This window comes from Haemophilus haemolyticus, assembly GCF_003493685.1.
GTDB classification, from domain to species: domain Bacteria; phylum Pseudomonadota; class Gammaproteobacteria; order Enterobacterales; family Pasteurellaceae; genus Haemophilus; species Haemophilus haemolyticus_O.
The window spans coordinates 1-52,640 of sequence record NZ_QQJW01000013.1 but is presented as its reverse complement, the minus strand read 5'-3'; the positions used below and the strand labels follow the sequence as shown (position 1 = coordinate 52,640).

54 protein-coding genes, 1 tRNA gene and 8 pseudogenes are annotated in these 52,640 nt (G+C 37.5%); 39 read left to right on the top strand and 24 right to left on the bottom strand.

The annotated features are described in order from the left end of the window. Both DV434_RS09275 and DV434_RS09270 read right to left on the bottom strand, forming a co-directional pair. Positions 1-75: pseudogene (locus tag DV434_RS09275) on the bottom strand (IS1595 family transposase); the annotation flags it as partial. Between the two features lie 53 nt (positions 76-128). Continuing rightward, positions 129-446 (bottom strand): annotated as a pseudogene (locus DV434_RS09270) (thermonuclease family protein); the annotation flags it as partial. Positions 447-564: 118 nt separating this feature from the next. Here DV434_RS09270 and DV434_RS09265 point away from each other — a divergent pair. The 4 genes from DV434_RS09265 (at position 565) to DV434_RS09250 (ending at position 5,226) form a co-directional block, all read left to right on the top strand. Continuing rightward, positions 565-996, top strand: coding sequence for a CidA/LrgA family protein (locus tag DV434_RS09265; protein ID WP_118785896.1), 432 nt, complete (start codon positions 565-567; stop codon positions 994-996). Between the two features lie 19 nt (positions 997-1,015). After that, positions 1,016-1,711 carry a CidB/LrgB family autolysis modulator gene (locus DV434_RS09260; protein ID WP_053465178.1) on the top strand — a complete coding sequence of 232 codons (696 nt, stop codon included), beginning with the start codon at positions 1,016-1,018 and terminating at the stop codon, positions 1,709-1,711. 92 nt (positions 1,712-1,803) lie between these two features. Then, positions 1,804-3,189, top strand: coding sequence for an anti-phage deoxyguanosine triphosphatase (locus DV434_RS09255; protein ID WP_118785895.1), 1,386 nt, complete (start codon positions 1,804-1,806; stop codon positions 3,187-3,189). Between the two features lie 93 nt (positions 3,190-3,282). Next, positions 3,283-5,226, top strand: coding sequence for an ABC transporter ATP-binding protein (locus DV434_RS09250; RefSeq protein WP_118785894.1), 1,944 nt, complete (start codon positions 3,283-3,285; stop codon positions 5,224-5,226). Between the two features lie 27 nt (positions 5,227-5,253). Here DV434_RS09250 and can read toward each other — a convergent pair whose 3' ends face one another. Beyond that, the gene (can, locus tag DV434_RS09245) at positions 5,254-5,943 is read right to left on the bottom strand and encodes a carbonate dehydratase (protein WP_005631770.1); all 690 of its coding nucleotides are present in this window, start codon (positions 5,941-5,943) and stop codon (positions 5,254-5,256) included. A gap of 75 nt (positions 5,944-6,018) precedes the next feature. Further along, entirely contained in the window at positions 6,019-7,422 is a 1,404-nt protein-coding gene (asnS, locus tag DV434_RS09240) for an asparagine--tRNA ligase (protein ID WP_005628655.1), read from the bottom strand. Positions 7,423-7,648: 226 nt separating this feature from the next. On the opposite strand from asnS, the gene ribH reads away from it, so the two are divergent. From ribH to dapB, 6 genes are all read left to right on the top strand, one after another. Then, positions 7,649-8,122 carry a 6,7-dimethyl-8-ribityllumazine synthase gene (gene ribH, locus DV434_RS09235; protein ID WP_005628657.1) on the top strand — a complete coding sequence of 158 codons (474 nt, stop codon included), beginning with the start codon at positions 7,649-7,651 and terminating at the stop codon, positions 8,120-8,122. A gap of 3 nt (positions 8,123-8,125) precedes the next feature. Further along, positions 8,126-8,560: a transcription antitermination factor NusB gene (nusB, locus tag DV434_RS09230; protein WP_118785893.1), complete on the top strand. Its 435-nt coding sequence runs from the start codon at positions 8,126-8,128 to the stop codon at positions 8,558-8,560. A 65-nt stretch (positions 8,561-8,625) separates the two neighbouring features. Then, positions 8,626-9,612, top strand: a complete 987-nt coding sequence (gene thiL / locus DV434_RS09225; protein WP_192881513.1) for a thiamine-phosphate kinase — start codon at positions 8,626-8,628, stop codon at positions 9,610-9,612. Next, positions 9,609-10,100 (top strand): phosphatidylglycerophosphatase A family protein, encoded by a 492-nt coding sequence (locus DV434_RS09220; RefSeq protein WP_118785891.1) that lies wholly within the window; start codon positions 9,609-9,611, stop codon positions 10,098-10,100. The genes thiL and DV434_RS09220 overlap by 4 nt, the downstream gene beginning before the upstream one ends. Next, a complete protein-coding gene (locus DV434_RS09215; RefSeq protein ID WP_192881512.1) occupies positions 10,100-10,729 on the top strand; it encodes a LysE family transporter in 630 nt (209 codons plus the stop codon). The genes DV434_RS09220 and DV434_RS09215 overlap by 1 nt, the downstream gene beginning before the upstream one ends. A 16-nt stretch (positions 10,730-10,745) precedes the next feature. Further along, positions 10,746-11,558, top strand: a complete 813-nt coding sequence (gene dapB / locus DV434_RS09210) for a 4-hydroxy-tetrahydrodipicolinate reductase (protein WP_118785889.1) — start codon at positions 10,746-10,748, stop codon at positions 11,556-11,558. On the opposite strand, the gene yfaE is transcribed toward dapB, so the two are convergent. Next, on the bottom strand, positions 11,553-11,801 hold the full coding sequence (gene yfaE, locus DV434_RS09205) for a class I ribonucleotide reductase maintenance protein YfaE (protein WP_044232385.1): 249 nt from the start codon (positions 11,799-11,801) through the stop codon (positions 11,553-11,555). The genes dapB and yfaE overlap by 6 nt on opposite strands. Positions 11,802-11,849: 48 nt before the next feature. On the opposite strand from yfaE, the gene DV434_RS09200 reads away from it, so the two are divergent. The 8 genes and pseudogenes from DV434_RS09200 to DV434_RS09165 all read left to right on the top strand — a co-directional run bounded on the left by DV434_RS09200 (position 11,850) and on the right by DV434_RS09165 (position 19,597). Continuing rightward, positions 11,850-12,527, top strand: coding sequence for a hypothetical protein (locus DV434_RS09200; protein WP_239992782.1), 678 nt, complete (start codon positions 11,850-11,852; stop codon positions 12,525-12,527). 148 nt (positions 12,528-12,675) lie between these two features. Continuing rightward, a complete protein-coding gene (gene pheS / locus DV434_RS09195) occupies positions 12,676-13,665 on the top strand; it encodes a phenylalanine--tRNA ligase subunit alpha (protein ID WP_118785887.1) in 990 nt (329 codons plus the stop codon). A 33-nt stretch (positions 13,666-13,698) separates the two neighbouring features. Then, positions 13,699-16,086, top strand: a complete 2,388-nt coding sequence (pheT, locus tag DV434_RS09190; RefSeq protein WP_118785886.1) for a phenylalanine--tRNA ligase subunit beta — start codon at positions 13,699-13,701, stop codon at positions 16,084-16,086. Position 16,087: 1 nt separating this feature from the next. Further along, positions 16,088-16,378 (top strand): integration host factor subunit alpha, encoded by a 291-nt coding sequence (locus DV434_RS09185; protein WP_005652847.1) that lies wholly within the window; start codon positions 16,088-16,090, stop codon positions 16,376-16,378. A gap of 52 nt (positions 16,379-16,430) precedes the next feature. Continuing rightward, positions 16,431-16,916 (top strand): NlpC/P60 family protein, encoded by a 486-nt coding sequence (locus DV434_RS09180; RefSeq protein WP_046950270.1) that lies wholly within the window; start codon positions 16,431-16,433, stop codon positions 16,914-16,916. A 65-nt stretch (positions 16,917-16,981) separates the two neighbouring features. After that, positions 16,982-17,934: pseudogene (locus DV434_RS09175) on the top strand (helix-turn-helix transcriptional regulator). 58 nt (positions 17,935-17,992) lie between these two features. Further along, a complete protein-coding gene (locus DV434_RS09170; protein ID WP_118785885.1) occupies positions 17,993-18,883 on the top strand; it encodes a 5' nucleotidase, NT5C type in 891 nt (296 codons plus the stop codon). 3 nt (positions 18,884-18,886) lie between these two features. After that, the gene (locus tag DV434_RS09165; protein ID WP_118785884.1) at positions 18,887-19,597 is read left to right on the top strand and encodes an SIR2 family NAD-dependent protein deacylase; all 711 of its coding nucleotides are present in this window, start codon (positions 18,887-18,889) and stop codon (positions 19,595-19,597) included. Positions 19,598-19,648: 51 nt separating this feature from the next. Here DV434_RS09165 and DV434_RS09160 read toward each other — a convergent pair whose 3' ends face one another. Next, on the bottom strand, positions 19,649-20,650 hold the full coding sequence (locus DV434_RS09160; protein ID WP_118785883.1) for a virulence RhuM family protein/type II toxin-antitoxin system death-on-curing family toxin: 1,002 nt from the start codon (positions 20,648-20,650) through the stop codon (positions 19,649-19,651). A 217-nt stretch (positions 20,651-20,867) separates the two neighbouring features. On the opposite strand from DV434_RS09160, the pseudogene DV434_RS09155 reads away from it, so the two are divergent. The 17 genes and pseudogenes from DV434_RS09155 to recD all read left to right on the top strand — a co-directional run. Further along, positions 20,868-20,984: pseudogene (locus DV434_RS09155) on the top strand (DNA translocase FtsK); the annotation flags it as partial. 4 nt (positions 20,985-20,988) lie between these two features. Further along, positions 20,989-21,141, top strand: a pseudogene (locus DV434_RS09150) (NAD-dependent deacetylase); the annotation flags it as partial. Beyond that, a pseudogene (locus tag DV434_RS09145) lies at positions 21,141-21,285 on the top strand (PP2C family protein-serine/threonine phosphatase); the annotation flags it as partial. The pseudogenes DV434_RS09150 and DV434_RS09145, both read left to right, overlap by 1 nt. 76 nt (positions 21,286-21,361) lie before the next feature. Beyond that, positions 21,362-23,317: pseudogene (locus DV434_RS09140) on the top strand (site-specific recombinase). Positions 23,318-23,423: 106 nt separating this feature from the next. Then, the gene (locus DV434_RS09135) at positions 23,424-23,798 is read left to right on the top strand and encodes a transposase (RefSeq protein ID WP_118785880.1); all 375 of its coding nucleotides are present in this window, start codon (positions 23,424-23,426) and stop codon (positions 23,796-23,798) included. Positions 23,799-23,867: 69 nt separating this feature from the next. Continuing rightward, positions 23,868-24,203, top strand: coding sequence for an IS3 family transposase (locus DV434_RS09130; protein WP_192881511.1), 336 nt, complete (start codon positions 23,868-23,870; stop codon positions 24,201-24,203). Positions 24,204-24,396: 193 nt separating this feature from the next. Further along, a complete protein-coding gene (locus DV434_RS09125) occupies positions 24,397-26,076 on the top strand; it encodes a solute:sodium symporter family transporter (RefSeq protein WP_118785878.1) in 1,680 nt (559 codons plus the stop codon). Continuing rightward, positions 26,076-27,521, top strand: a complete 1,446-nt coding sequence (locus DV434_RS09120) for a sulfatase family protein (protein ID WP_118785877.1) — start codon at positions 26,076-26,078, stop codon at positions 27,519-27,521. Before DV434_RS09125 ends, DV434_RS09120 begins: the two co-directional genes overlap by 1 nt. 74 nt (positions 27,522-27,595) lie before the next feature. Beyond that, positions 27,596-28,408: a D-hexose-6-phosphate mutarotase gene (locus DV434_RS09115; protein WP_118785876.1), complete on the top strand. Its 813-nt coding sequence runs from the start codon at positions 27,596-27,598 to the stop codon at positions 28,406-28,408. A 130-nt stretch (positions 28,409-28,538) separates the two neighbouring features. Further along, a complete protein-coding gene (gene infC, locus DV434_RS09110; protein WP_432507863.1) occupies positions 28,539-29,084 on the top strand; it encodes a translation initiation factor IF-3 in 546 nt (181 codons plus the stop codon). 210 nt (positions 29,085-29,294) lie between these two features. Beyond that, entirely contained in the window at positions 29,295-29,492 is a 198-nt protein-coding gene (gene rpmI / locus DV434_RS09105) for a 50S ribosomal protein L35 (RefSeq protein ID WP_005596065.1), read from the top strand. Positions 29,493-29,557: 65 nt separating this feature from the next. Next, positions 29,558-29,911, top strand: coding sequence for a 50S ribosomal protein L20 (gene rplT / locus DV434_RS09100; RefSeq protein ID WP_005596075.1), 354 nt, complete (start codon positions 29,558-29,560; stop codon positions 29,909-29,911). Between the two features lie 337 nt (positions 29,912-30,248). Then, positions 30,249-30,560, top strand: coding sequence for a tetratricopeptide repeat protein (locus DV434_RS09095; protein ID WP_118785875.1), 312 nt, complete (start codon positions 30,249-30,251; stop codon positions 30,558-30,560). A 12-nt stretch (positions 30,561-30,572) separates the two neighbouring features. Continuing rightward, positions 30,573-31,154 carry a hypothetical protein gene (locus DV434_RS09090; protein ID WP_053465106.1) on the top strand — a complete coding sequence of 194 codons (582 nt, stop codon included), beginning with the start codon at positions 30,573-30,575 and terminating at the stop codon, positions 31,152-31,154. Positions 31,155-31,300: 146 nt separating this feature from the next. Continuing rightward, positions 31,301-31,885 carry a tetratricopeptide repeat protein gene (locus DV434_RS09085; protein ID WP_005631706.1) on the top strand — a complete coding sequence of 195 codons (585 nt, stop codon included), beginning with the start codon at positions 31,301-31,303 and terminating at the stop codon, positions 31,883-31,885. Between the two features lie 136 nt (positions 31,886-32,021). Beyond that, complete coding sequence (gene recB / locus DV434_RS09080; protein WP_118811590.1) at positions 32,022-35,630, top strand: exodeoxyribonuclease V subunit beta; 3,609 nt, start codon at positions 32,022-32,024, stop codon at positions 35,628-35,630. Then, the gene (gene recD / locus DV434_RS09075) at positions 35,630-37,552 is read left to right on the top strand and encodes an exodeoxyribonuclease V subunit alpha (RefSeq protein ID WP_118785873.1); all 1,923 of its coding nucleotides are present in this window, start codon (positions 35,630-35,632) and stop codon (positions 37,550-37,552) included. The genes recB and recD overlap by 1 nt, the downstream gene beginning before the upstream one ends. Before the next feature lie 45 nt (positions 37,553-37,597). Here recD and ybaK read toward each other — a convergent pair whose 3' ends face one another. Then, entirely contained in the window at positions 37,598-38,074 is a 477-nt protein-coding gene (gene ybaK / locus DV434_RS09070; protein WP_118785872.1) for a Cys-tRNA(Pro) deacylase, read from the bottom strand. 58 nt (positions 38,075-38,132) lie between these two features. Between ybaK and DV434_RS09065 the strand changes: the two genes are divergently transcribed. Together DV434_RS09065 and DV434_RS09060 are read left to right on the top strand one after the other, a co-directional pair. Then, on the top strand, positions 38,133-39,086 hold the full coding sequence (locus DV434_RS09065) for an oxidoreductase (RefSeq protein WP_118785871.1): 954 nt from the start codon (positions 38,133-38,135) through the stop codon (positions 39,084-39,086). A 25-nt stretch (positions 39,087-39,111) separates the two neighbouring features. Then, positions 39,112-39,468, top strand: a complete 357-nt coding sequence (locus DV434_RS09060; protein ID WP_118785870.1) for a DsrE/DsrF/TusD sulfur relay family protein — start codon at positions 39,112-39,114, stop codon at positions 39,466-39,468. Between the two features lie 50 nt (positions 39,469-39,518). On the opposite strand, the gene trpA is transcribed toward DV434_RS09060, so the two are convergent. The 6 genes from trpA to fnr form a co-directional block, all read right to left on the bottom strand. After that, positions 39,519-40,325, bottom strand: a complete 807-nt coding sequence (gene trpA / locus DV434_RS09055; protein ID WP_118785869.1) for a tryptophan synthase subunit alpha — start codon at positions 40,323-40,325, stop codon at positions 39,519-39,521. Then, a complete protein-coding gene (gene trpB / locus DV434_RS09050; protein WP_118785868.1) occupies positions 40,325-41,521 on the bottom strand; it encodes a tryptophan synthase subunit beta in 1,197 nt (398 codons plus the stop codon). The genes trpA and trpB overlap by 1 nt, the downstream gene beginning before the upstream one ends. 17 nt (positions 41,522-41,538) lie before the next feature. Further along, positions 41,539-42,297 carry an SDR family oxidoreductase gene (locus DV434_RS09045; protein WP_192881510.1) on the bottom strand — a complete coding sequence of 253 codons (759 nt, stop codon included), beginning with the start codon at positions 42,295-42,297 and terminating at the stop codon, positions 41,539-41,541. A 139-nt stretch (positions 42,298-42,436) separates the two neighbouring features. Further along, on the bottom strand, positions 42,437-43,273 hold the full coding sequence (locus DV434_RS09040) for a DUF4198 domain-containing protein (protein ID WP_118785866.1): 837 nt from the start codon (positions 43,271-43,273) through the stop codon (positions 42,437-42,439). Positions 43,274-43,469: 196 nt separating this feature from the next. After that, on the bottom strand, positions 43,470-44,399 hold the full coding sequence (gene uspE, locus DV434_RS09035) for a universal stress protein UspE (protein ID WP_118785865.1): 930 nt from the start codon (positions 44,397-44,399) through the stop codon (positions 43,470-43,472). A 132-nt stretch (positions 44,400-44,531) separates the two neighbouring features. Further along, positions 44,532-45,305, bottom strand: a complete 774-nt coding sequence (gene fnr / locus DV434_RS09030) for a fumarate/nitrate reduction transcriptional regulator Fnr (RefSeq protein ID WP_005634634.1) — start codon at positions 45,303-45,305, stop codon at positions 44,532-44,534. Between the two features lie 286 nt (positions 45,306-45,591). Here fnr and DV434_RS09025 point away from each other — a divergent pair. Next, positions 45,592-45,677, top strand: a tRNA-Leu gene (locus tag DV434_RS09025). Positions 45,678-45,708: 31 nt separating this feature from the next. Here DV434_RS09025 and DV434_RS09020 read toward each other — a convergent pair. The 6 genes and pseudogenes from DV434_RS09020 to DV434_RS08995 form a co-directional block, all read right to left on the bottom strand. Beyond that, positions 45,709-46,768, bottom strand: a pseudogene (locus tag DV434_RS09020) (tyrosine-type recombinase/integrase). Then, a complete protein-coding gene (locus tag DV434_RS09015) occupies positions 46,684-47,022 on the bottom strand; it encodes a helix-turn-helix domain-containing protein (protein WP_239992781.1) in 339 nt (112 codons plus the stop codon). Before DV434_RS09015 ends, DV434_RS09020 begins: the two are co-directional and overlap by 85 nt. Positions 47,023-47,285: 263 nt before the next feature. Next, a complete protein-coding gene (locus DV434_RS09010) occupies positions 47,286-47,576 on the bottom strand; it encodes a hypothetical protein (protein WP_118785864.1) in 291 nt (96 codons plus the stop codon). A gap of 83 nt (positions 47,577-47,659) precedes the next feature. Further along, positions 47,660-48,319 carry a P22AR C-terminal domain-containing protein gene (locus tag DV434_RS09005; protein ID WP_118785863.1) on the bottom strand — a complete coding sequence of 220 codons (660 nt, stop codon included), beginning with the start codon at positions 48,317-48,319 and terminating at the stop codon, positions 47,660-47,662. 339 nt (positions 48,320-48,658) lie between these two features. After that, positions 48,659-48,985, bottom strand: coding sequence for a hypothetical protein (locus DV434_RS09000; protein ID WP_118785862.1), 327 nt, complete (start codon positions 48,983-48,985; stop codon positions 48,659-48,661). Continuing rightward, complete coding sequence (locus tag DV434_RS08995; protein WP_118785861.1) at positions 48,978-49,346, bottom strand: hypothetical protein; 369 nt, start codon at positions 49,344-49,346, stop codon at positions 48,978-48,980. The genes DV434_RS09000 and DV434_RS08995 overlap by 8 nt, the downstream gene beginning before the upstream one ends. 209 nt (positions 49,347-49,555) lie before the next feature. Here DV434_RS08995 and DV434_RS08990 point away from each other — a divergent pair, with 209 nt between their 5' ends. Beyond that, positions 49,556-49,774: a hypothetical protein gene (locus DV434_RS08990; protein ID WP_118785860.1), complete on the top strand. Its 219-nt coding sequence runs from the start codon at positions 49,556-49,558 to the stop codon at positions 49,772-49,774. Here the strand turns inward: DV434_RS08990 and DV434_RS10835 are convergent. The 5 genes from DV434_RS10835 to DV434_RS08970 form a co-directional block, all read right to left on the bottom strand. Then, entirely contained in the window at positions 49,734-50,075 is a 342-nt protein-coding gene (locus DV434_RS10835) for a hypothetical protein (protein ID WP_192881514.1), read from the bottom strand. The genes DV434_RS08990 and DV434_RS10835 overlap by 41 nt on opposite strands. A 184-nt stretch (positions 50,076-50,259) precedes the next feature. Then, positions 50,260-50,490: a hypothetical protein gene (locus DV434_RS08985; protein WP_118785859.1), complete on the bottom strand. Its 231-nt coding sequence runs from the start codon at positions 50,488-50,490 to the stop codon at positions 50,260-50,262. Positions 50,491-50,753: 263 nt separating this feature from the next. Continuing rightward, entirely contained in the window at positions 50,754-51,128 is a 375-nt protein-coding gene (locus tag DV434_RS08980; RefSeq protein ID WP_118785858.1) for an ASCH domain-containing protein, read from the bottom strand. Continuing rightward, the gene (locus tag DV434_RS08975; protein ID WP_118785857.1) at positions 51,106-52,155 is read right to left on the bottom strand and encodes an N-acetyltransferase; all 1,050 of its coding nucleotides are present in this window, start codon (positions 52,153-52,155) and stop codon (positions 51,106-51,108) included. The genes DV434_RS08980 and DV434_RS08975 overlap by 23 nt, the downstream gene beginning before the upstream one ends. A 57-nt stretch (positions 52,156-52,212) precedes the next feature. Then, a partial coding sequence (locus tag DV434_RS08970) for a S24 family peptidase (RefSeq protein ID WP_153065691.1) occupies positions 52,213-52,640 on the bottom strand: 428 nt, incomplete at its 5' end.

Sequence of the window (52,640 nt, the reverse complement as noted above, 5' to 3'; positions counted from 1 at the left end):
TCTTGCTGTGACACCTGCGACAAACAGTTCAATGAGTTTATTTTGTTTATGCTGACTTAAGCGACTTTTTCTCATTGGTTTATTCTAACCTAAATGGGATTTTTAGTCGTTATCTAGTACAGCCCCTTAATATTTTTATCTTGATAATAAACAATCGCCAATGTGCGTTGATAGCGATCTTGACCTTTTAAAGAAAGACGCACATCACGGAGATAAATCATATCAGATAACGCTTTCTTAGATTTTTGTCCAAAAGCTTGTTTTTTTTCTGGTGCATCAATTTCAGCTAGTCGCACTTTGATTTGTCGATTATTTTTCGCAAGGCAGGTAAGCGTATCACCGTCACTAATTTTAACCACACGACAGGTATTTTTTTCGCGAGAACAAGCAGAAAGTGCGGTAAAAATAAGTAATAAACTCGTCAATAGTGTTTTTCGATTTATCATTTTGCAAGGTTCTTGATCTAAGTCTGGTTATTTTACCGAAAAAAACTGGTCAATTCAGAAAAAAAAAGCGTAAAATAATTTTGAAACATTATGAAAAAAATTGAAAAAAAGGTTGTATATGATTCAAAAATCATTTTTATTGGCCCGTTCGTTGGTCATTTTGTACATTATGTTATATCTCGGAAATCTTATCGCTCATTATGTGCCTGCTGGTGTACCTGGAAGTATTTGGGGATTGTTATTGCTCTTTTTAGGCTTAACGACACGATTAATTCATTTAGATTGGATTTATTTAGGTGCGAGCTTATTGATTCGTTTTATGGCTGTGCTTTTTGTGCCGGTAAGTGTTGGAATCATTAAATATTCAGATTTATTAGTAGAACAAGTGAATATTTTACTGATTCCGAATGTTGTCAGCACTTGCGTAACGTTGGTTGTCATGGGCTCATTAGGGAATCATTTATTCCATTTACAATCTTTTACACATAAACGTAAAAAAGTGATTAAACGCCGTGAGAACCAAGCTAAACAAATGAATGAATCAGCTTAATATAGTGGGAAAGTTTTATATGCAGCAGTACATTATTTATCTTTATACATTTTTGACAATTTTCGGATTTTGGCTTGCACTACAAATTAGTAAACGTTGGAAATCAATGATTTTTAATACTTTTATTTTAACGGTATTAATTTTGGTTGCGATTTTAGTGATAGGAAAGATTCCTTATGATGATTATATGGCAGGAAATGCACCTATTAATAACTTACTTGGTTTGAGTATCGTTGCTCTTGCATTACCTCTTTATGAACAACTTCGCCAAATTGCTAAACAATGGAAGATTATTTTATCTATTGTGGTGATCGCCTCTTTTTTCTCGATGCTAAGTGGGGCGGTGTTAGCGCTCATACTTGGTGCATCGCCTGAAATGGTGGCGACGGTATTACCAAAATCAATCACTACACCAATCGCGATGGAAGTTTCGCATAATCTAGGGGGAATCCCTGCCGTCACTGCAGTTGGGGTCGTTGTTGCAGGCTTGCAAGGCTCTGTATTTGGTTATTTAGTGTTGAAAAAATTACGCGTTAAACATCAAGAAGCGATTGGATTATCTGTCGGGGCAGTGTCCCACGCACTTGGTACGGTAAGTTGTATGGAAACCAACCCAACAGCGGGAAGTTACAGTTCTATTTCTCTTGTGCTTTGTGGGATTATTAGTTCTATTCTCGCGCCATTTGTATTTAAGCTGATTTATTTCTTTGTTTAAATATCAATAAAAATTCAACCGCACTTTATTCATTCTAGATTTTGTTTGTTCCAGATAAAGTGCGGTTGTTTTTTGTGCTAAATGATTAGATAATGCAGAAAAACGAAATAAAACAAAGCGATATGAAACCACTTATCATTGATTCTTCTTGGACAGAACGTTTTCTTCCTGATCCTCCACGCGAAAAAGATAATCGCCCACCATTTCGTCGGGATCGTGGGCGAATTTTACATTCTGCCGCTTTTCGTTGCTTACAAGCGAAAACCCAAATTCACGCGATTGGCGAAAATGATTTTTATCGCACTCGCTTAACCCATTCTTTGGAAGTCGCACAGATTGGCAGTAGTCTCGTTGCACAACTTAAATTTTTAGAAACTTTTGAAAGTCTTTCGCAAACATTAAATATTGATAAAAACGAGTTGCAAAAACAATTAAAACCTTTATTACCGAGTAACGATCTTATCGAAAGTTTGTGTTTTGCTCATGATATTGGGCATCCACCTTTTGGGCATGGTGGCGAAACGGCATTAAATTATATGATGGCAGAGCAGGGCGGTTTTGAAGGCAATGCACAAACCTTTAGAATTTTAACGAAACTTGAGCCTTACACTGAAAATGCAGGGATGAATCTAACGCGTCGAACACTATTGGGTGTAGTGAAATATCCTGCGTTGTTAGATGTGGCTTCGCCTCAATATGTAGAACTTAATTTTTCTCGCAATATTGATCCTCGTTTTGTGCGTATTCACGATTGGATTCCGGGAAAAGGCATTTTCCGTGATGATTTAAAAATGTTTAATTGGTTGCTGGAAAATCTTTCTGAAAATGACCGCACTTTATTCTGTCAATTTAAAAAAGCGCGGGAAAATTCAGCTGAATCTTTACATACTCGGTTTAAATCTCTGGATTGCAGCATTATGGAATTGGCGGATGATATTGCCTATGGCGTGCATGATTTAGAAGATGCGATTGTGACTGGTGTTGTCAATCCTCATCAATGGCAAGCGGCACATACTGCATTGAAACAAATTCCTTCAGCTTGGTTGCATGAAAATATTGATTCAATTAGCCAACGACTTTTCTCTGATAAACATTTTGAGCGCAAACAAGCCATTGGTGCATTGGTAAACTTTTTTATTACCAATGTGTGGTGGAAATTAACGGCAAATTTTGATGAACCTTTGTTGCGTTATAACGCGGAGTTACCACCTGAAGTGATTGCTGCACTTGGTGTATTTAAAAAATTCGTTTGGGATTATGTTATTCGCAATGTGGATACCCAACGAATCGAATATAAAGGACAGAGAATGTTGACAGAAATGTTCCAGATTTTTGAATCTGATCCAGAACGTTTATTACCGCGAAATACTGCAAATCGTTGGCTTAATGCACCAGAAGAAGGGAAGAAACGGATTATTTGCGATTATATTGCAGGCATGTCGGATGCACACGCATTGCGGGTATATCAACAACTTTGATTTAAGAGAGAATCCCATCGAATTGATGGGATTTTTTATGCAAACCGTATAGAATAGTGCGGTTAATTTTCACTGAATTTTTATGGGGCAGTTGTGGCATTAATTAGTTTAACCAATGGATATCTTTCCTTTAGTGATGCACCTTTGTTAGATCACGCAGAACTACATATTGAACCGAATGAACGTGTTTGTTTAGTTGGGCGTAATGGCGCAGGTAAATCAACTTTATTGAAAATCATCGCAGGCGACGTGCTCATGGATGATGGCAAAATCCAATACGAAAAAGATCTTGTGGTTTCTCGTTTAGAGCAAGACCCTCCGCGTAATGCACAAGGCAATATTTTTGATTATGTTGCGGAAGGTGTTGGGCATTTAACGGATTTATTGAAAGAATATCACCATATTTCTGTTCAATTGGAAGAAAATTACAGTGATCAAATTTTAAGTCAGCTAGAGCAAGTTCAGGCTAAATTAGAACACGCTGATGGCTGGCGATTTGAAAATAAAATCAATGAAGTGTTGTTAAAACTAGGTTTGAATCCAAACACAAAATTATCCGCACTTTCGGGTGGTTGGTTGCGTAAAGCAGCATTAGCGCGCGCATTGGTATGCGATCCTGATGTGTTATTACTTGATGAACCAACCAACCACTTGGATGTGGAAGCTATTGAATGGTTGGAAAATTTCTTATTGGATTTCCAAGGTAGTATTGTATTTATTTCCCATGACCGTTCTTTTATTCGCAAAATGGCAACACGCATTGTGGATTTAGATCGCGGTCAATTAGTGTCTTATCCAGGCAATTACGATTTATATTTAACCACAAAAGAAGAAAATCTACGCGTTGAAGCCTTGCAGAATGAATTATTTGATAAACGTCTAGCACAGGAAGAAGTGTGGATTCGCCAAGGTATCAAGGCTCGCCGTACAAGAAATGAAGGGCGAGTTCGAGCATTAAAAGCGATGCGTGAGGAACGCCGCCAACGCCGTGACGTAATGGGAACAGCCAAATTACAGTTAGATACCTCAAGTCGTTCAGGCAAAATTGTCTTTGAAATGGAAGACGTGAACTATGAAATCGCAGGAAAAACCTTGTTAAAAGATTTTTCAACAACGATTTTACGTGGAGATAAAATTGCGCTTGTTGGACCAAATGGCTGTGGGAAAACCACTTTCATTAAATTATTGCTGGGGGAAATTCAGCCAACATCAGGCAAAATTCGTTGTGGTACCAAATTAGAGATTGCTTATTTTGACCAATACCGTGCTGATTTAGATCCTGAAAAAACCGTAATGGATAATGTGGCAGATGGCAAACAAGATATTGAAGTCAATGGTGTAAAACGCCATGTACTGGGGTATTTACAAGATTTCTTGTTCCCACCAAAACGAGCAATGACGCCAGTTAAAGCCTTATCGGGGGGAGAACGAAATCGTTTATTGCTCGCAAAATTATTACTCAAACCAAATAATTTATTGATTCTTGACGAACCGACCAATGACCTTGATGTAGAAACATTGGAACTTTTAGAAGAAATTTTGACTGATTATCAAGGCACATTGTTAATTGTGAGCCATGACCGTCAATTTATCGATAATACTGCGACAGAATGTTATTTATTCGAAGGTAAAGGGCGTTTGAATAAGTATGTGGGTGGATTCTTTGATGCTAAACAGCAACAAGCCAATTTCTGGGCAAGCAAAGTAGCAGAAGAACAGGCTAAAGCGAAGAAAACTGAACCACTAAAAGAAGAAAGTGCGGTGAAAAATGACCGCACTTCCAAGCCGAAATCCGTAAAACTTTCTTATAAAGAACAACGTGAGCTAGAACAACTTCCACAACTTTTGGAAGAATTAGAAACTAAAATCACCGTACTTCAAGCTGAAATAGCCGATCCTGCATTTTTCCAACAGGCTCATGATATTACCGATGCTAAATTAAAAGCATTGGCGGATACTGAAGCCGAATTAGAAACAGCATTTTTACGCTGGGAAGAATTGGAAGAAAAGAAAAATTTGGCTGAAGGTAAAGCTTAAAAAAATAACGCCCGAAAGGGCGTTTTTTTATGTATTCTCAAGATGATCTTTTTTCAAAATATTTTCTTCATCAAGTATTGATAAACGAGCGATAGCGTTTCGATAAGAAATTTCAAGGGTTTCTCTGCTGGTTGCCATTACGCCTTGATCCACTAAAAATCCATCATTTACATCATATACCCAGCCGTGTAATGAGAGTTTTTGTCCGCGTTCCCAAGCACTTTTTACAATTGATGTGCGCCCAAGATTGTAAACCTGTTCTGCTACGTTAATTTTAGTTAGCATATCGGCACGTTTTTCTGGGGAAAGTTTACCGAGAAGATGACCGTGTTTAAACCAAATATCACGAATATGAAGAAGCCAGTTGTTGATAAGCCCTAAATCTTTATCTGCCATCGCCGCATGAATACCACCACAGTTGGTGTGGCCACAGATAATAATATGTTCAATTTTAAGCACATCGACGGCATATTGCACAACAGAAAGGCAATTAAAATCTGTGTGAATCACTTGGTTAGCAACATTACGATGTACAAAAAGCTCACCTGGTTCAAGATTCGTCAATTTCTCTGCGGGTACACGGCTATCAGAGCAACCAATCCAAAGGTAATGTGGCGTTTGATGATCCGCGAGCTCTTTGAAGTAAGTTGAATTTTCTTCCTTCATTCTTTGTGCCCAACTGTAATTGTTGGCAAAGAGTTGCTTAATTTTATCCATTTTACTTTCCTTAAAATTCTGAAAAAATTAACCGCACTTTGGCGTAAGTGCGGTCAATATTAAAGTTAAATTGAATTAGAAATTTGCATTTCTTGGCGCACGTGGGAATGGAATTACATCACGAATATTTTGCACGCCAGTTACATAGACAATTAAGCGTTCAAAACCAAGACCAAAACCAGAATGTGGAACGCTGCCGTATTTACGCAGATCGCGATACCACCAATAATCATCTGGATTTAATCCCATTTCTTCCATACGTTTATCAAGCACGTCTAAACGTTCTTCACGTTGTGAACCACCGATGATTTCACCAATTCCAGGAGCTAACACATCCATTGCTGCCACAGTTTTTCCATCATCATTTAAACGCATATAGAATGCTTTAATGTCTTTTGGATAGTTTTTCACCACAACTGGTGATTTGAAATATTCTTCCGCTAAGAAACGTTCGTGTTCAGAAGAAAGATCGATACCCCAAGAAACAGGGAATTCAAATTTCTTACCAGATTTTAATAACACATCAATGGCATCAGTATAGTCAATTTGCGCAAAATCTGAGTTTACAAAGTTTTCTAGACGCGTAATAACATCTTTATCTACATGTTTTTCAAAGAATTGTAAGTCGTCTTTACGCTCTGCTAATACTGCTCGGAATACGTATTTCAACATATCTTCTGCAAGTTTTGCGTTATCCGCTAAAGTTGCAAATGCAACTTCAGGTTCAACCATCCAGAATTCAGCTAAGTGACGGGTAGTATTAGAGTTTTCTGCACGGAATGTTGGGCCGAAAGTATAAATTTTGCTTAATGCACAAGCATAGGTTTCTCCGTTTAACTGACCTGAAACCGTTAAAAATGATTCTTTACCGAAGAAATCTTGGCTGAAATCAACTTTTCCATTTTCACCACGTGGAAGATTTTCTAAATCAAGTGTAGAAACACGGAACATCTCACCCGCACCTTCAGTGTCTGATGCAGTAATTAATGGGGTTGCCACCCAGTAGAAACCTTGCTCATGGAAGAAACGGTGAATGGCTTGAGATAAGCAATGGCGAACACGTGCAACTGCACCAATAATATTGGTACGAGGGCGTAAGTGAGCTACTTCGCGTAAATATTCAATAGAGTGGCGTTTTGCTGCCATTGGGTAAGTATCTGGATCTTCAACAAACCCTGTCACTTCTACTTTTTCTGCTTGTAATTCAACTGCTTGTCCTTCTGCAGGTGATTCAACGACTTTACCCGTTACAATCACAGAACAGCCTGTTGTTAAACGTAAAATTTCGCTTTCGTAATTTTCAATATCGTTATTAATAATCGCTTGAATTGGATCAAAGCAAGAACCGTCATAAACCGCTAAGAAAGATAATCCTGCTTTAGAATCGCGACGGGTACGCACCCAACCACGCACAGTGACGGTTTCACCAATCGCCACTTTCCCTTGTAATACATCAACAATTGATGCCACTTTAGACATATTAAACCTCTGTAACTGAATGTAATTCACATAAAATTACCGATAGTTTACCTTAATGAAGGAAATTTTCCATAAAAATATAGTGTTGGTGCGGGTTATGAACAATAAAATAGCCTTAAAAATGAGCCCTAAATAAAATAGGGTAAAGCCTTATTAATATTGAATATACGCGATTTTATGCTAAAATCTCGGGCCAAAATCATTATGGCTAATAATAGGAAAAAATATGAAAGTTTTAGAAGGCTCAGTCGCAGCACCTAATGCAAAAGTTGCAGTAGCAATTGCTCGTTTTAACAGTTTTATTAATGAAAGTTTATTAGAAGGTGCAATTGATGCATTAAAACGTATCGGCCAAGTGAAAGATGAAAATATCACTATCGTGCGTGCTCCGGGTGCGTATGAGTTGCCATTAGTTGCTCGTCGTTTAGCTGAAAGTAAAAAATTTGATGCGATTGTTGCATTAGGTACAGTTATCCGTGGTGGTACAGCGCACTTTGAATATGTAGCAGGGGAAGCGAGCAGCGGTTTAGGAAAAGTTGCAATGGATGCTGAAATCCCTGTCGCTTTTGGGGTATTAACTACAGAAAATATTGAACAAGCGATTGAACGTGCTGGTACTAAAGCAGGTAATAAAGGTGCAGAAGCAGCCTTAACCGCACTTGAAATGGTTAATCTTATTCAACAAATTGATGCGGCATAAATCATGACAGAACAAAAACAAGTGAAAAAGCCTTCTGCTCGTCGTCGTGCGCGTGAATGTACTGTTCAAGCCTTGTATTCTTGGGCGGTATCCGGCAATACTGCAGAACAAGTGGAATTAGCCTTTGTGTTAGATCAAGATATGGATGGCGTAGATAAACCTTACTTCCGTAAATTATTTCGTCAAATAGTCGAAAATATTGAAACCATTGATTTTTCAATTTCGCCTTATATTGACCGCGCTTTTGATGAGCTTGATCCTATTGAAACTGCAATTTTACGTTTGGCTGTTTATGAATTACGCTTTGAATTAGATGTGCCATATAAAGTGGTTATCAATGAAGCGATTGAAGTGGCAAAAGTATTTGGTGCAGATGAAAGCCATAAATATATCAATGGCGTACTTGATAAAATCGCACCAGCATTAGGGCGTAAATAATCCTTTTAAACTGAAAATGGCGCGCGTTTTTAACGCGTGCCTTTTCTTTTATAAGATAGGTGAAAATAGCAATGGGTGAATTTGATTTAATTAAACGATATTTTCAGCCACAAATATTAGTTGATGATTCCGTTCAATTATCTATTGGCGACGATTGTGCGCTGGTTTCCGTGCCAGAGAATTATCAGCTTGCCATTACGACCGATACAATGGTGGAAAATACACATTTTTTACCAACCATTTCACCTGAAGATTTAGCTTATAAGGCGGTTGCAACAAATTTAAGTGATCTTGCTGCAATGGGGGCACAACCCAAATGGGTTTCTCTGGCATTAACTTTGCCAAACGTAGATGAAAATTGGATTTCAACATTTAGTCAAAGTTTATTGCACACGTTAAAAAAATACAACGTCACATTAATTGGTGGCGATACTACAAAAGGTAATTTGTCTATTACGATTACGGCACAAGGCTTTGTCGAAAAAGGTAAAGGGATTTGTCGGCATAAAGCGCAAGTTGGTGATTTAATTTATGTTTCAGGCACTTTAGGCGATAGCGCAGCAGGTTTAACGCAAATTTTATTGGGCAAAAGAGCGGTTGATTCTGATGATGTTTTTTTGCAACAACGTCATCTTAAACCAATACCTAGAATTGAACTTGGGCGGGCGTTAATTGGCATCGCTCATGCAGCCATTGATCTTTCCGATGGGCTAATCTCTGATTTAGGGCATATTCTTGAACGAAGTCAATGTAGTGCTGAAGTTGAGCTTACAGCTTTACCTCTTTCATCATCGATTTTAAATAAATATGATCGCACTCAAGCGGAACAATTTGCCTTAAGTGGTGGCGAAGATTATGAACTTTGTTTTACCATACCGCCCGAATCTAAAGATGAATTAGAATTACGCTTGAAAAAACTGAACGTACCTTGCACTTGTATTGGTAAAATCACTGAAAAGTGCGGCGACTTTTCTCCCCGTTTTTTACGTGATGGAAAACCTGTGAATATAACTTTTTCAAGTGGTTTCGATCATTTTAAGGAATCAAAATGACAGAAAATAATCCTCTTAAAAAAATCTCTCTTTTAAATCCTATTCATTTGCTTGCTGTTGGTTTCGGATCGGGCTTAATTCATCCTGCTCCTGGTACTTGGGGGAGTTTGGCTGGAACAATTTTAGGCGTGATTTTACTTTCTTTACTAGGCGTAAAAATCTTTTTAATTTTTACCGCACTTTGTTTTCTACTCGGTTGCTACCTTTGTCAAAAAACCACAGCAGATATGGGCGTGCATGATCATGGTTCTATCGTTTGGGATGAATTTGTCGGTGTATTTATTGTATTAGCGGCGATACCGTCATTATCTTGGCAGTGGATTTGGGCTGCTTTTGCGTTATTTCGCTTTTTCGATATTTTAAAACCGTTCCCAATTCGTTATTTTGACGAAAAACTAGAAAGTGGTTTTGGCATTATGGTCGATGATGTTTTAGCGGCAATTTATGCGGTGATTGTCGTATTTGCAATTCAGTATTGGACGTTGTGATGCTGAATTTAATTATTGTGCATTTATTTGGATTAATGACGCCGGGGCCTGATTTCTTCTATGTAAGTCGGATGGCGGCAAGTAACTCTCGTCGTAATACAGTTTGTGGCATTTTAGGCATAACGCTTGGCATCGCCTTTTGGGGAATGCTTTCTATGTTGGGATTGGCGGTGTTGTTCGTTACTATTCCTGCATTACATGGCGTTATTATGTTGCTAGGCGGTAGTTACTTAGCATATATCGGTTTTTTAATGGCTCGCAGTAAAAAACACGCTCAATTTGAACCGCACTCTGATACTGAATTTAATCAGCAAACCACGATTAAAAAAGAAATTGTGAAAGGGCTTTTAGTGAATTTATCCAATGCAAAAGTCGTGGTGTATTTTAGTAGCGTGATGTCGCTTGTCTTAGTAAATATCACTGAAATGTGGCAAATTATCTTGGCTTTTATGGTAATTGTGGTTGAAACATTTTGTTATTTTTATGTGATTTCATTGATTTTTTCACGTAATATTGCCAAGCGTTTATACAGTCAATACAGTCGTTATATTGATAATATGGCAGGTATTGTATTTTTATTTTTTGGTTGTGTGCTTGTTTATAACGGCATCAACGAAATAATTCATTAATAAAAAAGGAAGTAATATGGCATTAAAAATTGCAATCGCCGGTGCGGGCGGAAGAATGGGGCGTCAATTAATTCAAGCGGTTCATTCTGCGGAAGGTGTAGAACTAGGTGCGGCGTTTGAACGCAAAGGATCATCTTTAGTCGGGACGGATGCGGGAGAATTGGCGGGAATTGGTCAACTTGGTGTAACAGTTTCAGACGATCTTGAAAGCCAAAAAGATAAATTCGATTTATTAATCGATTTTACTCGACCAGAAGGCACCCTTGAACATATTGCGTTTTGCGTAGCGAATAATAAAAAAATGGTGATCGGTACAACGGGTTTTGATGAAAATGGTAAAGCAGCGATTAAAGCAGCTTCAGATAAAATTGCTATTGTGTTTGCATCAAATTTCAGTGTTGGCGTGAATTTAGTCTTCAAGCTTTTAGAAAAAGCGGCAAAAGTGATGGGGGATTATTGTGATATTGAAGTGATCGAAGCTCATCACCGTCATAAAGTTGATGCGCCATCTGGCACCGCGCTTTCTATGGGCGAACATATCGCAAAAACCTTAGGTCGCGATTTAAAAACTCACGGAGTCTTCTGCCGTGAAGGAATCACAGGCGAACGTAAACGCGATGAAATTGGTTTTTCAACTATTCGTGCTTCGGATGTGGTGGGGGAACACACGGTTTGGTTTGCAGATATTGGCGAACGTGTAGAAATTTCCCATAAAGCATCAAGCCGAATGACTTTCGCTAATGGCGCAGTGCGTGCTGGTAAATGGTTAGAAAATAAGGCGAATGGCTTATTTGATATGACCGATGTATTAGATTTAAATAATTTATAAATCAATTTCAATGTCACTTTCTACATGACAGCAGCATAATAAAATTTCATCAGGTTGAATAAAGGCAAGGGGCGTATCTTTATAGGACACCTTGCCTTTTTTGATCTTCACACGACAAGAACCACAATAGCCACTACGGCATTGATATTCATGATGAATATTATTTTTCTCGAGATGATCAAGTAAACTTGTTTCATTATTGAATTCTAATGTGGTTTTACTGTAGATTAGATGAATTTTCATAATAACAATGCAGTGAAATTTGCTGAGCATTATATAAGGAAAATCCATATGTTAAAAATACTGTGTTTTATAACCGCACTTTTTATTACTGCTTGTAGTTCTATTAGTAAAGAACCAGTGAAGACGATGGATGTTTATATCAAACCTTATTATTCTGCGGAAAATGGAAAAGCAGAAAATGTATTTGTACATAAAGAAATTGATCCTATGCTACGTGAAAATACGCTAAAAGGTTATAAAAGTGCGGTGAAATTTGTAGACGAAAATCCGGCTCGTATTTCACCAATGACGATGTTCACGTTAGCTGCTCGAGCTTACGATTTTGGCTTAAAAGATGAAGCTGTTACTTGGTTTTATCGTGGACAAAATCGTTTGATCACCGCACTTTATGTGTTGGATTTACCAAAACAAACGGTGCAGGATAATACAGGGTTCAGCCATGTTGTAGGGCAGTTTGTTAATACTTATGCGTTTTGTGATTTTTATAAACAAAGTCGTGCTGCTGAAAATGCAGTGAAATGGACAATTACGCATCCTTATGAAGTGATTTTCTTACCAGCATTACCCGCAAAATTTGCAGATCGTCAAAAAGCGTTAAAAGAAGCAGAAGAAAAATTAGTTCAACGTTTACAGGAACAAGCACTCTTTTTTGCTAATCCAATAAATAAAGAAAAATGGCAAAAAGAGCGGTCAGAAAATTTTGTGAATGAACGATTTTGTTGGTAACAAGAAAAAATGGAATAGCGATAACGTTATTCCATTTTTATTTTTGATAAACCAATGATTTTTCGTATTATTCTTTTACTTTTTAAGTACTTGGTATTATCATTACTCGGTTTTTTATTTTATAGAGAAAAGAGAAGCAGGGGAAACTATGCAACATCTGAACGAGCTTGTCGAGAAAGCAAAATTAGCGATTGAATCCATTCAGGATAAAAGTTTAACGGCTTTGGATGAAATCCGGGTCGAATATTTTGGTAAGAAAGGGCATTTTACTCAATTAATGCAAGAATTGCGTAATGTGTCAGCAGAAGAACGTCCTGCGATGGGCGCAAAAATTAACGAAGCAAAACAAGCTGCGTTAGAATTTTTAAATGCAAAAAAATCGGAGTGGGAACAGGCTGAACTTAACGCAAAATTAGAAAAAGAACGTGTGGATGTGAGTTTGCCCGGTCGCAAAGTTGAAACAGGTGGCTTACACCCAGTTACCATGACGATTAATCGTGTAACAAAATTTTTCTCAGAACTTGGCTTTTCAGTTGAAAATGGCCCAGAAATTGAAAGTGATTATTACAACTTCGATGCGTTAAATATTCCTAAACATCACCCAGCACGAGCGGATCACGATACTTTCTGGTTTAATCCAGAATTATTACTTCGTACCCAAACTTCTGGCGTGCAAATTCGTACTATGGAAAAAATGCAGCCACCAATTCGCATTATGGCTCCAGGACGTGTATATCGTAATGACTACGATCAAACGCATACGCCAATGTTCCACCAAATTGAACTACTTTATGTGGATAAAAAAGCAAATTTCACCGAATTAAAAGGTTTATTGCACGATTTCTTACGCGCTTTCTTTGAAGAAGATTTACAAGTGCGTTTCCGTCCATCTTATTTCCCATTCACAGAGCCTTCAGCGGAAGTGGATGTGATGGGTAAAAATGGTAAATGGTTAGAAGTGTTGGGCTGCGGTATGGTGCATCCAAATGTTTTGCGTAATGTTGGTATTGATCCGAATGAATATTCTGGTTTTGCCGTGGGAATGGGCGTTGAGCGTTTAACAATGTTACGTTATAACGTAACAGATTTACGTTCGTTCTTTGAAAACGACTTACGTTTCTTAAAACAATTTAAGTAATTTCTCGGATTTGAATTAAAAGGATAACAACAAATGAAATTTAGTGAACAGTGGGTAAGAGAATGGGTGAATCCATCCGTTTCAACCGAGCAATTATGCGAGCAAATTACCATGCTTGGCTTAGAAGTGGATGGGGTAGAAGCCGTTGCGGGTAAATTTAATGGTGTCGTTGTTGGTGAAGTAGTGGAATGTGCACAACATCCCGATGCGGATAAATTACGTGTAACTAAAGTGAACGTAGGCGGTGATCGTTTATTGGATATTGTGTGTGGCGCACCAAATTGTCGTCAAGGCTTAAAAGTCGCTTGTGCAACAGAAGGTGCGGTATTACCGGGCGATTTCAAAATTAAGAAAACGAAATTACGCGGTCAACCATCAGAAGGAATGCTTTGTTCATTTTCTGAATTAGGTATTGATGTTGAAGCGGATGGTATTATTGAATTGCCACTTGATGCACCAATCGGTACAGATTTACGTAAATATTTGGGTTTAGATGACAATGCTATTGAAATTAGCTTAACGCCAAATCGTGCGGATTGTTTAAGCATCGCAGGTATTGCGCGTGAAATTGGTGTGGTAAATAAACAACTCGTAAATCAACCGCACTTTGAAGCAGTGCCAGCAACAATTTCTGATAAAGTTCAAATTGATTTACAAGCACCAGAAGCTTGCCCGCGTTATTTATTACGTGTGATAAAGAACGTCAATGTAAAAGCACCATCGCCAATGTGGATGCAAGAAAAATTGCGTCGTTGTGGTATTCGTTCTATCGATCCTATTGTCGATATTACTAACTATATTTTGCTTGAGTTTGGTCAGCCAATGCACGCGTTTGATGCAGCTAAAGTTACACAACCTGTTCAAGTTCGCTTCGCGAAAGAGGGGGAAGAATTAGTATTATTAGATGGCTCAAGCGCAAAACTTCAATCAAATACGTTATTAATTGCTGACCAAAATGGTGCTTTAGCAATGGCAGGGATCTTTGGTGGTGCAGCCAGTGGCGTGAATAGTGAAACGAAAGATGTGATTTTAGAATCCGCATTTTTCGCTCCATTAGCGATTGCAGGCCGTGCAAGACAATATGGTTTACATACTGATGCATCGCACCGTTTTGAACGTGGTGTGGATTTTGAATTAGCCCGTAAAGCAATGGAACGAGCAACTGCATTATTACTTGAAATCTGTGGCGGTGAAGCGGGTGAGATTTGTGAAGCAAGCAGTGAAACTCATCTTCCTAAAGTCAATACAGTTCAACTTCGCCGTAGTAAATTAGATGCACTTTTAGGTCATCATATTGAAACAGAAAGCGTAACAGAAATTTTCCACCGTCTTGGTTTTGATGTTACTTATGCAAATGATATTTGGACGGTAACTTCTGCAAGCTGGCGTTTTGATATTGAAATCGAAGAAGATTTAATTGAAGAAGTGGCGCGTATTTATGGTTATAACAGCATTCCAAACAATGCACCATTAGCGCATCTCCGCATGCGTGAGCACAAAGAATCTGATTTAGATTTAGCTCGAATTAAGACCGCACTTGTGGATGCAGATTATCAAGAAGCTATTACTTATAGCTTTGTGGATCCCAAAATTCAAAGTTTATTACATCCACATCAAGAGGCACTTGTATTGCCAAATCCTATTTCTGTGGAAATGTCCGCAATGCGTGTGTCTTTAATGAGTGGTTTATTAGGTGCTGTGCTTTATAACCAAAATCGCCAACAATCCCGCGTTCGTTTATTTGAAACAGGATTACGTTTTGTACCAGATGCTAATGCTGAATTTGGCGTGCGTCAAGAATTTGTTTTAAGTGCGGTGATTACTGGAACGGCAAAATCTGAACATTGGGCGGGTAAAGCAGAGTCTATTGATTTCTTTGATCTTAAAGGCGATTTAGAATCAGTACTTTCTTTAACTGAAGGGGCTAATAGAGTTCGTTTTGTTGCAAAACAATTTGATGCATTACACCCTGGACAATCTGCTGCTATTGAATTAGATGGTCAAGAAATTGGTTTTATTGGTGCAATTCATCCATCTATTAGCCAAAAACTTGGTTTAAATGGCAAAACTTTTGTATTTGAAATTCTTTGGAATGCAATTGCGGCACGTAATGTGGTCCAAGCAAAAGAAATTTCTAAATTCCCAGCAAACCGTCGTGATTTAGCTTTAGTCGTCGCGGATAGCGTACCAGCAGGGGAATTAATCGCAGCATGTAAACAAGCAGGTGGCGAAAAATTGGTGCAAGTGAACTTGTTCGATGTATATCAAGGTGTGGGCGTCGCTGAAGGCTATAAGAGTTTAGCGATTAGCTTAACAGTCCAAGATAATGAAAAAACACTTGAAGATGAAGAAATTAATGCAGTGATTTCAGCAGTATTAGCGGAGGTAAAACAACGCTTTAATGCTGAATTAAGGGATTAATATGGCTACGATAACTAAACTTGATATTATTGAATATTTAAGCGATAAATATCACTTATCTAAACAAGATACGAAAAATGTAGTGGAGAACTTTTTGGAAGAGATCCGCTTATCGCTAGAATCTGGTCAAGATGTGAAATTATCAGGATTTGGTAATTTTGAACTACGTGATAAATCATCTCGCCCAGGGCGTAACCCAAAAACAGGTGATGTTGTGCCAGTTTCTGCTCGCCGAGTGGTGACATTTAAACCTGGGCAAAAGTTACGTGCCCGTGTAGAAAAAACTAAATAGTCAGCAACAAAAAGTGCGGTGAATTTCTACCGCACTTTTCATATGAAAAGGTATGAAAGTATATAAATCATTTTTAATCGCTACTGCCTCGTTGTTTTTATTCGCTTGTTCCAGTTTTCAAAACGATGATTATGCGATGAACTATAAAGGCCAAATCGGCGATCCTATTATGGCCATAGCCATGTTGAGCGAACAACAACATGAATGGGCGGGTACACCTTATGTGCTCGGCGGTGTTTCACGTCGTGGCGTAGATTGTTCCGGTTTTGTGCAGAAAACTTTCTTCGATCGTTTTAATCTTCGTTTGCCAAGAAGTACAACTGAACAAGCTAATTATGGTAAACATGTCCGCAAAGAAGATATTCAAACGGGTGATTTAATTTTCTTTAAAACTGGCCGAGGTCCTAATGGTTATCATGTAGGAATTTATGTAAAAGAAGACAAATTCCTTCATGCTTCCACCAGAGGGGGCGTTGTTTATTCTTCAATGAATAACCCTTATTGGTCGAAAGCCTTCTGGCAAGTCAGACGAATTTAGAAAGTATAATGCTGGAATTTTCCAGCATTTTTTTATCATGATTTTTTTCAAATTTGGGAGATAAAATGTCCTCAAACTTAACCGCACTTCAAATTCAACTTGAAATTTTACGCCTTATTCCGAAAACACGTTTTATCACTGCAGAAGAAATCTTACAAAAACTTGCTGATATTGGCGTTCAACGTGATATTCGTTCAATCCAACGCCAGCTAGAAAGCTTATCTCAACAGTTTGAAATTGAACGTGATTGCGTGATAAACCTTATGGATATCGATGGAAATCAAATGCTAAAGGCTTGGATTTACCGATTTTAAATGAACAGCAATCACTTGTGCTTATGCTTGCTAAACAATATCTCAATGGCATTTTGCCTTCTAGCATTATGAGCTCAATGGAGGCGTTCTTTCAACAGGCCGAATATAATTTGGTTTATGACAGCCATAAAAAATCAGGGGCAGAATGGCTTAATAAAGTTGCTATTGCGCCAACTAGTCAGCCGTTATTACCTGCCAAAATCAATCCAGAAATTTTTTCTCAAATTAGTACCGCACTTTATCAAAATCGATTTTTACAGGTGCATTATCGGAGTATTCACGGTAAAGAACATAAGGCACAGGTCAAGCCATTGGCTTTGGTACAACAAGGACCAAGTAGCTATTTAGTCGCACAATATGAGAATGGCGATATTTTACACCTTGCTTTGCATCGCTTGCTTAAGGTTACAGTGAGTACAATGATATTTGAACGCCCTAATTTCAATTTGAAATCTTATGTAGAAAGCCAAAAGTTTGGTTTTACCTATGGTCGAAAAATTCGATTAACTTTCCGCATTAATAAAGATATTGGTGGATTTTTAACAGAAACACCACTATCAACAGATCAAACAGTAAAAGATTCTGGGGATGATTATGAAATTTCAGCAACGGTGATCGAAAGTCAAATGCTGGAGTGGTGGATAGCTCACTTTGGTGAAAATTATCAAGAAATTGAGCGTGTATATTTAGAAGAAACAGTATAACGACATAAATTGTCGCTTTGCGCTTTATGATAAATCTATCTGAAGAGAGGACATTCAAATGAAACAGATTGTGTACATTGATATGGATAATGTGATGGTAGATTTTCCATCAGGTATTGCAAAACTAGATGATAAAACCAAGCGAGAATATGAAGGTCGATATGATGAAGTCGAGGGCATTTTTAGCTTAATGGAACCAATGCCAAACGCGATTTCTGCCGTTCATAAATTGATGAAGAAATATCATATTTATGTGCTTTCTACTGCGCCTTGGCATAATCCTTCCGCTTGGAGTGATAAAGTAAAATGGATTCAACATTATTTCGGTGAAGAAAAAGGTTCAGCCTTATACAAACGATTGATTTTATCCCATCATAAAAACCTCAACCAAGGCGATTATTTAATTGATGATCGCACTAAAAATGGTGCTGGCAAATTTCAAGGTGAACATGTTCATTTTGGTACAGAACAGTTTGCTAATTGGAATTGTGTCTTATCTTACTTAGGCTGTGGGCCTTTTACACCAAGTGATATTTTGCAAGATTGTTTGAAAAAGCCTGCAGCCCTTGTGCAAGTTGAAAATGAGGAGCAAAGCCGAGTCATTGGTACTTTTGCGGATCGATATAAATGGCAAGTGTTTAATTTAGCCTGTGTTTATGCGGATGAAACAGCAACCGAACAGAAAACGGTCTATTTAATTATCAGTCCTTATCTCAGTGATGAATTTAAGATACGTATTGAAGCAATGAGTGCCCATATTCAAGCCGAATATGACGTGTTATTACGCTCAAAATCACAGCTAAAACAATATTTCCAACATCTTTCAGATAAGCCATTCTTGCACATTGAAACCTATACTTATCAACCGCTTTATAAAGCAGGGAATATATTTGGCATGATGGCGAGAGATAGACAGATTGATGAAATTTTAGAACAAAAAGGAGCCTGAAAAATGACTTTGGAAAAGAAACCAATTTGCGTAGTATTAACCGGTGCTGGCATTAGTGCCGAAAGTGGTATTCCAACTTTTAGAGCGGAAGATGGCTTGTGGGCGGGGCATAAAGTAGAAGAAGTTTGCACGCCTGAAGCCTTAAAGAAAAAGCGTGCAAAAGTATTGGCGTTTTATAATGAACGACGTCGTAATGCTCAAGCTGCAGAGCCTAATGCAGCACACTTGGCTTTGGTTGAATTGGAAGAATTTTATGAAGTTCATATAATCACTCAAAATGTGGATGATTTACATGAGCGAGCGGGAAGTACTAACGTACTCCATTTACATGGAGAATTGAATAAAGCTCGCAGCAGTTTTAATACCGATTACATTGTTCCATGTTTGGGTGATCAATTGTTAGAGGATAAGGATAATCACGGTCATCCAATGCGTCCACATATAGTCTTTTTTGGGGAAAATGTACCAATGTTTCCTAAAGCAGAAAAGTTAGTGAAAAAGGCAGATATTGTGATTGTTATTGGCACTTCATTACAAGTTTATCCAGCTAATGGATTGGTAAATCTAGCTCCATATGGTTCACTTATCTATTTGATCGATCCTAATCCAAATACAGGGTTTGTTCGTAAGCAAGTTATCGCAATAAAAGAAAAAGCGGGTGAGGGCGTTCCGAAAGTGGTAGCTGAGTTATTGGAGAAAGTTAAAAATACATAGAAAATCGACCGCACTTTTTAAACAAATAGCGACTTTGGTCGCTATTTATCATTACTTCTCTTGTTTCTGCTTAAGCATATGCATAATAAGCCTAATAAGCGTTTCTTTTTGTTTCGGATCAGATTCAGCCACTAATAAAGTGAGTGCTGCAAGCCCAGTATCATTGATAACTGGATGCCCATAATGATCCAGCAAACGCCCATTTCTATGTAAGAAATCTACAAATAAAAATGCGCCACTTCGTTTATTACCATCTGAAAAAGGATGGTTCTTGACGACAAAATAAAGTAAATGCGCTGCTTTTGCTTCAATGCTTGGATAAGCAGGTTCACCAAATACACTTTGATCTAAATTACCTAAAATCGCAGATAAGCCATTGTCTCGTTCACGTCCAAACAGATCACTTGCTTCACCTTTTGCCATCAGCTGTGATTTTAACTCTGCTAGTGCAGAACAAGCCTCAGCATAAGTCGGTAATGTACCGCCTTGCTGTGTTTGTGGTTCGGTAAGTAAACCTTCATCATATTGTTGTAGCCATAAAAACGTATGCGTATAACGGCTGACAATATCCACTAATCCACGACCACTTTCTAGCGTTAATTCTGATGAATTTGCCGTTTTTTGAATAAGCGCAAGTGCTTGTTCTAATTCGTGAGCATTTTGCTGTAAACGTTTTTGGTTAATAGTATAGCCTTGAGTCAGATATTCTTTTAAACGTGCAGTTGCCCAACGGCGGAAACTAATGCCTTGTTTAGATTTTACTCTATAACCAACAGAGATAATCATATCTAAATCATAATGCTCAATTTCACGATTGACTTGGCGTTTACCTTCTTGGCGAACTATCCGGAATTTCCGGATAGTTGATTCTTTCTCAAGTTCTTCGTCATCAAATATATTGGTAATGTGCTCATTAATGGTGCGAATATCTTTACCAAATAACATAGCCATCTGCGCCTGGGAAAGCCAAACTGTATCATTTTCAAATCTCACTTCCACTTGCGTTGTGCCATCTTGAGCTTGGTAAATTTCAATCGGGTTTTGGTTATTCATATTTTTTCCTTAATAATTTTATATGTATATGTAACCAGATAAATATTCATATTGCAATACAGATCATCTTATTTGCAAAAAATCTTCTAAAAATAACCGCTTTCAACATTCGCAAACGACACAAGTTGTCGCTTCCTTTCATATGATTTTTCCATAAAGGGAGATTTTTTACTTCTTACATATCTATCAAGCCTTTAATCAATAAAAGGAGCAAATAATGGCAATGAAAGTAATTATGGCAAAAGATCCACTTTTTGAGGATGTAAAAAAATTTGTGAAACAACCAAAAGTTGCATCTAACTCGGTGATTCAACGCAGATTTATGTTGGGTTTTAAGTACGGCGAAAGCAAAAAAAGGCGGATTTATTCGTATTAACCCGCAAGATGCAGGTGTGCCGAAAATGCACTTTTAAAGTCTAGAAATGAAAGCATTAGATGCACTAAAAGCGATTGATTGCCTTCTAAACCCTTCTCAACAAGCGGTTGAATAATGGAAAATTTTTGCGAAATTACCTTCTGCCAACAAATTGGCAGCAACAAGCGACACAACCAAGATGCCCATTTTTAATGGCGAGGCGGTGTTTCAATATAAACTCAAAACGGCTGAAAAACGCCTTGAAAACCGACCGCACTTTTCCTTTCATTTTTATTTTCCCTAACAGATCTGTATAATATTTACCCTTTGAATATAAACGATTACAGGAGGAAAGCATGATAAAACCAGATACTTTACCGCAATTTTTGCGTAATAAAGTCGAGGAAAATGATGCCTTTGGTCTTGTGGAAGGGCTGTGTCAATTATTACGTAGTAGCCCTACAGAAAAAATTTCTCCAACCTTACATCTATTTAAGTTTATCTTAAAGAACGATAAAGAATTAGGTTGTTCTGTTTCGAAATTATTATGTGGTTGGTTATGTGGTTTACGTCTTTACCCGTTGTTTATTAGCAGTGGTATTCTTACGCGTGGCGGTTTTGGGCAAGAAATGAAAACACGTATTTATGAGCGTTTTAACCCCTCTTTTAAAGATATTAATGATTTACGTGATATTTTTTATTTATTGTTTAGCGATAAAAATGATGCGCGCTGGATTGATGCCGTCCCATTAAAAACGTGGCGAGGCGTATTTGGCGTTTTAACCCGTTATACAGAACAAAAAGATCGGGAACGTTTAAAAAATCATATTGAAAGTGAAGGGCTATTTGCCATTGAGATGCTTTCAATTTGGATTGCGGCTGAAGATATGGATCCTGAACTGATGCGAATGGAACCCTCTCTGTTGAATGCTGATTCACCTTTTGTGGCATTGCACCATGAAGTGCTGAATTGGTTACAGGCGCGCCGCCAATCAACCGTTTTTGATGATAGTCATTTGCAGGTAATGTTTAGCCAATGTAAAAAATTGGTTGAGCGTTTGCAAAAACGTGGAGCAGTGGTGGGCTCTTCTTTAAATACGGCTTATTTATTGGAGCGTCTTTCTCAGACCTTAGAACGATTAGAAACCTTGATGGCGATTTTTGTTTCAAATCGCTATTTACCACGCCGAATATTGTTATTAACCGGCTGTTTTGCCCGCGCAGCAGCAGAAAAACATAGCATCACCCGATTATGGAAACAAAGCTCAAGATTAATTTCACGTAGCATTACCCAAAATGCGGGTGACCACGGTGAGCACTACATTACGCGAGATAAAAAAGAGTATTGGGCAATGTTTTATTCTGCGGCAGGTGGTGGCGTATTAATTGCACTGATGGCGCTATTTAAAATCTATCTAGGTAGCATTATTGATGACAAAGTCTGGAAAGGGATTGCCGAAGGCTTAAATTACGGCTTAGGTTTTATGGTGATCTTTATATTGCATTTTACGGTAGCGACGAAACAGCCAGCCATGACTGCAGCCCGTTTTGCTGAGGCTGTTGAGAAAACGCCTCAAGGCAAAAGCGTCAATATGAAATTAGCCCAATTATTAGTGGATGTATTTCGCTCTCAAAGTATTGCTGTGCTAGGCAATGTACTTATTGCGATGGGATTGGCTGCATTGATTGCGTTTGGTTACCAATATAAAACAGGTGAGCCATTGATGAATGCTGATCAAATCGCTTATCAGTTGCATAGCATTGATCCTTTTGCGGGAACCTTATGGTTTGCAGCCATTGCGGGTGTATGGTTATTCTGTTCCGGGATTATTTCGGGTTATTTTGATAACCGCAGCAATTATTTGAATATGCGTATGCGTTTAACGCAACATCCGTTATTGAAAAAATTAATGTCTGAGAAATCTCGCGTTAAATTTGCTAATTATATGCATGAGAATTATGGCTCGCTTATCGGTAACCTTTGCTTTGGTATGCTGCTTGGTATTACCGGTGTGGTAGGTTATTTAACGCACCTTCCGTTAGATATTCGCCATGTAGCATTTTCATCTGCGAATGTAGGCTATATTGCTGTGAGCGGATAATTCACCTATTCATTGCTTTTACAATGCATTGGTTTTGTATTGTTGATTGGTTTAGTGAATTTAATTGTCAGCTTTTCATTAACGCTTCGGATTGCACTGCGTTCTTTGAATGCGGAAATTGAGAGTTGGTGGCCAATTTGGCATGAAGTTTGCCAAATTGTGAAAAAACGGCCATTGAGCTTATTTCTTCCCGTTCAATTAGATAAATAATCGTCTTAAGTGCGGTCAAATTTTAAGAGATTTTAAAACGCTTTGAAAATTGACCGCATTTTGAACTGCACCCCAAAACCTGGACACCTAATTTGAGGTCCAGATTATGTCCTACTCTTATGAATTTCGTTTGAAAATTATCAAACTCGTCACCGAACAGGATTATGGTATCCGTGAGGTGGCTAAACTTCATAACATTCCCCATTCTGCCGTCATCTATTGGCTAAAAGCATTTCGTGAAAGAGGGCTTGATGGCGTAAAATCGCCTCATACAAACCTTCAAACACTAAAAATAGTGAAGTCAAAAATGAAAAAGAAAGACATTGAAATCCCGGAAACCACAGACTTTTCACCTAAAGCGTTTAAAAAGTTACAACGAGAGCTCGCCTTGGCTCGAGCGGAGATTGCTTATCTAAAGGAGTTGGAGGCGCTCGACCGTCAAAAACAACGACAGAAAAAAGAAAACTCATTGAAAGATTGAAGCCAAACCACGCATTAAATGATTTACTTCGTGTGGCTAAAACGCCCGAAGTTTTCATTGGTAAAAAAGATGTTAGAACAAGGGCTTAGTAAGATTAAACCGATAGAATGCCCGATTATTCATAGCGACCAAGGCGTATTGTATGGCACGGCGGAATGGGTGAAAATGTTGGAGGGTAAAGCAGTGCAAAGTATGAGTCGCCGAGGAAATTGCTATGATAATGCGGTGATTGAAAGTTTTTTTTCGATACTAAAATCAGCGTGTTTTTACTCACGGACTTATCATTCAATCGCTGAATTACAGGCTGAAATTGAAGAATATTTAGTGTATTACAACCAAAAACGAATTAAACTTGGTTTAAAAGGATTGAGCCCAGTGCAATACCGAGCTCAATATTTAAGTTAACTAACCTGTCCAACTTTTGGGGGCAGATCATTTTTTATTTTTTTCAACTGACAGAAAATAAAAACCATTGAATTTATCTTCAATTATTATTTCTGTGATCCATCTCACAATCTTAATATGACAATTATCATAACCCTTTAGAGAGCGTTATATTATCGTTACGCTATGTTGATCGATATAGGGAGGACAACATATGCTCATGACGATACTCAGCTTCCTCATTGTAACTGGTGTGGTTGCTTATATTTCTTGGTTAAAAACAAAAGGGGATGATTTAAAATCTTCAAAAGGATATTTTTTGGCAGGTCGCGGATTAAGTGGTTTAATGATTGGTTGCTCAATGGTGCTGACATCGCTTTCAACTGAACAACTTATCGGCGTAAATGCGGTCTCTTATAAAGGAAACTTTTCCATTATCGCATGGACCGTTCCAACGGTTATTCCGCTTTGTTTCTTGGCACTTTATATGTTGCCGAAATATTTGCGTAACGGTTACACAACAGTACCAGAGTTTTTTGAAAGCCGTTTTGACCGTCAAACTCGCTTGATTATGTCCACGCTTTTCTTAGTCTTTTATCTTTTCATCGTAATTCCAACCGCACTTTACACTGGTGCAATTGCCTTTAATAAAATCTTCAACTTAGAAACTGCATTTGGTTTAAGTTATGGGGCAGCCATAACTTACACGGTCATTGCCATTGGTGTTGTAGGGGCTATTTATGCGATTTTTGGTGGTTTGAAAGCAGTGGCGGTATCAGACACGATCAATGCGGTGATTTTAGTCATTGGCGCATTGCTTGTCCCATTCTTTGCCTTGATGTATTTAGGCGATGGCAGTTTCTCTGAAGGTTTACACACAATCACAACAACGCATATTGAAAAATGGAATGCAATTGGTAGCGAAACCGATGCCACACCTTGGCCAACGATTTTCACCGGTATTATGGTTGTTCACTTTTTCTATTGGACAACGAACCAAGCTATCGTACAACGTTGCTTAGGTGCGAAAGATTTACAATCAGGTCAAAAAGGCATTTTGATTGCGGCATTATTCTTATTAACTTTACCGATCATTTTAAACCTTCCTGGTTTATTGAGTTTCCATATTTTAGGTGAAGGCGTAAATCCAATTGATGCCTCTTATCCATTATTAGTAAACAAAGTATTGCCAACTTGGTTACAAGGTTTCTTTATTGCCGCACTATTTGGCGCAATTTTAAGTACCTTTAACTCATTCTTAAATTCAGCAGCAACCATTTACTGTAAAGATTTATTACCTTCTATCAGCAAAAAAGTGCGGTCAGAAGAAGAATTAATTTCTTACGCGAAAAAAGTTTCTACCATTATGGCGATCGTCACTATGATTTTCGCTCCGTTACTCATGTTTGGTACTGATGGTATCTTCTTAATCACTAAACGTTTCGCAGGATTTGTGAATATTCCAATCGTTGCTTTATTTGCCGTAGGTATGTTTAACAAAACGGTATCTGGCAAAGCGGCACGTATCGCTTTACTTGCTCACGTTATCTTGTACTTCTGCATCGTTTGGGTGTTTAATGTCAAAATCAACTTTGTGTATGTTATGGGCGGATTATTCGTATTTGATGTTGTATTAATGCTCATCTTAGGACAATTCTTACGCCGTGAACCTTACATTGAAAACAAAGAAAACTTAGGTAACGTAGATTTAACTAACTGGAAATACTTAAAAGTAACCAGCGTGTCTTTAATCTTAGGTTTACTTGCGCTTTACACTTTCCTTTCACCACTTGGTATGGCATCAGAATCTGGCAATCCATCAATGGTGCTTGGCGTATGGGCAGTGTTACAAATTATCGTGTTATTTGTTGTACGAGATAAAGAGGCTAAATAATGAACATTATTTACATTCTACTGGATCAAATTCGTAAAGATATGTTGGGGCCTTATGGGCACCAAATTGTGAAAACCCCGAATTTGGATCGTTTGGCAAAAGATGGCGTTCGCTTTAATAATGCTTTCACGCCAGCTTCTGTTTGCGGTCCTGCACGTACTTCACTTTTTACTGGATTAATGCCGTCGTCTCACGGCATTATTAAAAATGGGGAAAAAGGTGGTACTGGTGAAATTAGCCAAGAAAAACCGAATATCGGTAAATTAGCTGGCTATAACACCTATGTTGTAGGGAAATGGCACGTAGGTACTAAATCTGTACCCGAAGATTACGGGATTAAAGGCCATAACTTTGATGGTTATGGCTATCCCGGCAGTGGGGTATATAAAAATTTAGTCTTCAACCAACCGCCAACACATTCTAATCGTTATAAAGAATGGTTAGAAGAAAAGGGGTATGACATCCCAGAAGTAAGCCGCGCCTACTTTGGTGATAACCCACATTTAAGAGTACAAGAACTTTGCGGTTTACTCTCAGGCACAAAAGATCAAACCATCCCTTATTTCATCATTGATGAAGCGAAGAAATATATTCAAGAATCATTAGATGAAGGCAAGCCGTTCTTTGCATGGATAAACTTCTGGGGGCCACACACGCCTTGTATCGTGCCAGAACCTTATTATTCCATGTATCGAAAAGAAGATGTGGTGCTTGATAAAAGTTTCTTTAAACCGTTAGAGGGCAAACCAGGACATTTCCGCACAATTTCAAAAATGTGGGGAATGTGGGAAGCGAGCGAAGATCATTGGAAAGAAGTCATCACAAAATTCTGGGGGTATATCACCTTAATTGATGATGCGATCGGTGAATTATTCGAATACTTAGAAAAAAACGGTCTTTATGACCGCACTTTCTTGGTAGCAACCGCAGACCATGGTGATGCAATGGGGGCGCATCGAATGATTGAAAAAGGTGAATTTATGTTTGATGCCACCTATAACATTCCTATGATTATCAAAGACCCAAATTCAGACCGAGTCAATCAAGAAGATGATAACTTTGTCTATCTTCACGACTTAACTTCGACAGTGTTTGATTTAGCTAATCAAAAAGTTCCTGAAAGTTTTGAAGGGCAGAGTATTCTCCCGATTATGCGCCAACACCAAGATAACCAAAGAAAAGGTGTGCTTGGTCAGCTCGCAGGGCATTTTGTGTATTTTGAACAACGTATGTGGCGTCGTAAAGATTATAAACTCGTATTTAATGCGACTGATGTTTGTGAACTTTACAACATCCGTAACGATCCAGAAGAAATGCATAATTTATTCTATGATTCACAATATAACAGCATCAAAAAAGAGATGTTGGAAGAAATGCGCGCAGAGATGAAACGTCTGAATGATCCACTGGAAAATTGGGTTTATCGAATTATTGACGAAATTTAACCAAAGTCGTAGATTAAGGGCGTATCTGATACGCCCTTTGTTATCTCTGAACCTTTAAAATTATAGGAATAAATATGAAAACAACATTACTAAAAACACTGACACCAGAACTTCATCTTGTTCAACATAATGATATTCCAGTTCTTCATTTAAAACATGCGGTTGGAACGGCAAAAATTTCCTTGCAAGGGGCACAGCTTATCAGTTGGAAACCGCAAAATGCGAAGCAAGATGTATTATGGTTAAGTGAAGTAGAACCATTCGAAAATGGCAATGCTATTCGTGGTGGCGTACCGATTTGTTATCCTTGGTTTGGTGGCGTAAAACAACCTGCACATGGCACAGCTCGTATTCGTTTATGGCAGTTGAGTCATTACGATATTTCATCACATAAAGTGCGGTTAGAATTTGAGTTGTTTTCTGATTTAAATATTATCGAAGCTAAAATTGTAATGGTATTTACAGACAAATGTCATTTAACTTTCACACATTATGGCGAAGAACCTGCACAAGCAGCATTACATACCTATTTCAATATTGGGGATATCAATCAAGTGGAAGTACAAGGTTTACCTGAAACTTGTTTTAATAGCTTAAACCAACAACAAGAAAACGTTCCGTCACCGCGTCACATTTATGAAAATGTTGATTGCATTTATTCCGCAGAAAACATGCAGAATCAAATCGTAGATAAAAGTTTCAATCGTACAATTGCACTGCATCATCATAATGCAAGCCAATTTGTCCTTTGGAATCCTTGGCACAAGAAAACGAGTGGAATGACTGAAACAGGCTATCAAACAATGTTGTGCCTAGAAACTGCACGTATTCATCAATTGCTTGAATTTGGCGAAAGTTTAAGCGTAGAAATTTCGCTTAAAGGCTAAATTTTGTTGCATAAGTGGCGTGAATACTATAGAATCCGTAAGATTTTTCCCGTTCCTTAACGGGCAACAAATTTGAAATCTTTTATTTTTAGCGAAAAGATTTTTACTATTAACCAATAGAAGGAATACGATTATTAAAACCGTAAAAAAAGCGCCGGCAGTAAATCGCCCAAACCGTATCAATGAAGAGATTCGTGTAAAAGAAGTTCGTTTAATTGACCAAGATGGTGAACAAGCAGGGATTGTTTCTATTCAACAAGCCCTAGAAATGGCAGAAAAAGCAGAACTTGATCTTGTTGAAATTAGCCCAAATGCTGAACCGCCTGTTTGCCGTATTATGAACTACGGTAAATTCCTTTACGAAAAAAGTAAAACCGCTAAAGAACAAAAGAAAAAACAAAAAGTTGTACAAGTTAAAGAAATTAAATTCCGCCCCGGAACAGACGAGGGCGATTACCAAGTTAAATTACGCAGCTTAATCCGTTTCTTAGAAGATGGCGACAAAGCGAAAATTACCGTGCGTTTCCGCGGTCGTGAAATGGCTCACCAAGACATTGGTTTTGATGTGTTAGAGCGCGTAAAAAATGATTTAGCTGAAATTTCTGTCGTTGAATCTGCACCAGGTAAATTAGAAGGCCGTCAGGCTGTAATGGTGTTAGCACCGAAGAAAAAATAAGAATTTTGCTGATAAATCTCAGCAAATCTTTTTGTTTAAGTTTGACTTAAATGAAAAGACAACTGCACGTTGGGCACACTACGCAGCCTAACTGCTTTTGAAAAGGCAATTTAATTTGCCTTATGATGGAAATGATCAGTGCTTCCAAGTAACTTTATAAGTTCGCCTGATTATGTTGTTTTAAACGAAAAATGCGGAGTTATTTTAACAATGCCTAAAATCAAAACAGTACGCGGCGCAGCGAAGCGCTTCAAAAAAACTGCTTCTGGTGGTTTCAAGCGTAAACAATCTCACTTACGTCATATTTTGACTAAAAAAACAACTAAACGTAAACGTCATTTACGTCATAAATCAATGGTTGCGAAAGCAGACCAAGTTTTAGTAGTAGCTTGCTTACCATACGCATAAGCCGTTATTTAAGCAAAACGTACGATTAGTTCATTTTAGAAAAATATTACATAGGAGATTAAATAATGGCTCGTGTAAAACGTGGTGTTATTGCAAGAGCACGCCATAAGAAAGTTCTTAAGGCTGCTAAAGGTTATTATGGTGCACGTTCACGCGTGTATCGCGTTGCTTTCCAAGCGGTGATCAAAGCTGGTCAATACGCATATCGTGACCGTCGTCAACGTAAACGTCAATTCCGTCAATTATGGATTGCACGTATCAACGCTGCAGCGCGTCAAAATGGTTTATCTTACAGCAAATTCATCAACGGCTTGAAAAAAGCATCTGTTGAAATCGACCGTAAGATTCTTGCTGATATCGCTGTATTCGACAAAGTAGCGTTCGCTGCATTAGTTGAAAAAGCAAAATCTGCACTTTAATTTTTTAAAGTTTAGATAAAGAAGAATTAGGACGCTGAAAAGCGTCCTTTTTTCATTATTATGATAGATAAGTCTATCTTTTCTATACATTCTAAATTGATAATTTCGCTAAATTGTCCTCCTAAAACCAGTGTGTGTTTTTTAGCCTATTTCTATTTTTTAAATGATTAAATATAAATAAGAAAAAAGCATTTTTGTTAGTTATTTAAAGTTTAATTTTTAACCTTTTCGCACCCAGTATACTGGGTGTTGTTATCTCTTTACAGAGATAACAACAAAACATCTTGCTAAACAAAAAAGTTTAGTATTTCAATTAAGGTTAATTAATAGGTATGTTATGAAACTGACAAAAACACTTCTCACTAGCGCATTGTTAGCTACTTCAATTTTTTCTTTTCAATCTACTGCTTGGGCAGATACCACAAGTCAATTTCAACAAGCTCTTAAAGCCGCTGAAAAAAATGACTATGAAACAGCCCTTAAACTTCTTCAGCCTTTGGCTAAACAGGGACATACAGATAGCCAATATCTTTTAGGTCTTATGTATGCCGGAGGAATGGGGGTAAAAAGTAATATTTCTACTGCTAAAAAATGGTTCCGTAAGGCTTGTGATAACGGTTATCAAAAAGCTTGCAAACATTTGCAATAGTGGAGATTATTTATGAAGATTGAAAATACTAAAAAAGAAGTAAAAAGCTATAAGGGTATATTAACTAAATACCAAGCTTTACCAGAAAATATTCGAAAATATTTCGGACATATTCCAAAGTTGATTAATGATGATTATGAATATGAAATTGTCATAGCCTATCTTTTCTTAAAAATTGAACAAGGACAAAATAGATTACTTTATGGCGGATCAGTGAAGTGTTTAGGGGCTGAAGCAGAAGTAGCAACAAGCATTATCAATTATCATCATTTAAAGCGAAATGATTTTGGAAAAATTTACAATAATATTTTTGGATGTCCATTGCCTGAAAATATCAGTAAACAGCTTAAAAAAGCTGAAAACATACGAGATCGTGTCGTACACGGTAAAAAAGTTAAAGATGATGATTTACGAGACGCAATTATTGATTGTTTTGAATATGCGAGATTAATGAATCAAGAAATAGCAACTATTGCAGGCTTTACACCTTTTGGCGATATGCGAGGCTTTAAAGGAAGAGCTGAATCTCTTAATAAAAATGTTACTCGTATTTTATTAAAAGGGGTAGGATTTGAAGGATTAAAGGAAACTTAATAACTACAGGAAAATATTATCTGAATAAAATTCGTTTTTGGACCATAATGATTTTTATTCTTACAGTTTATTGGTATTTCTTTACAGAGATACCAATAAAATATTTTACCAAATAATTTATTTTTTAATATATTTAAAGGTTATATATGAAATTCACAAAAACATTTCTTACCACTGTACTTTTAGGTACTTTAATTTTTTCTTTTCAATCTACTGCTTGGGCTGATTTAACAGAACAGCAATTACAGCAAGGTATTGAAGCTCTTGAAAAAGAAGACTACCAAACAGCTTTGAAACTTTGGGAACCTTTGGCTGAACAAGGTAACGTATCAGCTCAATTTAATTTAGGTTTGATGTATCACTTAATGTTTCAAAAGGATCCTATGATTCTCTTAGATTCTAATAAAAGTAAGGTTTTACTAGAAAGTATTAAATGGTATAAAAAAGCAGCTAAACAGGGGCACGTAGATGCTCAGTTAAACTTAGCTGTTATTTATGAGAGTATGACAGCAAATTATGCTGAGGCAATGAAATTGTATGAAAAATTAGCTGAGCAAGGTAACCCTGCTGCTCAAGCTAAGTTAGGTACAATTTATTTAGATTCTAGTAAAGCAGAGAGATTTGAGATAAAGCGAGATAAAGTAAAAGCAAAGAAATTTTTTAAGCAAGCCTGTAATAATGGCTTAAAAGAAGCTTGTGAAGTATATAATTATCTAAATAAGAATAAGTAATAGATTAACTTTCCTTAAAATTTGTATAAATACTTTATAAAAAGTAAATTTATTAAGACGCTGAAAAGCGTCTTTTTTGCATTTATGACTTTAAATTTTGTAAAATAATGCCATTAGTTCTCATCTGTTAAAATCTATGGCCGAAACAATTCCACTAAATCCCATCACGCTGCCTTTAAATCAAATTAGCTTAATCGAAGCATCCGCTGGTACGGGGAAAACCTACACTATTGGTTCTTTATATCTCCGACTTTTATTAAAGGCGGGAGAAAATAACTTTTCTCGTCCGTTAAATGTGGAAGAAATTCTAGTGGTGACTTTTACAGAAATGGCGACAGAAGAACTCAAGAAAAAAATTCGTGAGCGTATAACAGATGCGATTGATAAACTCACAGCCTTTGCAGAAACTCAAGATAAATCCGCATTTAAAAATGATGAATTTCTTACCGCACTTTCTCAGGATTTGGATATTTTTGAGGCAATTCATCGCTTAAAGCTAGCTGAACAAAATATGGATTTGGCGGCGATTTATACCATTCACGGTTTTTGTCGCCGTATGTTGATGCAATATGCTTTCCATTCTGGCATTCACTTCAATTTAGAATTAATTAAAGATCAATCGGACTTGTTGGTTCGTTTTGCTAATGAATTTTGGAGAGAACATTTTTATCCATTGCCTTTTGAAATGGCTGACTTTATTGCGAATGAACTAGGTTCACCAGATTACGTGTTATCCCTATTAGAATCTGATTTAGGCAAAAATTTAATTGTTGATTTGGAGAACCAACAGGCATTATCTATTTCTATCACAGAATTTTTACACCAATATCTTAGTGAGTATTTTAAAGATATCAAGGCACTAAAACGCTTTTGGTTAGAAAGTGCGGGTAAAATTTCTGAATTAATTACAGAAGAATTGAATAAAGATTATGCAAAAGGCGAGCCTAAATCCTTAAGCCGTCGAAGTTATAATACATCACGTTTAGCGAAATGGATTGATCAAGTAAACGCCTGGGCAAATGATCCCCGTGATTATGTACTGAATGACACCTTGATGTCTTATTTCACTCAATCAGCTTTAGGTGAAAAAGGTGAGGAGGGCGCATCCCCCTTTATTGCCCCGATCTTTGCTGAATTAGAAGAACGTGCAAGTGCTTTAATGTCTCCAGATTTACTTCGTCGAGTTATTCTTTATCATTATCGCCAAGGGCTTCAACAAAAACTTTTAGATTATAAACTTAATCATCAAGAAAAATCCTTTGATGATTTATTGCGCTTGTTTTGCGAAGCCTTGCAAGGCCCACAAGGGAATGAATTAGCGGAAATGATTCGTTTCCAGTATCCTTTTGCGATGATTGATGAATTTCAGGATACGGATTCACAACAATACGCTATTTTTTCAAAAATTTATCGTGATAATCCCGAAAAAAATACTGGTTTTATTATGATTGGTGATCCGAAGCAGGCGATTTATCGTTTCCGTGGCGCAGATATTTTTACTTATCTAAAAGCATCGGACGAAGCCCAATCTCGCTTTGAACTCACTAAAAATTATCGTTCAGAGAAGCATTTGGTTGATGGCGTAAATGCGTTGTTTGATTTTCCTCAATCGCCATTTATTTATCAAAATATTAACTTTACTGCTGTTGATTCTCGTGATGATCATCTGCGATTTTATTTAAACGGTAAGGCAGAACCTGCTTATCGTTTTTATTTAACTGAAAGTGACAAAGTGAATAAAACTGAAATGGCAAAAATATGTGCTATTTCTATTCAACATTGGCTAAAAAGTGCGGCAGAAAATCAGGCAGTTTTTCAAAATGAAGATACTTGTAAAACCTTACAAGCGGCGAATATTGCCGTATTGGTGCGTGATAAAAATGAAGCGGCTTTAGTAAAAAATGAATTGCAAAAATTGGGGATCGCGTCAGTTTATCTTTCTGATCAAAATAGCGTATTTGATAGCAATGTTGCGAAAGAATTAGCTTGGGTGCTTAAAGCCTGTTTGAATGTGGCAGAACGTCCAATTTTGAATGCGATTGCGACCGCACTTTTTGGCTTAAATGCAGCGGATATTCATCAAATTCAGCAAAATGAGGCAGACTGGCAACGTTGGGCAGATAGCTTTGCTCAATATCAACAAACTTGGCAGCGTCAAGGGATATTGGCAATGTTACATCAAATTTTATTGGAGCAAGGCATTTCAGAACGCTTATTAAGCCAAGCAACGGGCGAGCGAGATTTAACAGATTTTCTACATTTGGCAGAGATTTTACAACAAGCTGCCACATTACACGAAAGTGAAGCGGCATTGCTTAGTTGGTTTGAAAAACAAATTCAAGGCGAAGGTCGTCAAGAGGCTCAAATTCGTTTAGAAAGCGAACGCCAGTTGGTAAAAATTGTGACAATCCATAAATCTAAAGGCTTAGAATATGATTTAGTTTGGCTACCATTTTTAGCTGTGCCGAGCAAAGATCCAAGTAAAAAAGACATCAATATTTATTATTCTAAAGAACGAGATGAAACCTTATGGGATATAGAAAATCGCAATTTAAACGCTCTTTATGAAGAAACGTTTGCTGAAGAGTTACGTTTACTCTATGTGGCTTTAACGCGCGCCAAATATCAAATGGCGTTCGCTTTGCCTGCGCAATTTGATAAAAAATGGAATGCCTTACATTATGTATTAAGCCAAGGCGAAATAGGCAAAGAAATAAATTTGTCGGATTCTAAAGATACCGAAACATTGTTGCAAACCTTTAAAGAAAAAATGCAAGATAATGTGGAAATCTGCACTAAGCCAAACCTAGAGGCTTTGCCGGCTTTATCAACCAATACAAAAAATGATGATCTTAAAGCTGCAGAATTTACGGGCAATATTGAGCAAGATTGGCGAATAACCAGTTTTACTTCAATTGAACAAGGTCATCGCCGACAAAATTATTTCACTGAAAGTGCGGGTAAAAAACACGCTGTTTTTGATGGCGTAAAAGATTACGATAGCCAAAATGCTATTGAAATTTCGACCGCACTTTTAAACGAAAATGAATCAAGCATTTTAGATTTGCCACGAGGTAAACAAGTCGGGACGGCATTGCATCGCCATTTTGAAAATTGCTATTTTTCTGACTTGGCAAATACAGAAGAAATTGACAAATTAAGACAATCCTTACAGTTAGATGAAACCTTTACAGAACCGCTACAAAATTGGCTACAACAGATTTCACATACGCCACTTTCTAATGAAATAGGAATAGCATTAGCTGATTTGGCAAATAAAGATTGTATTAAAGAAATGCCATTTTATCTGGCTATTCGGGAACATTTTGATGTTGAAGCGTTTAATCACTCGTTGAAAGCCCATCATCATTTGCCAAGCGAGCCACTTCAATTTGAACAAATTCAGGGCATGGTGCGAGGTTCGATTGACTTAGTTTTCCGCCATAATGGGAAATATTATCTTGTTGATTATAAATCTAATTTCTTAGGTTCAACTCTTGCTGATTACAATCAAGAGGCATTGAAAAAAGAAATGTTACACAGTCACTATGATTGGCAATATTTAATTTATACGCTGGCATTACATCGTTATTTGCAAAGCGTTGTGCCTCATTACGATTATGCGCGAGATTTCGGCGGGGTATTTTATCTTTTCTTACGAGGAATGAACGGTGAGCCACAATCTGGCGTATTTTATGATCGTCCAAGCGTTGAATTAATCACAGAATTAGACGGGGTGTTTTAATGTTATTTGTATTACACAAACTTAAAGAGCAGGGCATTCTTTCTCAAGGTGATTATTATTTTGCTAAGTTGATAGCTGATAAACAATGTCATACGGATTATGCGGAACCAATCAAAAATTTAGCCATATTATTAGCCGCACTTTGTAGCTGGCGTTATACGCAGGGAAATACTTGCAGCCAATTAGATCGCTATTTAGAACATAATTTATTTGGCTTGGCTTATCGTACAACGGAAGAAGATTATTTAGCTGAAATTCATGAAAAGATTGGTTATTTACCGGTGGAAGATTGGCAAAATGCGTTGCGCGGGCATATGGCATTTACGCAAGATCCCGTCAATCAAATTGCGCCAATGGCATTTCAATTTGGCGCGTTGTATTTCTATCGCGCTTGGCAAGATGAATATCGTATCGCGCAATATATAAAAAACACTTTAAAAAAACACCGCACTTTAGCCTTTTCTTATGATGAAATTCGTCAAAAATTAGATAAATATTTTCCTGAAAAACAGGAAAAAATAGATTGGCAAAAAGTGGCTGTAGCCACAGCGATTAAAAGTCCATTTTCGATTATTACAGGCGGCCCAGGAACAGGAAAAACCACCACAGTTACGCGTTTATTACTCGTTCTACAAGAATTATTTAATTGTAAATTACACATCAAATTGGTTGCGCCGACTGGCAAGGCTGCCTCTCGTTTGGAAGAGTCAATTAAAAATGCGTTAGGTTTTATGCAAGAAAAAATGAATTTATCCGATTCACTTTTCAATGCGATTCCACAAAAAGCCAGCACTTTGCATAGTTTACTGGGTGTGAATGCCTTTAATGATTACACGCGCTATAACAGTCACAACCCTTTGCAGTTGGATGTATTAGTTGTTGATGAAACATCAATGATTGATTTGCCGATGATGGCAAAACTTATCAATGCGTTAAAGCCGGAAACTCGATTAATTTTATTAGGCGATCAGGCGCAATTAGCCTCTGTTGAGGCCGGGGCTGTATTGGGGGAATTGGCACAATTTGTTAATCAACCTTATAGTCATGAACAAGCCGCGTATTTACAAGCGACAACAAGCTACAAAGTGGAAGGTTCTGATTGTTCAAATCCAATACGTGATTGCTTATGCCATCTAACAGAAAGTCGCCGTTTTGATAAAGATTCAGGTATTGGCAAGTTGGCTGAATTCATTCAAAAAGGCAAAGCAGACGATAGTCTTGGGTTATTTGAATATTATCCACAAGAATTGCACTTTAATGCCTTAAATGATGAAAGCGATGCGGTCAATCAAGTAGTAAAAAGTGCGGTGGAAAATTACCGCACTTTCTTAAAAATGTTGGACGATTTACGTAAACAAAAAATTGATCTTAACACTAAAAATGAACAAGGCATTTCCTATGCCGAGGCTATTCAAGCACAATTTAATTCTGTGAGATTTTTAACCGCACTTCGTAATAGCGATTTAGGTGTTGAAAATCTCAATAAAGAAATCGCATTAGCGTTGCGAGAGGAAAAATTGCTTTGGTTCCGTAATGAACAAGATTGGTATATCGGTAAGCCAATTATGATTACTGAAAACGATCATAATGTTCGCCTTTATAACGGCGATATTGGGCTGTGCTTGGCAAATGGCAAAGTATGGTTTGGCAATCGAGAAGTGCTGACAAGCCGAATTCCAGCACATGAGCCCGCTTTTATGATGACGATTCATAAATCTCAAGGTTCAGAATTTGAGCACACTGTAATGGTTCTTCCAACAGAAGTGAATCCAGTATTGTCGCGAGAATTAGTTTTCACGGGCGTGACTCGTGCAAAAAAAGAACTCACTGTATTTGCCGATGAAAAAATATGGAAAACAGCAATTCGCCAGACAGTAAGACGCCAGAGCGGATTGGGTAAATTATTGGAAGAGTTGAAGTAGTCAAAAGGCGGAATGAATCCGCCTTTAAATTTATAAGTCCATCACTTATTCATCAACAATATCAGTAAATTCTGCACCTAATACTTTTGCTAAATCTTGTGGCGCAATTTCTACGCTTAGCCCACGTTTTCCGCCTGAAACATAAATCGTTTCAAACTCAAGTGCGGTTGAATTTATCACGGTTTTCACGTGTTTCTTTTGACCGAGCGGGCTGATTCCCCCCACAAGATAGCCTGTACTTTTTTGCGCCGCATCTTTATCTGCCATTTCCACTTTTTTCACACCGATAGATTTTGCTGCTTTCTTTAAATTCAGCATATTGGCCGTTGCAAGCACAAAACAAGCGAGTTTTTTCTGATCGCCATTTTCCGCCACAAGTAAGGTTTTAAAAGAGCGGTTAGGATCAATGCCTAATTTTTCTGCGGCTTCATCACCAAAATGTTGATTATTCGGATCATGATCATAAGTATGCAAGATAAACGGAATTTTTTGTTTTTTAAGTAAATCGATTGCGGGTGTCATTATTTCGTTCCTGGTTTTGGTGTAAAATAATGCCGATTATTTTACAGCGGAGAGAAAAATGGACGCAACCTTAAATATTGCGATAGCAGCAGAATTTGAATTAAGTGAAAAAATTGTAGAGCGTTTAGAACAAAGTGCGCTTGAAATTAGTAGCGTTTCTATTGTTGAAATAACACCTTTTGAAGAAGAACAAAATATTCGTTTTCGTAATAAAGGCGTTGAACAACTTTCGCCAAATGAAGTTGAATGGGCTGATTTTAATTATGTCTTTTTTGCAGGAAAACTTGAGCAAGTTTCCCATATTGCGCAAGCAGCAGAGCAGGGCTGTATTGTCATTGATATGTTAGGCGTTTGCAGCGCGCTTTCTGATGTGCCTGTTGTTGTTCCAACGGTAAATGAATCACAATTATTAGAACTGAGACAACGTAACATTGTTAGCTTACCTGATCCACAAGTAAGCCAACTTGCTTTAACCCTTGCCCCGATTTTACAAGAGACTAATCTTAATCAAGTGTTTGTCACTTCTTTATTGCCGGCTTCTTATACGGATGCAGAAACCGTGACGAAACTTGCGGGACAAACAGCCCGTTTATTAAATGGTATTCCATTGGATGAAGAAGAAACGCGCTTAGCGTTTGATGTTTATCCGTATCAAGCACCTAATTTATCAAATCAATTACAACGAATTTTTCCTCAATTAGATCGTGCTACATTCCACGCAATCCAAGTACCTGTATTTTATGGATTGGCACAAAAAGTCACCGCACTTTCAGACTATGATTTCGACTATCAGCCTCAAAATAGCGAGCTTATCGCTTTAGAAGAAACGCTAATTACGCCAGTGCTTAATGGAGAACAAGAAAATGGTGAAGAATCAGTAAAACTTCATTTAAGTCAAATAAGTGCGGTAGAAAATGGTGTAGAATTCTGGTCTGTGGCAGATGAACAACGCTTTAATCTCGCCCTGCTTTCAGTGAAATTGTTGGAAGGAATTTATCAGCAAGGTTATTAATACCAAGAAAATTAAGGAGAAGAGTATGCAAAATATTCTATTTATTATCCATTCATCCCCTTATGGTGATGAACATTTTTTTAGTGCATTACGTTTGGCGTTACAGTTGCAAGAGCAGCATAAAAGTGCGGTTAATTTAAAAGTATTTTTAATGTCTGATGCGGTAACTGGCGGTTTAGCAAAACAAAATCCAGCAGAAGGGTATCATTTACAACAAATGTTGGAAATTTTAATGGCACAAGGGGCGACAATTAAACTTTGTAAAACCTGTACAAATGCTCGTGGTATCACTGAATTGCCGTTGGCGGAGGGCGTAGAAATCGGCACGTTAGCAGAGCTGGCAGACTGGACAATGGAAGCCGATAAAGTATTAAATTTTTAATTTTTTCTATAGATAAAAGAAACCCGCCACAAGTGCGGGTTCTTTTTTGCTTATTTTGTTGCGGCTTTCATTGATTGAACAAATTCAGCTAATTCAGTTAAACATTGCTCGTGATTATCTAAATTTCGTTCAATGATTTTCACCGTTGCAGAACCTGAAATCGCACCAGCTGCCCCCAAAGATAACGCGTCTTTAACTTGCTCTGGTTGAGCAATGCCGAAGCCTTGTAAAATTGGCGGGGCATTATGCGCCTTAAGCTGTTCTACAAGGGTATCTAAATTTGCTGCGTGAGCTTGATTTTCAGCACTGGTTACGCCTGCGCGTGAGACTAAATAGGTATAGCCTTCGCTATTTTGTGCTACACCTTGGATTGTTTTCTCGTCCGCATTTGGCGGGCAAATAAATACTGGTTGAATGCCGTGTTTTTTAGCTGCTTGTACATAATCTTCTTTTGCGAGTAACGGAATATCTGCCACAAGCACAGCATCAACACCAACTTCTGCACAGCGTTGATAAAAAGCATCTAAACCTTTGGCAAAAATTAAATTGGCACAAAGTAATAAGCTAATCGGAATCTCTGGATATTTTGACCGCACTTTTTCTAATAACTTAAAGCTATCTTCAGTGCTATGGCCCGCAGTTAAAGCACGATTATTCGCAGCTTGAATAACTGGGCCATCGAGTAACGGATCGGAAAAAGGAAAACCAAGCTCTAAAGCATCTGCGCCGCTATCCACAAGCGTACAAATAATCTTAAAAGAGCGGTCAAAAGTAGGGTCACATAAGGTGACGAAAGGAACAAATGCTCCTTCATTTTTTGCTTTAAGCGCAGCAAATTGAGTTTCAAAACGGCTCATTATTTCATTCCTTTTTCTGTCAAAATTTTATCTACGGTGAAAATATCTTTATCGCCACGTCCAGATAAATTCACGACTAAAATTTGTTCTTTGTTAGGTTCTTGATGAATCATTTTTAAAGCTTGAGCAAGAGCGTGTGAGCTTTCTAATGCAGGAATAATGCCTTCATGTTTAGCTAACTCTTGGAAAGCATTCAATGCTTCATCATCGGTAATACTTGGATATTCTGCTCGTCTAATACTTTGTAAATAAGCATGTTGAGGTCCAACAGAAGGGAAGTCTAGACCAGCTGAAACAGAGTAGGATTCCTCAACTTGACCATCTTCAGTTTGCATTAAAGGGGATTTCATCCCGAAATAAATGCCCACTTTTGCATGGCCTAATGGCGCGCCATGTTCACCGCTTTCAATGCCTTTCCCCGCTGGTTCAACGCCAATTAAGCGAACATTTGGTTCATCAATAAAATCAGTAAACATACCAATTGCGTTAGAACCACCGCCAACCGCAGCAATCACTGCATCAGGTAAACGACCTTCTCGTTCGAGAATTTGACGTTTAGTCTCAATCCCAATCATTTTTTGAAATTCTCTCACAATCGTCGGGAAAGGGTGAGGGCCTGCCGCCGTTCCAAGTAAATAATGGGTGGTTTCATAGTTTGCTGACCAATCACGCATAGCCTCACAACAGGCATCTTTTAAAGAGCAAGAGCCTTTTTGTACAGGAATCACTTCCGCCCCCATTAAACGCATACGAAATACATTCGGCGATTGACGCTCAACATCTTTTGCGCCCATATAAATACGGCATGGCATATCTAACATGGCACAAGCAAGGGCAGTAGCAACACCATGCTGACCAGCACCTGTTTCGGCAATAATACGTGTTTTGCCCATACGTTTAGCCAGTAAAATTTGCCCTAACACTTGGTTGGTTTTGTGGGCACCACCGTGTAATAAATCTTCACGTTTAAGATAGATTTTTGCTTTAGTACCTTTTGTTAAGTTGCGACAAAGGGTAAGTGCGGTCGGTCTTCCGGCATAATTTTTGAGTAAATCTTGAAATTCACGTTGGAATTCAGGATCGTCTTTCGCTTCTACAAATGCTTTCTCAAGCTGTTTAAGCACTGGCACGAGTATTTCTGGTACATACATACCACCAAACTCACCAAAATAGGGATTTAAAAGAGTCTCTGACATTGTGTTTCCTTATTATTCTAATTTGAATTTCTTGCCACATTAAGTGATGCAAAAGTTTGTGCTGTTGGCATCACTTCAATGCGATTAATATTAACGTGTTCTGGTTGCTGATTGAGCCATAAAACCATATTTGCAATATCTTGTGGCGTAACGTATCGCACATTTTCATAGAGTTTTCCAGCTCGTTCATTATCACCTTTAAAACGTACATTAGAAAATTCTGTTCCGCCACAAAGCCCAGGTTCGACGCTAGTAACACGGATATTTTTACCTGCCAAATCTGCACGTAAATTTAAGCTGAACTGCGTTACAAAAGCCTTTGTACCGCCATATACGTTACCGCCTGGGTAAGGGTAGGTAGCTGCAATTGAACTTAAATTAATAATGTGGCCCGTATTTCTTTCTACCATTTGAGGCAAAACGAATCGAGTAATATTCACCAATCCTTTAATATTGGTATCAATCATTTGTTCCCAATCATCAAGATTCGCTTTATCAGCAGATTCTAAGCCAAGAGCCAATCCCGCATTATTAACGAGTAAATCAATATTTTTCCATTGTATAGGTAAAGATTTAATTGCCTCTTCAGTGGCTAGTCGATCAGATATATCGAAAGCAAGAGGAAGAAATTTTTTACCAAATTCAGCTTTAAGTGAAGTTAATCGTTCGGTACGGCGACCAGTACCAATTACAAAATATCCTGCTTGAATAAGCGTTCTACAGATTGCACTACCAAATCCTGCAGTAGCACCAGTAATAAGGGCAATTTTAGACATCATTCTCTCCTTTTTATTTACGATATTTTTATACTACTACACTAGTACAAAAAAATATAGGAGTTTATGAAGAAATTTGAAGAAAAAGAATGGAAAATAAAAGCAAAAAGTGCGGTGAAATTCCACCGCACTTTCAAAATTAATGATGATGGTGTTCTGGTTTTGGTGGGAGTTTAGCTAATCCTTTACCAACCGGTAAAATTAATGTGCTATAGATTGCAGATTGCTGACAAATTTGTTGATCTGCAAATGGTGTTTTGTGAATGACTTTAATTTTCCAAATACCATCAATTAATGGAATGATATTCACACGTCCTTGACTATCTGTTTTACCTGAAAAACCTTGTGGTTCACGATGGCTTGTACTTGCTTCAAGATCTTTCACGACAATAGTATCAGCGGTTGCAATTACCGTTTCGCCTGCTAATGGCTGATCTTGGTAGAAAATTTGAACAGGGAACGGTTCGCCTGATTTCACTTTGCTTGGATCTCGCAAAGGAACAATTTCAAGTGGTAAACCAACTCTTGTCATTGCCATTTCTGCATTTAATGGTTTTTTACCAACTGTAACAAGACTTTTACCAAACATTTGAGTTTGTTCACAATAAGTTGGGTTTTCTAATCCTTTCAAATTATCCATTTTCCAACCTTCAGCATTTTGTGACCAAAATGTTGGTTTATAAGTCGCTGTCACCCAATAAGAGCCATCAGACAATGCTTTCTCTGATTGATATTGATAATTTTCACCTTTTTGAACTAAGGTTTGTTTTTCACCATCTTGACGAATAATTTCCATTGGCTCAAAAATTTTTAAACGTGCTTCAGGAATTTTTTCTACGTAAGGGTAGTCCCCATAAGCTAATTCTGCTTTTAATACAGAACCTGATGCCAATTTTGCAGGCGCTTGAACCCAAACTTCATGAGCTTGCGCTGCACCAGCTAAAACCAATAAACTTGCAATTAATGTTTTTTTCATACCTTTCCTTAATAAAAAATAGAGGTGAGCATTTATAAAATGAACGCGAATATTAAATGAAAATAACTATCATTTAAATGGTGATTTAGAGAAAATTTCAAATTTGTGATCAAGATCACAAAACATTTGTATAACGCATAAAAAAATTCCCTAAATACTTAGTACTTAGGGAATTTCTAAATGTAGATGGCTGTTATTAATCATCTTTTTTAGATGGCTTAATACCTAATAAATTACAACTTAATTTACTAATCACATGTTCCGCAGTATTGCCCAATAATGCAGCTGATAAACCTGTACGGCCAACTGTGCCTAAAATCACTAACTCAGCTTCAATTTCTTTTGCGACTTCAGGAATCACTTCTTCTGGGAAACCTTCACGAACATGAGTATGGTCTTCACCAATACCAAATTTTTGACGCAATGCTTTCATATTAATGAGATGTTGGCCACGAATACCGTTTTCATAGCCTGAAGTATTAAATTCTGGTAAATCAATCGCCATATTGATTGGTGCTGAAGGGTAGGCTGCAACTAAGTGAACATTACCACGATTTAGATTTTCAGCGAGTGACATGCCTGTTTCCACTAATTCTTGATTAAAGTCATCTTGATAGTCTTGCTCACCAGAAACATTTACCGCCACAAGAATACGGCGCTGATGTTTCCAATCGCCATCGCGAACCATCAAAACAGGAACAGGGCATTTACGAAGAAGCTGCCAATCCACTGGTGTGAAAATAAGTGAGGTAAAACTTTCCTCATCTTTAGTATATTTCACCACAAGATCATAATTGTTACTTTCGACTTCTTCTTTAATCGCCTCAGCTTCGTTACTATTCCAAACAATGTGAGATTGCAATTCAATTTCAGGATCTGCATATTTATCTAAGTAATATTGAACCGCATGTCGGTGTTTTTTGATTACTTGTTGATGCATTTCTGAACGTTCTTCAGAAGAAAGTAAAGCCGACATTTCATAAGATAAGTCATATACAGATAAAAGTGCGGTGATTTTTACCTTAGTTTCATTTTTTTGTTCTTTCACCAAACGTACGGCACGCGCAAGGGCATATTGTTTTTCATTTTCAGGATTGAGAACAACCAGGATATTTTTAAATTTCATAACAACCTCCAAAATTCACCATAGAATAAGAAAGAATCTTTTGAATGGCAAGGTTCGATTTTCAAAAAGGTGATCTAGTGCAAAATTTATTTTTAATGAATACAAAAAAGGCGTGAAATTCACGCCTTAAAATTATTCAACTAATGTTATTTTGGTTTTATTCGTGCCAGTTAATTCAATTAAAGCATTGAGATCATTAATTGTAATATATTTTCCTTGCACTGTAAGAACGCCTAGTTTTTGAAAGCGTCCCAATAATCGACTGATAGTTTCAACTGTTAACCCTAGATAGTTACCAATATCACCACGCGTCATCGTTAAACGGAATTCTTTAGCTGAAAAACCACGAGCAGAGTATCGTTTAGAAAGATTATGAATAAAAGCAGCCAAACGTTCTTCTGCATTCATTTTAGACAATAACAAAATCATTTCTTGATCACTTTTAATTTCATTACTCATTAAACGCAAAATTTGTTGGCGCAATTTTGGCATTTTACCTGCTAAATCATCCAAAATATCATAAGGAATTTCGCATACCATTGCGGTTTCTAAAGCTTGTGCAAAACTAGGGTGTTGCATTTGAGTTATTGCATCAAAGCCAACTAAATCACCAGGTAAATGGAATGAAGTGATTTGTTCTTCACCAGATTCGCTAATGGTGTAGCTTTTGATCGTACCAGAGCGAATTGCATAAATTGAATTGAGGGAATCACCTGCTTTAAAAAGAACTTGCGATTTTTGGATAGGTTTCTTTCGTTCGATAATATTATCAAGCTGATCTAATTCATGTTCGTTCAGCGTAAAAGGAATGCAAAGTTGACTAATACTGCAATCCTGGCAATGAATAGCACAACCTCCTGATTGAACCCGGCGTCCTGCCTTGGTTTCTGCAACGAAATTTTTCATGTAAGCCTCAAATATTTCGAAAAAATTAGTGTAAAATTGATCTAACTCAATAATTATACCACTAAATAGTCATTTTAAGAAGAGTAAAGCATTATGGCAGCAGAAAAATTAACAAAAAAACGGCTGATTCAGATTCTAATCATGTTATGTATCTTAGTTATTGCATTTGTTTGGCGATATTTTTAAAAAACCAAAAAATCCTTGCTCATTTTTAAAACAAATGGATTATTTCTAATAAATTTTACTTGTCACACATTTATATATACGTATAATTCAACATCATTAAGCCTGGGTGGCGAAATTGGTAGACGCAGCGGATTCAAAATCCGCCGTTGAATAAACGTGTCGGTTCGAGTCCGACCCTAGGCACCAACTTAAGTAAAGTCGTAAATCACGAGTGGAATCAATGGTTTACGGCTTTTTTATTTGTGCTTTTTTCGCTAATTTCGTCATTTTCCGCAATAATATTTGCCGTGTCAAATGATGACTTTGACGTAAATTTGACGTGGTTTGCGTAGTCTAACAAGTGTTTGGCGTTAAGGTGCGCATAACGCTTAACCATTTCTAATGTTTCCCATCCGCCAAGTTCTTTTAACACCATCAATGGTGTACCGTTTTGTACGTGCCAACTTGCCCACGTGTGACGCAAATCGTGGAATCGGAAATTTTCAATTTTGCAGCGTTTAAGTGCGCGGTTAAAATCGTATTTATCGACTTCGCTTATGCGTTTGCCTTTTCCTCGGTGGAAAACATAAGGTGACATGCGTAAACTGGCTCATCTTTTCAACACATCCATAGCCTCGGTGCCTAAGAGTAACGATCTCGCTCTTCCTGATTTTGCAATATCGCTACTTACAATGGCTATTTGTCTTTCAAAATCAACCTTATCCCAAGTAAGAGTAAGAATTTCACTCGCTCTCGCACCAGTAGCAAGTGCAAATGCACATACATCTTTCATCCAGTCTAATTGTAAGGCATTGATAAGGCCTTGTGCTTTGACTTGACTTATCCACCGCACTCTTACTTTAGGCTCTTTATTTCTTGGGATATAAGGGATGTTATCAATCCAGCCTGATTGCTGTGCAATGGATAGAGCGCGCATAATAGAGGAGCGATAACGATTTTGAGTTGATGGGGAAATTGGTTCTTTTGTCCCTGTTTTATGAGTGGGTAGAGCATTAAGGATATCATCTGTTGTTAAAGAACTGAGTAAGCGTCCTGCCAATACTTCTCGCCAATATTCTACATGATTCTACATGGCGAATTTTTGTAGCAAAATCTTTTTGCCCTTGTGAAACTTCAAGAAACCGAATTAATGCCTCTTCAATGGTTCTTTCGGGTTTCTTATTTAGTTTTTCAACTTGCCAAAGCTCGTGTTTTAGTTTGTCATGGTACTCTTGCGCGAGCCGCTTTTCAGTTGTTTTAGCAGAGCATCTAATTCTTTCTCCGCTCGGTGTGGCAATATCGATTTGCCATACGCCGTATTTATTTTTTCTGATCGACATTTTCTATTCTCCACAGAATAATCGCCGACCTGCACATCGCAGTATAAATTATTCTGCTTTTTTTTGCGTTGTTCAAGTACTGATTTCTCAACTAGCCAAATATTAGACCCCTCCATCTGGAAGAACCCCCATTTATGGCGATGATTGAAAACCGTGCTATAGCTTAGATTAAGTAATTTAGCTGTTTGTTTTATTGTAAGAGTTTGTTCCATCCCATATTTCCTCCAATAAAAACCGCCCATAAGAGCGGTGGTTTGTTAATATTGTTGTGTCTGTTCGGTGTGACAGACTTTGCTGTCACAGTCATGATTAAGATTTAGGGCGTGCGCCATATACACCACAAATGCACACACGAGCGTAATGATTAATTTGTTCATTTTCTGTTCCTTTAAAATTTAGGTACGCTTGATTACGTGGTATATTGGCTTTTCCATCCATTCAATGGAGAAGAATAAAATGGAAAAGCGATTTGAGTTTATTGATGCTTGGAATATGGCGGCGAGCCTTTTGGTTCATCAGTCGTTTGAATCGAATCAGGCACGGGTCGATGCACTGGCTGATTTAGCGGTGCGCCTTTACATTCGGTATGAAGATTTTCGCCAGCAGTTTCTTGAGATTGAAGCTGAGTACGAAGAGAATCAATCTTCAAACGATGCAAATCGTCTGAATTATCTTTCTGCGCTACGTGACTTTTTAAACGATATAAAATCAAAGATGTGATGATGGCTGTAATAAATGCCACAAGTGCGCTGATAAATACGCTCATTTTGTTTCCTTTTTCGTCGATTTAGTGAATTTAGGGTGTAGCAATCCGCCACACGGTAAAGTGCGGTCGGATTTTGTGATGTTTTAGAGAATATCTAGCTGAAAGCCTGTTGCTTTAGGGTTGTAGGCTCGAAGATGTTTTAATACACACCAGTTATTGCCTTTCTCGCATTCAAATTGCTCTGTAATGCGTGTCAATACGTTATGGGCTTGACGGAGATTACTTCGATATTCGTAAGCAATGTCATGAACGGAAGCAGCGTAGTGCGAACCAATTTGTTTTAATGCTGGGTGAAGTACTTGGCAAAGTTCCGTGCCACGCAATAAAGCGAACCACGCCCAAACGAGCTGTTGGAGTTCATACTCAGTAAATTCAAACGTGAATTTTTGCGGTTCTGGCAATGCGAGCTGTTGCGGTTGTTGCAAGGCTTTTAATGTTCTTTCGCAACGGATGAAGTATTGGCGGATTTGTCTGCCTCGTTTGTTTCTTTCGACCATACCGAGTTCTTTGCCCATATCGAGGGTGATGTGATATTCCTTGCGTGGGCGTCCGTTGGTGCGTTCGGTGATGACGAGGTAGTCTTCATTTTGGATGAAGCCATATTCGTTGATGCGGTCTTTGATCCAAGTAGAATAATCTTTGCCAATATCTAAGAAAGTGTGAAGTTCACGAGCGTTGCAAAGTTGAACAGGTTGATTTTGAATTAAGCCGTTAAAAACAGGAATTAAGTTTGAGTTTGTCATTTTGTGATTCTCTAATCAAAGTTTTAGAACTCATCACAAACCACTGCGAATAGTTGGTGATGAACTGAATAGGATTCGCAGTACCGTTGATTAGAGTAAACGGCGGATCTTTCGATCCTCCTAAACAGTTCATCATTGGACTTTTCCCCAAATTTGGGGAAAAGGTAGATTTGCTGTTTTGCGGCTATAAAAAAAGTCGCTTTTGAGCGACTGTCTTTTTCACCGCTCTAATCATTCAGGACTGCGATCCTGACTTTCTGTTGAAAGTGGGGGGTATCTTAATCCGAAGTGAGAGCGGTGTCAATAAAAAAGCCTAGATTTGTTTTCTAGGCTGACAATTTAAAGGGAAGTATTATCTTCAGGGAGTGATTTAGGCTTTTTACTCCACGTTGAATGCATCCATTCAAACTTTTTATTTTGCCCGAAACCCGCCCAACCTTGGGAATCAGAGGCGTTGATTACAAGGATAGTACCTCTATTGACTAAATCTTTTACTTCATCTCGTATACTTTCAGTTGTTACATCATCTTTAGATGTAGATAATAACCAAACATTACTAATCCAATGCCAATAAGCATACTTACCTTTGAAGTAGTTTGTGATTTTATCTCTTTCTGCAACAGAAAAATTATCGTCAACGAAAAGTACAAATTTCTTTTTAGTCATTCTCGCCATCCTTAACCACGCTTTCAGTGTCAATAATTCTAGCTTGGCTTTGATTTATTAACCCACTTGTATTATCACCAATTTGCCCTTGCTGTAATTCCATTTTTTTAATGGAAAAACGTTCGGATTGTAGGCGGTCTGGGTCGTTTTTCATAAAGAAATCGTAACATCTAATTGCGTATACAAGTAAACAAAAGATAAAAAACAAACCACAGTAAACGATATTAATTTGCTGTGTTGCCCAGTATAGTGTTCCTATTCCTGAAAAGACAACTGCTATCAACCATAATATGGGAGACATTGCGGTTGATTTTGCATTTACCCCCTCCACTCGTCCCATTTTTCCAAAAATGTGAGGCATAAATATTCCTTTTATTATTCAAAAGATGTAAAAAAAGCCTCTAAAAGAGGCTGTTTAAAGAGGCTGTTTAAATTGGCGGTATGATAATCCGATGTGAGTGGTGTTGTCAAACGGTTTTTTAACGAGAACCGCAAAACTCGCCTTGTTGTCTCTCACAACACTAAGGAATATAATTTAATCTCTCACAACACAAACTAAGGATAAAACCAATGAGAAAACCAAAAGCTGATACTCTCGCATTAATGCTTACTAGAGATATTCTAAGAACGCCAATGCAGACGCAATATACTCAAATGGCGGCGATTAGCGAAAAAAACGCTAAAGAACTCGGCTTGTTCATCAAAACGTTATCAGCAGAGCTGAAAAGTTTGGATGATGATATTGAATTTATTCACCTTTTGAATATGTATCGTTCTGAATCAAAATAAAGGCTCTACATAATGATTCAGCCAATTCAAGCGGCGTTAAACTTGTATTTTTAGCCGCACTTTCCAAAACAGCCTGTTTGATTAGATTTTTATCTTTATCAGATAGGCTGTTTTCTTTTTTTTCTTCCATTTTTAACCTCGTTTGTTTTATTGTTGCCATTTCAAAACACACTCCATCTATCATTCGCAACGGTTTCACATGCCGTTGTCTCTCTGTACTAGCAAATGTGTTTTGAAATATCCACATTGGGGAATATTCGCCTGCTTGAGCTCCACTTTCGGCAACTGCACCGTTTTTCACTGGCTTTGCATGGGCAGACTTTAAACCACAGTGTTATTAAGTAGGTTAGGGCTTTTAATCTAACGACCGCTTAATACCGTTATGCACTGTGATTCTGTAAGATAAATTGTTAAAGAGCGTTGCCTTTCGGCTTGGTTGTAAAACCTTTATTCAAGCCCTCACTACAAGGGCTTAGTAAAGATTCTTATTGTTTTGTTAATTGTTCTGCTTTCACCGGGAACCAGTAACTATCGCTGTTCAAGTAAACAAATCGTCCGCCTGAAATATCTTCTTCCTTTTCAAACCCAATAACTTCAAATGGCCCAAATTTGATTCCAAAGTCGTTTTTATAAATAACTCGGTCGCCGACCTTTAAACTGCACTCAATTGGTGATGTTGAGTTAATCTGTTTTTTAAAATCTTGAAGAGTTATCATTTAAGCTCCTTGTTTTTTTGTGTATCTCGTTTTGATGGGGTTACTCTACTTAAAGTAGATTTAATTGCAACTAAAAAATTGCATTAAAGTAGATATTTTCTCTATCTAAAGTAGTAAATATTTGATTTTTAATTGAATTTATTTTTGACTATTTGATGAATTTGCGATCTAGATCACAAAAAAAGAGAGTGGATTAGTACGGATTTTAAAAAGTACGGTAGGAATTGCAGGCAAAAGAAAACCGCCTGGGGGCGGTTTGGTGATTAGTTAATGTAGCAATAAGACTGTGGAGGTGCGCCAGATGGCAGCACATCTGAAATTACTAACGGCTCATCGTATAACTTGAATGAATCAATTTCAAATGCGTGTGCTAAAGCTCTTGAGGAGAAATATTGATCAAAGAAATTTTTAGTGATGCCGGAAAACTCCTTTGTTTTTTCCCAAAGAGATTCCGGAGTGTGAGATAAAGTATCTTTCACTTTAAATTCACCAACCACTTTCCCTACCGGCATTGTGGAATACACAACAACTGTTGTTATCCCTTCCCGTTTTGGTAGGGATTTTCTGAATTCAAACTTTTTTTCACCTGAAATGATTTTTTCTACAAATTCAGGTTTAATCGATAATAAAACTTTCATTAGCCTTTGATAAAAATAGAATTTCACTGAAATTATCATCCGAAATTGGATGGAGCACTATTCTATTTTGATCTCTGATAATACCATTGTCAAGCAACTCCTTCCGAGTAACTCGTTTAGGTAGGGCAATATTGTAAGTGAATCTAATGACGTATGGGTAGCGTTTTTCCTTATAGAATTTAGAAAGCTCCGTATTGGTAAATACACTGAATCGACTACAATATTTAAGATAAGATTCCTCTGTCGGGAATTTTGAGATATGGCGAACTTCCTCTACAACACAAATGGAAGATACAACTGAGCGATAATATGCGTGACCTTGTCTATCACTAGTTCTGTATATTATAAGAATATCACCATGTTTTAATTTGCAAGCATCATCTGCGGCTGATATATAGATTTTATGTATGCTATTTGAGTGGGAAACATCTTGAACGATATCTTGATATTCATTACATAAAATAGAGTCAGGGAATAGACGAGTGTGATACTCAGGATGAATTGCTAGAAGGTATTTATTGGCATTGGGATCAACGTAAGGGTAGTCTAGAATAATATCACCAACAACGTGCCGCATATCTCGCATATAAACACACTCTGTTCCATTCATAGTCTGCTTAGTGCCGGCATGATAAAAACCATATTCTTGAAATAATTTAATGAGATAATCGTATTTTTCAAATATAGTTAGATAAATAAGTTCAAAGTCATTAACGATTGCTATATCAAGAATTTTCTTTATAAATCTCTGTCCCCGAAGTGTTCCTTGTGGATTAAATTTGAATGTGCCGACTTTTAAAATACGTCGATTATATATTGGCTGCTCTATATCTGGTATTTCATTTTCTTCTTTAAGATATAAAAAACCGTCAATACTATGCTGGTTGTAAAGCACATAAGCACATTCCTTTTCGTCAGCTTTTCGCATGAACCAATTGGAAAATTCCTTATAATCAGTTTTTAAACTATCAAAGAATGGATCGTTTAAATCGACATCAGAGAAACGTTCAATTTTTAAGTTATCCATATTTTTTCCTTAGGTATTGGTTAGTTATTACAGATTAACAATATTCAGTGTTAGTTTCTATAGTAAAACTGAATACCAAAAGACTTTTCCAATGACTGATATATCTTGCATGTCTGCTATCTCATCCGGGTGTTCTTCGCTGTTGTAACTGCGTATTTTCACTTGCTCATTTGGCATGTTGTAGAGTAGCTTTATGCGCAACAAGCCACCGTGATTGATAGCGTAAACCTTACCGTCTCGGATTGTCTTATTACCCAAATCAATTCCTACCGTTGTTCCATCTGGAATAACCGGCTCCATTGAATTTCCATCAGCAATCACACATACCGCATTTTCGTACTGTACGCCTTGTTTACGTAGTGTTGATTTGGAAAAACGCAATTTGAAGTTGTTATAGTCTGCTATGTCATCAGCAAAGCCGTTACCGGCAGCAAGGCGAATATCTTGATAAAACGGAACGGCGTATTCATCGCTATTTAGTGGAG

Bases quoted from the DNA above. Each gene is read 5' to 3' on its own strand.
- yfaE (WP_044232385.1), bottom strand. From the start codon at position 11,801: ATGAAAATTCATCTAATCTACAGTAAAACCACATTAGAATTCAATAAT.
- trpB (WP_118785868.1), bottom strand. From the start codon at position 41,521: ATGTCAGAGACTCTTTTAAATCCCTATTTTGGTGAGTTTGGTGGTATG.
- DV434_RS09265 (WP_118785896.1), top strand. From the start codon at position 565: ATGATTCAAAAATCATTTTTATTGGCCCGTTCGTTGGTCATTTTGTAC.
- ybaK (WP_118785872.1), bottom strand. From the start codon at position 38,074: ATGACACCCGCAATCGATTTACTTAAAAAACAAAAAATTCCGTTTATC.
- DV434_RS09135 (WP_118785880.1), top strand. From the start codon at position 23,424: ATGTCCTACTCTTATGAATTTCGTTTGAAAATTATCAAACTCGTCACC.
- ribH (WP_005628657.1), top strand. From the start codon at position 7,649: ATGAAAGTTTTAGAAGGCTCAGTCGCAGCACCTAATGCAAAAGTTGCA.
- rpmI (WP_005596065.1), top strand. From the start codon at position 29,295: ATGCCTAAAATCAAAACAGTACGCGGCGCAGCGAAGCGCTTCAAAAAA.
- DV434_RS08975 (WP_118785857.1), bottom strand. From the start codon at position 52,155: ATGGATAACTTAAAAATTGAACGTTTCTCTGATGTCGATTTAAACGAT.
- DV434_RS09125 (WP_118785878.1), top strand. From the start codon at position 24,397: ATGCTCATGACGATACTCAGCTTCCTCATTGTAACTGGTGTGGTTGCT.
- DV434_RS09000 (WP_118785862.1), bottom strand. From the start codon at position 48,985: ATGACTAAAAAGAAATTTGTACTTTTCGTTGACGATAATTTTTCTGTT.
- pheT (WP_118785886.1), top strand. From the start codon at position 13,699: ATGAAATTTAGTGAACAGTGGGTAAGAGAATGGGTGAATCCATCCGTT.
- DV434_RS08985 (WP_118785859.1), bottom strand. From the start codon at position 50,490: ATGATAACTCTTCAAGATTTTAAAAAACAGATTAACTCAACATCACCA.
- DV434_RS09200 (WP_239992782.1), top strand. From the start codon at position 11,850: ATGTTAAAAATACTGTGTTTTATAACCGCACTTTTTATTACTGCTTGT.
- DV434_RS09215 (WP_192881512.1), top strand. From the start codon at position 10,100: ATGCTGAATTTAATTATTGTGCATTTATTTGGATTAATGACGCCGGGG.
- trpA (WP_118785869.1), bottom strand. From the start codon at position 40,325: ATGAGCCGTTTTGAAACTCAATTTGCTGCGCTTAAAGCAAAAAATGAA.
- DV434_RS09260 (WP_053465178.1), top strand. From the start codon at position 1,016: ATGCAGCAGTACATTATTTATCTTTATACATTTTTGACAATTTTCGGA.
- DV434_RS09170 (WP_118785885.1), top strand. From the start codon at position 17,993: ATGAAACAGATTGTGTACATTGATATGGATAATGTGATGGTAGATTTT.
- DV434_RS09220 (WP_118785891.1), top strand. From the start codon at position 9,609: ATGACAGAAAATAATCCTCTTAAAAAAATCTCTCTTTTAAATCCTATT.
- recB (WP_118811590.1), top strand. From the start codon at position 32,022: ATGGCCGAAACAATTCCACTAAATCCCATCACGCTGCCTTTAAATCAA.
- uspE (WP_118785865.1), bottom strand. From the start codon at position 44,399: ATGAAATTTAAAAATATCCTGGTTGTTCTCAATCCTGAAAATGAAAAA.
- dapB (WP_118785889.1), top strand. From the start codon at position 10,746: ATGGCATTAAAAATTGCAATCGCCGGTGCGGGCGGAAGAATGGGGCGT.
- DV434_RS09060 (WP_118785870.1), top strand. From the start codon at position 39,112: ATGCAAAATATTCTATTTATTATCCATTCATCCCCTTATGGTGATGAA.
- DV434_RS09255 (WP_118785895.1), top strand. From the start codon at position 1,804: ATGCAGAAAAACGAAATAAAACAAAGCGATATGAAACCACTTATCATT.
- DV434_RS09040 (WP_118785866.1), bottom strand. From the start codon at position 43,273: ATGAAAAAAACATTAATTGCAAGTTTATTGGTTTTAGCTGGTGCAGCG.
- DV434_RS09085 (WP_005631706.1), top strand. From the start codon at position 31,301: ATGAAATTCACAAAAACATTTCTTACCACTGTACTTTTAGGTACTTTA.
- DV434_RS09180 (WP_046950270.1), top strand. From the start codon at position 16,431: ATGAAAGTATATAAATCATTTTTAATCGCTACTGCCTCGTTGTTTTTA.
- can (WP_005631770.1), bottom strand. From the start codon at position 5,943: ATGGATAAAATTAAGCAACTCTTTGCCAACAATTACAGTTGGGCACAA.
- DV434_RS08980 (WP_118785858.1), bottom strand. From the start codon at position 51,128: ATGAAAGTTTTATTATCGATTAAACCTGAATTTGTAGAAAAAATCATT.
- DV434_RS08995 (WP_118785861.1), bottom strand. From the start codon at position 49,346: ATGCCTCACATTTTTGGAAAAATGGGACGAGTGGAGGGGGTAAATGCA.
- DV434_RS09005 (WP_118785863.1), bottom strand. From the start codon at position 48,319: ATGACAAACTCAAACTTAATTCCTGTTTTTAACGGCTTAATTCAAAAT.
- DV434_RS09015 (WP_239992781.1), bottom strand. From the start codon at position 47,022: ATGGAACAAACTCTTACAATAAAACAAACAGCTAAATTACTTAATCTA.
- DV434_RS09165 (WP_118785884.1), top strand. From the start codon at position 18,887: ATGACTTTGGAAAAGAAACCAATTTGCGTAGTATTAACCGGTGCTGGC.
- DV434_RS09045 (WP_192881510.1), bottom strand. From the start codon at position 42,297: ATGTCTAAAATTGCCCTTATTACTGGTGCTACTGCAGGATTTGGTAGT.
- DV434_RS09090 (WP_053465106.1), top strand. From the start codon at position 30,573: ATGAAGATTGAAAATACTAAAAAAGAAGTAAAAAGCTATAAGGGTATA.
- DV434_RS09065 (WP_118785871.1), top strand. From the start codon at position 38,133: ATGGACGCAACCTTAAATATTGCGATAGCAGCAGAATTTGAATTAAGT.
- asnS (WP_005628655.1), bottom strand. From the start codon at position 7,422: ATGTCTAAAGTGGCATCAATTGTTGATGTATTACAAGGGAAAGTGGCG.
- fnr (WP_005634634.1), bottom strand. From the start codon at position 45,305: ATGAAAAATTTCGTTGCAGAAACCAAGGCAGGACGCCGGGTTCAATCA.
- DV434_RS09010 (WP_118785864.1), bottom strand. From the start codon at position 47,576: ATGAGCGTATTTATCAGCGCACTTGTGGCATTTATTACAGCCATCATC.
- recD (WP_118785873.1), top strand. From the start codon at position 35,630: ATGTTATTTGTATTACACAAACTTAAAGAGCAGGGCATTCTTTCTCAA.
- DV434_RS09185 (WP_005652847.1), top strand. From the start codon at position 16,088: ATGGCTACGATAACTAAACTTGATATTATTGAATATTTAAGCGATAAA.
- pheS (WP_118785887.1), top strand. From the start codon at position 12,676: ATGCAACATCTGAACGAGCTTGTCGAGAAAGCAAAATTAGCGATTGAA.
- DV434_RS09130 (WP_192881511.1), top strand. From the start codon at position 23,868: ATGTTAGAACAAGGGCTTAGTAAGATTAAACCGATAGAATGCCCGATT.
- DV434_RS09160 (WP_118785883.1), bottom strand. From the start codon at position 20,650: ATGAATAACCAAAACCCGATTGAAATTTACCAAGCTCAAGATGGCACA.
- DV434_RS09120 (WP_118785877.1), top strand. From the start codon at position 26,076: ATGAACATTATTTACATTCTACTGGATCAAATTCGTAAAGATATGTTG.
- rplT (WP_005596075.1), top strand. From the start codon at position 29,558: ATGGCTCGTGTAAAACGTGGTGTTATTGCAAGAGCACGCCATAAGAAA.
- DV434_RS09095 (WP_118785875.1), top strand. From the start codon at position 30,249: ATGAAACTGACAAAAACACTTCTCACTAGCGCATTGTTAGCTACTTCA.
- nusB (WP_118785893.1), top strand. From the start codon at position 8,126: ATGACAGAACAAAAACAAGTGAAAAAGCCTTCTGCTCGTCGTCGTGCG.
- DV434_RS09115 (WP_118785876.1), top strand. From the start codon at position 27,596: ATGAAAACAACATTACTAAAAACACTGACACCAGAACTTCATCTTGTT.
- DV434_RS08990 (WP_118785860.1), top strand. From the start codon at position 49,556: ATGAGAAAACCAAAAGCTGATACTCTCGCATTAATGCTTACTAGAGAT.